Source organism: Pseudomonas sp. PA-7-1E (assembly GCF_021605325.1).
GTDB classification, from domain to species: Bacteria; Pseudomonadota; Gammaproteobacteria; order Pseudomonadales; family Pseudomonadaceae; genus Aquipseudomonas; species Aquipseudomonas fluorescens_BV.
The window spans coordinates 1-44,655 of the sequence record NZ_WKFA01000047.1; the positions used below are offsets into that span (position 1 = coordinate 1).

Consider the following 44,655-nt stretch of genomic DNA (forward strand, 5'->3'; position numbering starts at 1 on the left):
AATGCAACCCCTGCGTCGCTGCGCTCCGACTGCCCGGCCGGATGGCCGTGGAACAGGTGGCCAGATGGCCGTGGAATGCCTGGCCAGATGAGAGCGGACTGGGTGGCCGGATGGCGTGGAATCCGCAGCAAGTCTCGACAGCTTGTACCAGAAGTTTTCGATGTCTCTGGCAAACGGCACCATACCTGGACCATCGAACTGGTAGTCAGGCATATTGACGACAAGCTGTCGGGTCATAGAGGCCAAATGGAGCCACTGCGGAGCAAGTACGCAAACCTCGCTCGGCGGTATTCCTAACGTCTCAACGTTGTGCCGAATGAGTCTGACAATTTCGTGTACCAGATCATCTCGGGTAACCCCACTGTCGTACGAAACAAGGCTCGGGTAGACGCGCCCGTCGCCTGCAGCCGCTATCGCCGTGTTGTACACATTGAAATTGCCGAAATAGTCGATGATGCGGCTGGACGACCGATAGTTCTGCGACAACTGCTGCTCAGCAATCCGAACTTCGGTCAGCCTCCTCAGCTCGCCAATTTCAATCGGGTAGCCACCCAACGAACCATAGATTGCCTGATTCGGGTCGCCCACCATGAAAAGCCGCGTGGCGCCTGCCCCCGCACGAAGAATTGACCCCAAAATACTGTACTGAATCTGCTTCGTATCCTGATACTCGTCGACAAGAATGAGTGCGAAGAGCTTCGACAACAGCACACTGATCGCCGGATTCAGGTCGATCAGCTGGCTGGCATGCCACAGGATCAGCTCAAAGTCTATTTGCCTGTTCTCGGCCAGAATCCTGAAATACTCAACCAAAACCCGATGAATGATTGCGTGCTTTCCCGCGTTCGGGCAGCCCAGGTAGTAGCCGTCGGTGGTGAAGAAATAATCGCAATCGTAGTGAGAGACTCGTTGAGATGCGTATGGCGCGCATAACCGCTCCAGCAACTTCTCTCGTTCATGCTGATCGATTACCCGGTACCCGTGCGCAAGCTCAGGCGCATAGATGCCATATGGTTTGATGATCCATTCCAGGCAGAAAGAGTGAATCGTGCCGATCCAGAGCCGCGACGTATCCACCCCGAGATCTTCAATGCGCTCCTGGATTTCGTCCGCCGCCCGGTGCGTGTAGGTGATGGCAACGATGAATTGCCTGTCCGACTCCAGGCGTGAGAGCTCGTATGCAATCTTGTAGGTCAGGGCCCTCGTCTTTCCGCTGCCAGGACATGCCACCAGAAACACACTTCCGGGCAGCAGGACCGCCTCGCTCTGCTCAGCGTTCAGCTCCCGGCTCGTCCAGGTGAACATCACTCCACGTCGGCCAGGATGGCGTGAATCTGGTCGTTGCGGAGCGCAGGTCCCATAGCTGCCTTGAGCGCCACTAGGTCAAGCGTGCCCTGCCTATAAGCGTTGAGCCGTGCTGTCGCAACATCTGCCACAGCCTGCGGGATGTCCCCTCCCGAAAGCGCGCACTTGACTCTGTAGCTGTAGATATTGAAGAAGAGCTCCACGGTCAAGCTCTCCCGCGCAAAGAAGATGGCCTTACTTATGTACCCGGGAAGGACCGTCTTGTGATTGATGTGCTCGCCAAGAAGAATCGCGAACCAGCCTTTGCCCTGATTCGCCGCCATCGTAAGCACTCGCCTGCCGTACTGTGCCTTGTCCCCCGACATAAGCTCCGCAATGGCGGTCGCCGTAGTGGCCGCTTGCGTATAGACAAGCGGTACAATCGAAGCCATTTGACGCCCATTGCCGGCTGAAATGAAGTCGACCTCCAGCGTGTGGTCTGCGTAGTGCACCGAGAGCCAATCGTTGCCATTCGCGAACGCATCGAGCGCAACCTTGCGTGCAGCACCAACCACTTGTGATGCTAGGCATTTCGCTTTGAACTTTGCTTCAGCTTCTGGCTCGCCGGGAATGGGGGTCGTGTCCACAATCGCTGCGTCCAGGTCGGTGATGATGCTGCAGCGCTTCCTGATTCTCGTGTCGTGGAAGAGGACCGCTACGTTCTGGAAACCCGTACTGCGAATGTTGATCAAACTGACTCCGAGCTCATCCAAGCTTAGGCCGACAACTTTCTTGAACAGAATCGGGATTAGGATTTCCTCTGCGTCACCCTCAACTAGGACAACGCTTTTGGCAAACAGTAGGTTGCTACGAACGGCGTCGAGATAGCGCTGAATATTCCCGATCTCGCTAGGCGACAGGCCTGTTGCCGGCTGATAGGCCTCGCATGCAACGCCGCGACGACCAAGAATGTTCACGTTCTGGACGCTGCTGACCTCAGAGATATGCGTTGAATGCGTTGAATAGATGATCTGAGTGTCGTCATAGGCAATGCGGTCAAAGAGCGTCTTTTGGATGTGGGTGTGGATATGTGCTTCTGGCTCCTCGATGACGAGAAAGTTCGCTATGGATTGGTGCGCCTTCTGATACTTGAACTCAAGCAGCTTCAGCGTCAGAAATATGAGGTTTGCGCCCCCCAGGCTCAGTTCGTGAATCCCGCCTTCGTAGCCCTCGGCCGACTCACCGACAAAGAGCTTGAGCGACTGAAAGAGCTTGTCCGCTTCGTCCGAAAGATCGGATTTGATCGACAGCGAACTCGGAGAGTAGGTCTCCCCTGCCGCATCTTTGATCGTGTCGCGAATGTCCGTCCGGACCGTTTGCACGTCCTCAAGTGCCTCAATCGAATTGTTCAACGCCAGCACTTGCGCCACTATCGGCGCCATTGTAGCGGGTGCTATCTCACCGCTCTTGCTCTTGAGCAGTGTGAGTAGTGGGTTCGTCCGATTGTTGTGGAACTCGGCGACGACGTCGCGGAGAGCCTGAATGAAGGTGAAGGAGACCTCCTTACTCACCGACAAGAACACAGGCAAACGCGATCCAATTCGAGGATCGTCAACCTCCCCGCTGAATACGCAGTTATCAAAGTCGCCCACAAGACTCTTGTAGACTACCTCGTTACCGAAGTTAGCCTCGCTCCTGCCAGTGAAGAGTGTCTCATAGTCAGCAATAGTTATGGCCTGTCGGATAGTGGCCAATCCGGCCAAATCGCCATCATCCAGACTTGCCAGCTTTAGGCGCACTTCTTTCTTCGGCCGAAAGATAAGGTTGTAGGTTGCCCGGCCAACGGCAGCATCCCCTATAACCCCAGCGCCATGCAGGAATAGCGCCTGGATTGCCTCGTCAGGCCCTATTTCATCGAATTCCAGGCTGATGATGATCCAGTGGCCCCGCCACTGCTCGAGTCCCCGGTGAAAGTCCGACTCATCCAGCTTGAACGCCGCGCGGACCATGTTGTCATCCAGCAGCAGGCGTATAGCGCGAAAGAGATTGGTCTTACCGGATCCATTCTCGCCAATGATCGTGTTAACGCCTTTGCTGAGCACGAGTGTCGTATTGGAAAAGTTGCGGTAGTTGACTACCGACAGTTTCGATATGTGCATGGCGCGATGTCCTCCCTGTATCCACTGCACTTCGCTACTGCAGGCTCCGCCCATGCTATCGAAACGCTACTCATGTTGAAACCTCGGGTTTGCCTTGTACCTCAGCGCTCGCTCGGTCGCCTTGCCTGCTCGTGCCTTATCGGTTCCAACTAGCAACGCTCGGGGCAACGCACCGAACTAGCATTGAGTCGCCGACATGACCTCCATCCCGCCCTCGGTCGCCTTCATCTACCTGGCTGTGGTCATCCACGGATGGAGCCGGCACGTGATCGGTTGATCGGGGACCGTTTTAGGCACAGCAGGCGGTCACGGAAGATAGTTTCAAAATTGCAAGTTGCCATCTGTGGAGTTTCTACTGCTCAACCTTCGCATCCTGCATGACCGACACAACGGAGAAAGTGAACAGCAAGCGTCAACTCACGGCTGAAAGCTGCTGATGGCGACAGGCAGCTCTTGGCCGAAAACCGCCTATCTGGACGGGCGGCTCTCGGCCAGGAGCGGTCCATCAGCATCAATACCGTGGTGTCCCCGATTGTTTTTTTACGGGTACGCACGAGCCCGCCACTCTGTCTCGGCGCAATTGCTTGGCGTAGTCCAAATACTACCGCGTGACAATAGGGAAGCGTCCGTCCGGCTTATCCAGCAAGCTGAAGAAGCGCCCCAAGGCCAGTGCATTGCCGTCGATCGACACCTGATCGGAACTGAGCAGGGCGCCGATACCGGCTTGCCCACTAATCATCTGCAAAAAGAGGTCCTTACTCAGGTTCAGGCTGGCGTCGGCCTCGGCGACTTCGTCTTCATCCAAGCGGCGGTGATGTAGCACGGCGTTCTCGATCCACAGGTGAAAGCGCGCGCCGCTGTCGGTGAAGTTGAGGTTGATACGCAGTGCGCTGTCGGCTGCCGCCGTGCCATCCAGCTTGGTGGCCATCACATCCAAGAAGCGCTCCGGCGCGGTGTGCTTGAGCATGTCGAGCATCATAACCGGCGTAAAACCCTCTTCCGGCAAGCCGTGACGCAGCTCATAGGCACCACTCAGGTAGAAGTTACGCCAGGGCGCCGATTCGGCCTGATAGCCCAGTTGCTCGAAGCTACGTGCTTGCAAGTCGCGGGCGGCCTGATTATCGGGGTTGACATACAGCAGATGCTTGCCCAGCTCCGCGGCCCAGCGGTAATCGCCCTCAGCATAGGCGTGTTCGGCGGCAGCCAGCAGCGGCTCGCTGCCCCCGGCCAGGGCCACGTACTTGGCGGCGGCAGCCACCGGCGGCAACGGGTCGAGGTTGGCCGGGTTGGCGTCAAACCAGCCCAGGTAAAACTGATAGATCGCACGCACGTTGTGCTTGAGAGTGCCGTAGTAGCCGTGCACGTGCAGGTGTTGGTCGAGGCTTGCCGGCAGACGCAACTGCTCGGCGATCTCCGGCGCAGTGAGCCCGGTATTCATCAGGCGCACAGTTTGGTCGTGCAGGTAGCGGTAGACATCACGCTGCGCAGTGAGAAACGCCTGGATGTTGTCCTGCCCCCACACCGGCCAGTGATGCTGGTTGAACAGCACTTCAGCCCCGGCGGCTTGCGCGCGGCTGGCGTCGATGTAGTTGGCCCATTGCAAGGCGTCACGCACTTTGGCGCCGCGCAGGGTGTAAAGGTTGTGCAGCGTTTGCGAGAGCAGCTCAGCGCCGCCAAAGGCTTTTAGCTCCGGAAGGCTGAAGGTCATCTCCGCCGGGGCTTCGGCCCCGGGTGTGCTGTAGAAGACAAAGCGCACGCCATCTACGTCCTGCTCCTGTTCGCGAGCGCTGATCAGTTGGGTGGGCGGCAGAATGCCCATGTGCCCGAAGGCAACCGCCTTGCCAAGGCCGTTGTCCACCAGGCCCTCGGCGCTGCGCGGCAGGCGTTGTCCGTACATGAAGGTGGCACGGCGGGCCATGGCTACGCCCATCATCAGGTTTTCGCTGGTGGCTTCTTCCATAAACCCAGCCGGGGCGATCACCGGCACCTGACGAGCTTTGGCGTCTTCGGCGCTGATTACGCCGAGGGCGCCTCCAAAGTGATCGACATGACTGTGGCTGAAGATCATTGCACTCACCGGGCGCGCGCCCAGATGTTGAGCAACGAAGTCCATGGCGAAGGCAGCGGTTTCCTGGCTGGTTAGCGGGTCGATGACAATCCAGCCGCTGGCGCCTTCGATCAGCGTCATGTTGGCTAGGTCGAAGCCGCGCAGCTGATAGATTTTGTCGCTGACTTTGAACAGCCCAACCTGGTTATTCAGCAGCGCTTGCCGCCACAGGCTGGGGTTGACGGTAGTGGGTGCCTCGCCTTGGACAAACGCAAAGCTATCGAAGTCCCAGATCACTTCGCCTTCGGCATCGCGAACCTGGCCCTGAGGCGTGGCAATCAGGCCGCGTCGTGCCTGGGCCAGGCCCTCGACATTGCTCAGGTCATAGTTCTGCGCGACCTCGGCCTGGGCAGCTTGAGTGCGTGGCGTGGCGGCGCTGTGGCTGGGCGCGGGGCTGTCGCTGCATGCACTGAGTAGCAACAAGGTGCTGGTTAACATCCAGCGAAAGGGCAGATTCATCGGCGTTCTCCAGAGAGTGTCTGGTCAGAGCATGGCGTGCGGCCTACTATGCGTCCAATGCAATTAACTAATTTTCTTGATGCGCGAAAAGCATGAATATAGAGCTCCGTCACCTGCGTCATGCCTTGGCCTTGGCCGAACATGGCAACTTTGCCCGCGCCGCAGAGGCGCTGCACCTCTCCCAGCCGGCGCTGACCCGCAGCCTGCAAGCGCTGGAAGCGCAGGTTGGCGAGCAGCTGTTTGATCGCAGCCACCGCGAAGTGACCCCCACTACGATGGGCGAGCTGCTGTTGCAGCATGCCCGGCAACTGCTGCTGCACGCCCAGGACTTGCAGCGTGACCTGCAATTGGCGCGCGGCTTGGAGCAAGGTGAGTTGCGTGTGGGAGTTGGTCCGTTTGCCGGCGCCGCTCTGGTTGCCCCGGTACTGGCCATTTTGAACCGCGCGCACCCCGGCGTGCATTTGGAGGTGGTGCTGGCACCCTGGCAAGAGTTGCCCGCACGTTTGCAGCGCCGCGAAATCGACCTGCTGGTCGCCGACTTGCACGAGATTGAAGGCGACCCCGGCTATGTTGTGCAGGCCCTCGGCGAGCACCACACGCTGCCGATGTGCCGTGCCGGTCATCCTCTGCTTGAACAAGCCGCTCCCAGCCTGGAGGCGCTGCTGCAGTATCCACTGGCGGGGCCCAACCTGCCCGAAGCCATTCGCGAGGAGTTGCTCAAGCGCCTACCTAATGCCTTGCAGAACACCTGGCGTGCGCAGTGGAAGCTGGCCATCACCTGCGACAGCTCGGCCATGCTCAAGCAGCTCTTGCAGGGTTGTGAGGCGCTGGCGATGTTGCCTTGGTTTATGGTGGAAGACGAGCTGCGGCGCGGCGACTTGCAGGCTTTGCACAGCCTCGACCTTGGGCTGCGCGGTCGCTTCGGGATTGCCCGCTTGCACGGCAGGCGCCTGTCACTGGCTGCACAGTGCTTTATCGAGGTGCTGCTGGCGCATGATGCGGCCGTACTCCAGCGTCAAGACGCTTGGCTGGCCCGTTAGGCGGGCATGGCACAGGTGGTCAACGTGCAGCAGATCGACGCCCGACGCTGAATGGTTGGCGAGCCAGCAGCCTGGCTCGCCGATGGCCAATATTTCAGTTCTTCCCGCCAAGGCGGCGCAGGGCATCTAGCTTGAAGTCCTGGTGCAGAGCTTCATGGCCGAAGCTGGCCTCATGCTTGACTTCGTTGCTCAGACCACTGATCAGGTAACGGCGAGACTGCAGGTCATGTATGGCCTCGGCGGTCATCCAGGACACCAGATCGTTGTAGAAGTTCATCTGGTAGGCCGCCGAAACTCTCCATAGCTCCCCACGGGCGTCATAGTGATCCGCCAGGGCAATCTGCCAGGTGTCCTCATCGATGAAGAAAGTCCGTATATGGACTCCCCCTCATTGCAAGCCCCCTTCGCTTTGGCGCCCGTGCCGACTGCACACGTATATTCGGCCTTTGATATCTGCATCGTTTCGATGCGGGCCATGATGGGCTATTCGCGCGCTGGCTCCCAATCGCTTCTACGTGCTTCTCGCACATGGACATTTGAGGGGTTTTCCAGCGCCGGTTCGACCGGTTTGCCATCGTTCAGGTTGCTTCGCAATCGTGGGTGACGGTTGCTGTATTGCCAGGTATTGCCTGTTTTCGGTTCAGGCTGCGGCCCGCTCCGGTTGGTAGGTGGTTCCATTACGCAGCATCGCCCAAGCCATGCGCGCTGTTTTGTTCGCCAGTGCAATTGCGGCCACATTTGAATGTGATCGCTCAGCAAGGCGGACGACCCACTGGCTCAGTCGATCATCCTTAGATTTGGCGGTTCGTAAGGCTTCTGATAGATGTGGCGCTGGCCCGGCTTGAGCTGGCCTTCTACCTCCCAGACCCGATGCCGCTCGTAACGCACAGGAACAATCGGGAACAATCGGGGACACAGTATTGATGCTGATGGGCCGCTCCTGGCCGATTTCTGCCTGTCGCGGCTGGCCAGGTCGAATGATCACTACAGGCAGGGTTCAACCACAAAGAGCTTAAAAGTGATCAAGAATACAGTGGCGATACCCAGCGATGTCTTGAGCATAACAGCACGACTCCTCGCTACAATGGCGTCACCCGCAATCGTTCTAAGGATCTCGCTTGACTGACACAAAATTCACAGAAGTCGAGATGCGGCGCGCACTCGGTCTAGACCCCGCTCCTTCGAAATCGAAGCAGCCAATACCCAAACAGCACTGCACCTTCACACTCGTTGAATTGAGCGTGCGCAAGAACGGTGGATCGCCATTCCGCTTCGAGCACCGCTCCCGCTCCATCAGTACACTCGCTGCCCAACTCGAGGCCGAGAAAGCAGCTCGGGAGAAAGGATATGAGGTCTGGGTCGTGTTGGATATCAGGCAGGTTTCATCATAGAGCCGCAACAGCCGCCAGTTAGTCCAGTCTCGCTGATTGCTCTGGGGCAATGAGCGCCTGAATCAACTAGAGCGAGTCAGTTCACACTCGGGCAGCTGTGGCCGGTTCCTGCCTCCCTTCCAGAGCAGGCCACCTCAAGCTCTTACTTTACCTTCCATAACTGATCAATCCGCGTCGTATAGCTCGGGCTCATCATCTCCCGTCGCATCCCCCACTCCGGTATCGCTGGCACTCCTCCAGGCCGCATCGTTCCCCGTCCCCATCGAGCATTGATCGCATCCATCACGCCCATCACCCGCTCGGCAGCCACCGGTGGTGTAGCGACGAACAGGTCCTCAGTGAACTCGCCACGCTGGCGCAGATCAAGCAATAGGATCTCCGCCTTGCTGAATGCAAAGCCTGCCCGGTAAATCAGTTCCAGCCCCTTGGAGGCAGCCTTGGTTACCAGTCGGGTATCGTCGGTGGGGTATGGCAGTTCGCAGATGATGCCCTTCAAGAGCTTAGGCTCATCCGGGTTGAACATGCCGGTGCGGATGCTCACTCGCACCCGCTTGCACAGTGAATGCTGCGCCCGCAGCTTCTCGCAGGCCCGCGCCGTGTAGGTGGCCACCGCTTCGCGGATAGGTTCGATCGCGCGCAGGCGCTTGCCGAACATGCGGCTGCAGCAGATCTCCTGTCGGGCCGGCGTGGCATCCTCCAGTTCGAGACATGGCGTGCCACGCAACTCCCTGGCGGTTTTCTCGATCACCACGCTGAAGCTCTTGCGCAGCAACCAGGTATCGGCCTGGGCCAGCTGCCAGGCCGTGCGGATGCCCATGCCGGCCAGGTGCTCTGTCATCTTCCGGCCGATGCCCCACACCTCGCTCACGTCCATACGTTGCAGCAGGCGGTCGCGGCGTGCCGGGTCGCGGATATCCACCACGCCGCCGGTCTGCCGTTGCCACTGCTTGGCGGCGTGGTTGGCCAGCTTGGCCAACGTCTTGGTGGTGGCGATGCCCACTCCGGTCGGGATGCCGGTGAGCTGCAGCACCTGGGCGCGGATCTGCCGGCCGAGTTGCTCGAGCGAGCCGGGCATGCCGCTGATGTCGGCGAACGCCTCATCAATGTAAAGGAAAGATATATGGGTATGGACATCGTTATGCCTTAGGCTACGTAACCCTCTCCACGAAACTACCAATGTCCATACATTCTTGTGTTTTTCAAGCGAAACGTCCTTGCGATGTCCATAGCTAGGACGATCCCATGCACAAAACGAAATTGCATCACCTAGACGCCTTCTGACTGAAAGCGCCTCCGCTGAGCGCAAAAGACAAGCCCGCCTGACCATGAGAGTGGCTGTGACCCGAGCGATGCAGCGAGCAACAATAATGACTCCAAAAGGGCGGCGAACAAGCCCATTGCTCTAAGCGATGTGTCGATTGCAATCGATCTGTGATTGCTGGCTAAAGCAAGATCATTTACGTGGCCTGCTTCTGGCCGACTCCGGCCCACCACAACAGGCAGAAATCGGCCAAAAGCAGTCTTTGATTGGTGACCAAGCGGCCCTCGTGCGGGGGCAGTTATTAGGCCCAAAGGTCTCTAGGAAAGCCGGGGCTATTGATAGGGCCGGTTCACCTCTAGCATTGTGGTCAGGTGGTACTGATGAAGTCAGGTGGTGAGTCCACTCATGATCAACAGCGATGCACTCGGCCCTGCGAAAATTACATCGAGATTAGTGCCGGCTCAGTTAGCCGCGTGCTCAGAAAGCCCAGCTGGATCAATTACTCGAATATGCCGAAAACCGATCTTAATCAGTCCCGCCTTTTCCAGTTGTTTTAGCAGCCCGTTGATAGTCTGGCGGGAAGAACCAAGTATGGAGGCTAAATCCGCCTGAGAAACATTCAAAATAACTTCCTCAGAGCCTGTTGCCGGTGGTTGCAGCAACAACAGTTCTGCTAAACCTGTACGCAGCCGTTGCAGCGGCACGATCATCTGGCCATCGGCAAAGTGCCGCATAAAAGCGGCATAGCGCTTGGCAATAAAAAGTGTAATTGCCTTGCAATAGAGAGGTTCCTCTTCAAGGATTCGCTCGAATTGCTGCAGAGGCAGCATTAGTAATTGCACATTGGTATCGGCGATCACAGCCACATCGGCCTTTTCGCCTGTAATCAGGGCGAGGAAGTTGAACCAAAATCCTCTCTCGCCAATCATATAAAGCTTCTCCTCACCCTCGAATAGCAGCCGCGAAACCCGCACGCGCCCCTCAAGCACTACTGAGGCTGCAGTCGGTCGGCTGCCTTGGGCAGTGATCACCTGCCCTTTGCGATAGTGGCGCAATACGGAAGACTGGATGATTTTGTCTTGCACTTCCCCCGGCAAGCTTGCGAACCAGTCATCTGCCTCGCGCAGGCGGTAGATTGTCTGATGGGCTGCGTCATCTATGTTTTGCATTTGGAAACCTTGGAAACATCGATGTTGGGTCTTAACCACATTCGACAGTTTACCAAGATATGGGATGCAGGGGAAGCCGAATTAACGGCTCGCAGCTAACAGCGGCACCACCCTATCCCGGTGCAGCAGCAGCAGGGCTAAAGACAGCAAGTAGTGCAGCCATTGGATGCCAGATAGCGGTCCGAGCATCTCTTCACCGGTTGCACCGGCCGCTAGACTAACGATGAACACTAGCGCCGCCCCGAGTGGCATTACCCGCCGCGTCACTAAGGCTGTGGCACAGATTAACAAGACAGAGCCAAGAGGCACCAGCATGCGCCAGGTGTCAAATCCCGACACGCTAATCACCACCCCGAAGCTCCCAACCAAGAGCGCGAAGCGCCCTGCGGCCGTGATGCGCTGAGCAACAGAGTCATCTGGCCAGCGCAGTGCAATGACCAGCAGCGGGAAACCTGCGCTGGCGGCAACCAGGCCGGTAAAGCGATGTGGGCCGGCGAACAACTCACCATACTGGTAATGCAGTGTACCAATCGCTGCCGCCAGGCCGATCAGGCCGCAACCAATGGCTAGAGCAGGGCGCTGGCGCAGCTGGACAAAGGCAATGGAAAAGGCAACCACAGCCAAGATCAAGTCGGAAATGGCATCGGCATTCATTGGGAAGTCCACAAAGCAGCAGGTTTGAAGGAAGTGCGGCTGAGCCATGCAGCGCTGCCTAGCATTACAACCAATAACATCAGCTTGAGTGCGATGGGCATACTAAAACCGAACCAGTCAGGTAGAGCAGCAAAGGCAATGCCCAGTCCTATGACACGGCACTGCTCAAAACGCCGTGCATTGGCACGTCCTTCCAATAGTGACGTGAGAGAGATTGCCGAAATGGCAAAGCCAGCGGCGTAGAGTGCCAGTAAGGTCTTCGGCAAGGTGTTGAGTAGCGTCAGAAAATGCATGAGGAACAACATTGCAAGCACCTGATGCACTACCGCATAGCGTTTGACCGCATCGGGTGTACACGGATCGTAATACTTAAACTGCGACGGCTCGTAAGGCTCGCTCGCCTCATCGTGCCAGCCACCAGGTGGTGCCAGCCAGACGCCAAGTTTAGCCCGCCAGCCCGGGGTGGCTTTGGATTTCTGCCAGAGCTCAATGTAGTAATGCATGTTGCCCCAGAATGGGTTAAGGCTCTGCAACGGTGTGCGCACGCCGTAGATGACCTTCTCGTCCTTGCGCTCCTCGGCGAAGGTACCGAATAGGCGATCCCAGAGAATCAGAATGCCCCCGTAGTTTGTGTCCATGCAGTAGTCATTTTGCCCATGATGGACGCGATGGTTTGAGGGTGTGACGAAGATGCGATCAAGCCAGCCCAAACGACCAATTACCTCGGTATGCACCCAGTACTGGTAAAGCAAGTCGATCAGCAACACCCCGGCAAACACGCTGGGCGGCACACCGGCCACTGCCATCGGTAGATAGAATATCCAGCCCAGAAGTGCGCTCGTCGAGGACTGGCGTATGGCTGTTGCCAGGTTGAAGTACTCGGAAGAGTGATGCGATACGTGCCCGGCCCACAGCAAGCCAATTTCATGGTTCATACGGTGATGCCAGTAGTAGAAAAAGTCGTAGGCCACAAGGGCTCCGACCCATACCCACAGGCTATCGCTAGGCAAGGTCGTGGCGCGGTAGGCTTCGAATACCAGAGTGTAAACGCCCAGTTTCGCCAACTTGGTGAACGCCCCAACCACCTGGCTCAATAGACCATATTGGTAGCTGCTGATGGCATCAGGTATGGAATACGCCGCTAGCCCGCGGCGGTGCGCCAGCCATGCTTCCAGCAAGGTGGTGGTTAAAAAAATCGGTATGGCAAACACGATCAGATTCATTGCGCGCGATCCTTTTCTCTCGACTCAAGAAAGTTGAGCGGCTGATGGCTTTCAGCGACTCAGCGACCAGGCAAGTTAGCACTCTTGACTGTGCCCACTTGTCGGCTCGGCGACAGGTTCTGCACGGCAATAGTGGCAACCTAGCTGACCACTCGTGCCGGGGCTCAGTGCTCAGTGCAGCCCTGGTGTAGTCCACTTCAAGGAGAATAAGCGTGAGTAAAGTAGTCGCAATTAGCGGTGGATTCGGTTGTCTAGGTATAGCGGTAGGCGAGGCGTTCGCGGCCAATGGTTGGCGGGTGGCCCTGATTGATCAGGCCAGCGTGCCGCGACCCCTGGCCGACACGGCGCGCTCTGAAAAACTGCTTATCGGCGCGGTCGATCTAACCGATCTGCACATGGCAAATTGTGCAATGCAGCAGGTGCAGCAGCATTTTCAAGGATTAGATGCGCTCATCAACGTGGCGGGTGGTTTTCGCTGGGAGACCATCGAGGGCGGCGATCTTGCGACCTGGGATTTGATGTATCAAATGAACGTGCGCACTGCCGCAACGGCTAGCATGGCCGCGCTGACACACCTGAAGAAAGCCGAAGCCGGGCGCATTATCAACATTGCAGCCGGAGCGGCCAGTAAGGCCAGCCTAGGCATGGGGGCCTATGCTGCAGCAAAGTCCGGGGTGATGCGCCTTACGGAGGCGTTGGCCGAAGAGTTGAAAGATCAGCGCATCACGGTCAATGCGATCATGCCATCGATCATCGATACCCCGCAGAACCGCCTCGATATGCCTGATGCGGATGCCACCCGCTGGGTTACGCCAGAGCAGGTCGCTAATGTGATCGTATTTTTAGCCTCTCAGGAGGCTAGTGCAATCACAGGTGCAGCTATCGCTGTAAATGGGCGGTGCTAATTTATTAGGCCGGCTGTCGACATAGCAGAGTGGCTGCCTAGAGCCGTTCTTCTCACCCAGGGTTCGCCCGATCCTAATGATCCTAATGATCCTAATGATCCTAATGATCCTAATGCGGCATGCGTGGCCTATGCGTGGGGAACTGACTGGTGTTGCCGGCGGAGAGCTAGCAGCCCTCGGTAGCAGGTCCCAAGTCCTTAGGGTCGACCACCACATACTTTGCCAAGGCGTGTGTCCGCAGCAGTTGTAAGCGACAACATTAGAAAAATACGCGCTAGAAAACCGCCCTATCCCTTGTGGTGCCCACACTATTTCGCTGCCTGGATACGGTATCCAAAATAAGGTTTGAATCCACCGATAAGGAGATGACCTTGAAGCCCTCATATTTGGCTAACGTCACAAGTTTTAGCGATGACCACTCTAATCCTGGCGGCCTCGCCTTCTCAGGCTAACTGGGATCAGGCGAATGCCTTCGAGGAAGGCCAGCAGCGTGTTGCCATCGGTAAGGATCCAATGCCAGGCCCTCGTTCGTGTTTTTGGCGCTACGGCCCGGTCAGTGGTGACCCCTACATCAACATCGCCTTCCCTGACGCCGGAACATTCTATTGGGGAGCAGCTTTCTCGGTGCCGAAGGGCGCGAAGCTGCATTTAGAGGGCAGTTTTCCGCATGCTCGCTATATGTCCCTAATCAGCTATGACCGTTTGGGTGCTCCTCTCGACTCAGTGGCCGACTACCTGATCGCGCCGAAGCCAGGTGCTAGCAACCCATATCTCTTCGGTGCAGACCGCAACAGTAAACAGCGCGGCTATAAAATCGAAGTGGTTAGCGAGCCGTTGAGCACTCCTATTCCATGGGGCGTTTACCAAGAAGCCAAGACCCGCGACAAGATCCATGCGCCTGGTCAAGCCGAAAACGGCCAGCAGCAACTGATTTATCGGATCTACGCAGGGGACAAAAATACCGACGAAACAGCAGGTTCCGGTCTGCCAACTCCGGTACTCACTCTCGCTGATGGCAAGGAGCTGCGCGGACAGGATGTTTGTGCCAGCTTGAGTAGCTTCCAGCCATTGTCGTTTGATCAGGCAGCCCTGGCGACCCCGCGTGAGTACCTCAATAAACTGACGGAGGTGGCCAAGGCGCGTGGCGGTCCGGCCATGCCGGCCAGTAACCCGCCGACCTGGAGCAAGAGTTCGGAAAGCATGTCGCGTTATGCCATTTACACCGGCGACAACACAGTGGCGAGTGGTACCAATAAGAAAGACGGGACCTTCTTTGCCAACCTCGACAACCAGTATGTGCGCACCTTTATCAACCGTAAGCACGGCGAGGTTTTCGTAATCCGCGCCAAAGCACCAACTACGCCAAAGACCTATAACGGCAACACCAAGTTTGAAGATGGTGATCTGCGCTACTGGTCGTGGTGCTCTCAGCAGGGCTACGCATCTGGTCGGGTCAATAAGTGTCTGTTCGATGAGCAGATTCCGGTGGACGCTAACGGCTACTACACCTTGGTACTTAGTCGCGAAAGTGACCGCCCACGCAATGCAATCAACGAGTGTGGTGTGTCCTGGTTGCCAATCGCGGATGTGGGCGACGGTACCGGTGATCCGGATCTGAGTTTCCTGGTTCTGCGCAACATGCTGGGCCGTGGTGAGTTCAAACACGCAGTGCAGAATATTAAGTCGCAAGAAACTATCCAGCAGGATATGGGCGACTACTTCCCGCGTGCTCGCTACACCACAGTTTCTTCGTTCGAGACGGCAGTTCCTTGCCAAGTAGAGAAACGTTAAGTGGCTTAAAACAATATAGCTTCTTGGTCGTCGGCGGGGTTCCTGATGTTTCCAGAGCCCTGTCGCGATTAGGCTGGCTGGCGATTAATTTAATTTTTTCGTGGATAATTAAAGCTTTCAAGTTGCTTGTTTTTTATTGCTGTTTTTTACGCGTAAAGATTTTTAATTTGAAATGAAAAAGCTGTTGGTAGTTGTCGATTACTTAATTCGTCACATAGCTCTAATGGTGTCTGGATTTTCGGTGAGACCTTGTGGGGTTAGTGATGGCTATTTCAGGTAAGTGTTCAAATGACGCATTTGGCGCTCGCTGGTAATAATGCTATTGGCAGCCGCTAGAGATATGTTTGATTCGTGTTTTTATAAGCAGCAAATTAATCTGGTGCGATATCCATAATCGCCGATTAAATAGAAGTAAATATAATAAAAATAGGAGGCTGTTTCGTGAGATTTGAAAGAAGTGAGTCCGGCCTGATTAATCCGTTGTTGTTGAAGATGACAGCTTGCATAACCCCGCTAGCGCTCATGATTTCACTGCAGGCTCAGGCGGGTGAGTTTGCATTAGGTGAAATCACGGGGCGCGCCAACGGTAGCATCAGTGTGGGTGGAATCTGGAATGCTGAGAAACCCGATTCAAACCTGATTTTTCAGGGTAATGCTGATCATATCGGCTACGGCTCGGCTGGTGAGTTCAACCCTTCAGGTGCGCGTAACGGTGATGACGGCCGCCTGAATTTTCGTAAGCGCAATTTGGTGTCTTCACCGATCACCCTATTGGCGGAAACCGAGTTGAACTGGCGTAATTATGGGGTCTTTCTGCGCGGTAAGGCCTGGTACGACTACACCTTGAACAACCGTGAGGTCGACCATGGCCATTCAGCCAATGGTTACCAGGTGGGTGCCAAGCTCAACGATAGCGGCTTCGACGATCTGGCCAAGTTCCAAGGCGTTGCCTTGCTGGATGCCTATGTATTTGGTGACTTCGAAGTCGGCGAGCGACCGTTGCACTTACGCGGCGGTAATCAGGTAATTAACTGGGGCGAGGGGTTGTTCTTCCAGAATGGCCTCAACTCGATCAACCCAGTGGATCTTGCCGCGTTACGCCGCCCGGGCTCTCAGTTGAAGGAAGCTCTACTCCCGGTGCCACTGCTCTTCGCCAACTTCGGTATCACCGACAGCCTCAACCTTGAGGTGTTTTACCAGTTGCAATGGCGTGAGACCGTTCTGGAAGGTTGCGGTACCTACTTTGCTAGCAACGACTTGATCCAGGATGGATGTTTCGGCTTGGCCAGGGGCGGTATTGCTGCCAACCCTAATGATGAGGCTGGTTATGCCAAGGGCCTCTATGTGCATCGGCTGGAGGACGACGAGCCATCTGACAGCGGTCAGTTTGGTATGGCCATGCGCTATTTCGCCGACAGCATAAGCACCGAGTTCGGCGCCTATGCCATGAATATCCATTCGCGCACCCCGCAGAACCGCGCGCGCACCGACTTGCGCCCTGCGGTTGGAGCGGGCTGGATCGCAGGTCAGGAGGCCACCAACGCCAAGTATTTCATGGCCTTCCCCGAGGACGTCCGCATCTTCGGTCTTAGTTTTTCCACCAGCCTCCTGGGTGCCTCAGTGTTCGGCGAGTACAGCTACCGTCCGAATCAGCCCGTGGGGCTTTCCCTCGGCGACACCATCCCGAGCACCTTCGGCAATCCCAATCTACTCATTCCCGGTGCACCGCTGGCAGGGGAGATGAAGGCTGCCGCCCCCGGCTCGCTGATCAATGGTTATGACCGCCTGGAGGTGTCGCAGCTGTCACTTGGGTTTATTAAGAGCTTCCCCCGAGTGTTGGGCGCGGATGGTCTTGATGTAACCGGTGAGGTCGCGATGAAGTACATGCATGACTTGCCGGCGCTGAGTGAGCGTCGTTACGGGAAAACCGAGGCATACGGCAGCAACATGGCTGATGGCCAGGGGATTGGTTCGCCAGGCTGCAACGCTGGGGTGCCAGAGCAAAGTTACAAAAAAATCGGTTGTAGCCGTGACGGCTTTGTCACGGACCTTTCCTGGGGCTATCGCCTGCGTGCCCAGTTGAATTATTCGGGTTTGCTGGCCGGGGTCAACGTATCGCCATTTATGACCTTCGGTCAGGACGTAAAGGGCTGGTCCCACGACGGTAACTTCGTCGAAGACCGACTGCTGGGTTCGCTGGGGGTAAGGGCTAGCTACAAGCAAAACTATTCGGCCGAACTGTCCTGGTCTGGTACCGGTAATACGCCGCTCGTAGTGACCGACCGTGATTTCGTCGCGTTCAACCTGCGCATGGGCTTCTGATCTCGAGGTAATCCAATGAACAAGAATCTTCTCTCCGCTGCCATTCTCGGCACCCTTCTCAGCCTAACCAGTGCAACGGCCCTGGCCAAGCTGGATGCCAGTGAAATTGCCCGCTTGGGCCAAGACCTGACGCCCACCGGCGCCGAGCAAGCGGGCAATGCCGACGGCAGCATTCCTGCCTGGAGCGGTGGCCTTACCCAGCCGCCGGCCGGTTACAGTGCGGCCAAGGGTTATATCGATCCCTTCGCGAATGAACAACCGTTGTACACCGTTACAGCGGCCAACATGGCGCAATATGCCGACCGGTTGATGCCAGGGTACAAGGCGCTGCTGGCGAAGTTTCCCAGCTACAAGCTGAACGTCTATCCGAGTCATCGCACTGCTGCGCTGCCCCAGCACGAGTACGAGCTGATCCGCGAAGAGGCCGCTAAGCTCGAGCTTAACGGCGATAGCATGGTCAACTATCAGAAAACCTCGGTGCCTTTTCCTATTCCCAAGTCGGGTCTGGAGGCCATGTGGAACCACCTGACGCGCTATCGTACCGGTGGCTTTCTCGATTACCCGACTGAAATGGTGGTGCAGGCCAACGGCTCATTTACTCCGGTGCGCCGAATGCGAAAATTTGCCATGGCCTCAAGCATGACCAACCCGGAGCCGAACCGGCTGTACTATTTCTGGAATAGCGTTACCTCCCCAGAAAGTATCGCCGGCAGCCAGACTCTGGTGCATGAGCCACTCGACCAAACCAAGGAGTCCCGGCTGGCCTGGCAGTACAACCCAGGGCAGCGGCGCGTGCTGCGCGCGCCCGAGTTCTCTTATGACACGCCGCCAGGTGCCTCCGATGGCTTGCGTACCAACGACTCAGCTGACATGTACAACGGCGCGCCCGACAAGTACGACTGGAAGCTGGTAGGCAAAAAAGAAATGCTTGTGCCTTACAACACTTACAAGCTGGCCGATACTTCGCTGAAGTACGAGCAGATCATTCAGCCCAACCACTTCAACCAGGACCTACTGCGCTACGAGCCACATCGCGTCTGGGTGGTCGAGGCCACGCTGAAGCCGGGTGAGCGGCATATCTACGCCAAGCGGGTCTTCTATCTCGACGAGGACAGCTGGAGCATCCTGGCCTCGGACATTTATGACAGTCGTGGCGAACTTTGGCGCTTTCATGAGGCCCACGCGTTGCAGCGCTACGACATTTTGTCCAGTTTTCATATAAGTGAGGTTTCCTACGACCTGCAGGCACGCCGTTACCTAGTGGTTAACCTGCAGAACCAGGAGATCCCAATCAAGTTCAACGTTCCGGCGAACTTGAAAGATTTTAGTCCCTCGGCTCTGCGTCGCAGCGGCCGCTGATTAACTGTTTACTCCGTGGTCTTTGGGTGGAAAGCGGTTAGCGCTTTCCCCCTTTTTTACTTTCTGAGACGCTGGCCATGAAAAAATACAACCAACCAGCGCTGAGGTTGCTCTGCCTGTTGTCTGTCGGCCTGGCGGCCTTGCCGCTCAGCGCCGCGCCACTGGTCGATCGCCTTGAGCGCGCCGCCCGAATTTCCCCCTTAGCCAGCGAGTCGCCCCTCACCGATGGGCAGTTGGTCGGCGATTATCTGGTGACGGTGGGGGGCAGCGGCCACGTGCTGTTGCGCTCGCCCTCCGGCGAGATCCAGCAGGCACAAGTGCCGGTCGATGTTCTGCTGACCTCGGTGCATTTCCCCGATGCCAACAACGGCTGGGCCGTCGGCCATGACGGTGTGGTCCTGCATAGCACCGATGGCGGCAAGACCTGGAGCAAGCAACTCGACGGCAGTGCCATAAGCGCTTTGATGTTGAAGTGGGCCGAGGCCGAGATGGCGCGTTTGGAATTAGCCAGTGCGGCGGCGCCAGACGACGAGGCGCTGCATACCGAGTTGGAGAATGTCATCTTCGCCTTCGATGATGCTAAAGCCGGTATCGAGTCAGGCCCGGCACGCCCGCTGCTGGATGTGTGGTTCCGCGATGCGCAGCAAGGCTGGGCGGTTGGTGCCTATGGGATCCTTGTGCATACCCGCGATGGCGGGAAAAGCTGGGAATTTGTCTCGACCCTGGAAAACCCCGAGCGTTTGCACTTCAATGCGGTCCTCGGTCTGCGCGACGGCAGTCTAGTGGTCGCCGGCGAAGGCGGGCGTCTGTACCGCTCTAGTGATGACGGCCAGCACTGGACAGTGATCACGCCAATGAGCCCGGCCTCGCTGTACAAACTGCAGCAGCTGAGCGATGGCCGCCTACTGGCCTTGGGCTTCGGCGGTACCTTGCTGGCCAGCCAGGATCAGGGCCTGAGCTGGCAGGTCATCCCGCTGCCGGTGCGCGCGGGTCTGTACGGCGCCGCACAACTGGCGGACGGCAGCTTGCTGCTGACCGGGCAAGGTGGCGTGGTGCTGTACAGCACCGATGGCCAGCAGTTCAAAGTTTGGCAGGCGGCCGCTAAGGCGCCTTGGCTCGGCGTGGCGCAAGTGTCTGCCGAGCAACTGGCGCTGATTGGTAGCGCCGGCCTCATCACCATGCCCTTGGCAGAGCTCAAGGAGCAGCTGCAATGAATGCCAAACTGAACGACGGGTCTAGCCCGCAACTTGAGACCAGCGCTTTGCAGCGGCTGGTTGGTTTCACCGAACGTGCACTGTTTCGCAATCGCGTGGTGGTGCTTCTGTTCTTCTTGGTCCTTTCGCTGTTGCTCGGCTACCAGGCCCTGGGCTTGCGCCCAGACGCCAGCTTCAGCCGGATGATCCCGACCGGCCACCCGTTTATCCAGAACTACCTGCAGTTTGAGAGCGTGCTCCGGCCGCAGAGTAACGTGCTGCGCGTGGTGGTGGAAAACCCCAAGGGCGACATTGTCAGCAAGGAGTTCCTTGAGACTCTGCGCGAGGTCAACGATAGGATTTTCTACATCCCTGGCGTCGATCGCGGCAATTTGAAATCGCTGTGGACCCCTAACGCGCTCTGGGCTGAAGTCACCACCGAAGGCTTGCGCGCCGGCCGGGTGATTCCCGACACCTACGACGGGAGCCCAGAGGCGTTGGCACAGGTGCGGCAGAACATCCAGCGCGCCAACATGCTCGGCAGCTTCGTCGCCAACGACTTCAAGTCGGCGGTGATCCGGGTGCCACTGCTGGAGATGAACCCAGAGACCGGCGAGCCGCTGGACTACGGTGCCTTTACCCAAGCGCTGGAAAAGCAGGTGCGCGAGCATTTCGGTGTACAGGGCGTGAATATCCGCGTGATCGGCTTCGCCCAGATCATCGGTGATCTGCTGGCCGCTGCCACCGACATCGCGCTGTTCTTCGCTATCACAGTCGGCCTGATTAGCCTGATGCTCTATCTCTATTGCCGCTGCTGGCGCAGTACCGCAGTAACCGTGGTGACTTGCCTGCTCACCGTGGCTTGTCAGCTTGGCCTGTTGCACCTTTTCGGTTTCGGTCTGGACCCATACTCGATCTTGGTGCCGTTCCTGATCTTCGCCATAGGCATCAGCCACGCGGTGCAGAACATTAACCTGATGATGAGCGCGATGGGGCATGGCGCCACGCCGCTGGTTGCCGCGCAACACACCTTCCGCGCCCTATTCATTCCTGGCACCACGGCGCTGCTGGCCGATGCGGTGGGGTTTATCACCTTGTTGGTGATCGACATTGGTGTGATCCAGCAGCTGGCAATCACCGCCAGCATTGGCGTGTTCGTCGCCATTTTTACCAAGATGTTCCTGCTGCCGGTGCTGATGTCCTACGCCGGCATCAGTCCGCGCGGCTTGCGTGAGCAGGAAAAGCGAGCCAATTCGTCCTGGCCTATCTTCCGCCGCCTGTCGGCCGTGGTCGAACCGCGCGTGGCGCTGCCGCTGATCGCCCTCAGCGTGATGCTGCTCGGCGTCGGCTACTACGCCCGTCAAGATCTGAAAATTGGAGACCTGGACAAGGGCGCACCGGAGTTCCGTCCGGAAGCGCGCTACAACCAGGACAACGCTTACTTGCTCAAGCACTACAGCACCAGCACTGATGTTTATGTAGTGATGTTCAAGACACCGGCTGAACAGTGCGCACGCTTCGCCGCTGCCGACCTGGCCAACCAGTTCGAACAGAGCATGCGTGAAGTCAAAGGTGTGGAATCGGTGCAGTCGCTCTATCGCACCATGCGCTTCAACATCCTTGCGCGCAATGAGGGCAACCCGAAGTGGGCCGAACTGTCGCGCGATCAGTTCGTGATGAACAATGCCCGCTCAGGTGTCGCTGCCGAGTTCGTCGACCCCAACTGCAGCGTGGCGCCAATCAGCCTGTATCTGAGTGACCACAAGGCCGAGACGCTGACCCGGGTGGTCAGCGCGGTCGAGGCCTTCAGCAAGCAGTACGACACAGGAGACTTCGAGATCCTCCAGGCGGCAGGTAATGCCGGCATTGAGGCGGCGACTAACATCGTCATCGAGCAGTCCGAGAAGCTGATGCTGCTCCTGGTGTTTGTGATCATCTCGCTAGTGGTCTGGTGGGAGTTTAATTCGATCAAAGTGACCATCGCCTTGATGGCGCCGCTGTACCTGTCAACCGTGCTGTGCGAAGCGGTGATGGCGCAGATGGGCCTGGGAGTGAAGATCGCCACGCTACCGGTGATTGCCCTCGGCGTCGGCATCGGTGTCGACTATGGCATCTACCTGTACAGTCGCATGGAAGGCTTTCTGCACCAGGGCCTGAAATTCCGTGCGGCGTTCTTTGAAGCGTTGAAAACTACCGGCACCTCGGTGGCCTTCACTGGCATCACTCTGGCCATGGGTGTAGCCACCTGGTCGTTCTCGGCACTGAAGTTCCAGGCCGACATGGGCCTGCTGCTGGTGTTGCTCTTCATCTGGAACATGGTAGGTGCACTGGTTTTGTTGCCGGCCATCGCCTCGATGCTGATGTGCAATAAAGAAACTCGCTGAAACTGAAAGCCTCTAGCTTTAGGACATGTTAGAGGCTCGCTTATGGTGCTTCGGAAGCAGCTGTAGCGCGCTATTTTTCGCCATCCCCTGGACATTGTCCTTCGCGCAGGGGATTCGCCCGACGACGCTCAAACCACCTGTTGAGGAGATGCTGATTTCGAGCTCTCCTCCTATCGCCAGCATGCGCGAGCGCATGCTGGCGATCCCTTGGCCTTCATTGAGATTCAGCGGGTGCCTGTTGCTGCAGCCGCTGTCCACCACAGCGAACGAAATCCCATCCCGTTCTTGGCGCAATGTAACTTTCGCCGTTGCCCCTGCTCCTGCATGTTTAGCTGCGTTCTGTAGGGCTTCGACACAGCAGAAGTAAATTGCTCGTTCGGCGAGCGGGCTTTCGCGTCTCGGTGCTTGAAAGTCCGTGACTACTGGCAAGCCCGCATTATTGGCGGCCTCTCCCAAGGCTGCTGCCAGTCCTCGCTCAGCCAGTAGTGGCGGAGTAAGGCCATGTGCCAGCGTACGCAGTTCGGTGATGGCGGCATCAATGTCCGTTGCCATTTCCACTAGCAGTGCATCCGCTCGGCTCGGATCGCTATCGACCAGGCGTCTGGTCACGCTGATCTTCATACGCAGCGCGAGTAAGCGTTGCTGTGCACCATCGTGTAGGTCTTGTTCAAGCCGGCGGCGCTCCTCTTCCGCGACAGTTTCAGAATGGGCATGGGCACCGGCCAAGGCAGATTCGAATTGCCAATTGACGATGGCGTTATGGATCGAGCTAACAACTGCCTCCAGCAACATCGGCTCTTCCAACAAGGCGCGGTTATGAATCAGGATTGCGCTAGGTTGGTCATTGAGGTCATGCAGTACGCGTACGGCTTGCTCCTTGGCACTTGGTTCGGGTAACGGCACGACTTGTTGGGATGAGTTAATCCAGCGCCCAGTGTTTGGCTCCCAAATACCTAGCTCCAGTGATGGGTCATCCAGAGCATTCGCCATCATGGTTTTCAGGCCTTGCAGGTTCGGCCGGCGCCTTAATCCGGTCACTAACCGATGTAGCGCTTGGGCGGTGTAGAGCCGGCTGCGCAGCAAGCCCAAGGCAATAGCTAACGGAACGGCCCAGAAGGTAAAGGTAAGCAACAACAAGCCAGTCCCGGTTGTCAGGAAAAACGCCATGCATAGCGTGCGGGCGACAGAGGCGAGTAGTACGGGGGCGAGCGAGCGACGCATCAGTGTGGAGGCCTGTCGCAGTCGCTGTAGCAAGTACAGGCTGGTCGCGATCAGGATGCCTGTGTTGACGATGCGAAAGGCATTCAGCAGGAGGTTGGACCAGGTAGGGTGGTCGGCAATAAACAGTAAATTGTCCTGGCACACGTCAGTGCAGGAGGGCAGTGGGCCGAAGCGCGGCACGTGCGGAGTCAGCATCACGCTGGGTAGCCATAGCAAGGCAATAGCAGCGATAGCTGCGCCAATCAGCATACCCTCACGTCGGTCGGTGATGCGCCCAGTCGGGAAGGTCAGCACCACCCACACCAGCAGCGCTTCAGCACAGGGGCGAACGGTTCTGCCAATCGTATAGAGCAGATCATTGGTCGAATAAATTAGGGGATGAAGCGCGTAAGCTACAGCGAGCATTCCGAGCAATATCCAGAGCGGGCGTTGTGGGTAGCGGGCGCGCACGGTCATCGCCACGCCGGAAACCAACATCACGCCAACGCCGGCCATCAAGGCGTCGATTATTCGTGTCGAGCCCGCGCCTGTCGCCATGATCCCGGCAACTATGGTTACCGTGCCTCCACCGAGGATAGCGAGCCAGGGTTTTAGGCTTTTCATTGGCCGTTACGTGATAAATAAAGCAGCGTCGCTTGTACCCGGCGGCTGATGCTTTCGTCGTTGGCCAAGCCAAGGCGGCCGAAAATCTCGCTTATATGTTTTTCCACCGCCCGCTGGGTTACTCCCCTGTCGCGCGCAATGGCAAGGTTGCTCTTACCTGTCGCAAGGTCGGCCATGATTTCCCGCTGGCGTGGTGTTAGCTCTTCTAAGGGGGAGCGCTGGTGCTTGCGCGACAGCAGGGATTCAATTAGTTGCGTATCAATTCGACACTCACCAGTTGCAACCGCATGAATGGTAGACACCAGATGATCGAGGTCGTGAATACGATCCTTTAACAGGTATCCACGCCCAGATGCCCCTTTCTCCAGTAGCTCGGTTGCATACTGTGAGCTGCCATGTTGGCTCAGCACGATTACGCCTATATCCGGATGGCTCTGGCGCAGATGTTCTGCTACTCGCATGCCCTCATCCGTTTGCGTAGGCGGCATGCGGATGTCTGTCATGACAACCTGTGGTGGATTTGCTTCTACCGCTGCAAGCAGCGCGGTTGGGTCAGCATAAAGCCCGACTACACGAACTCTTGGAGACTGGGCAAGAATCTGCGACAAGCCCTCGCGAATAAGGTAGCTATCGTCGGCAATTGCCACGCTGATAGGAGGTGCCGAAAAAGTGACATTGTCAGAACTGTGCATCGCGTTCATGAAGTTAAACGACCAGTATTATTGTAGGTATTTGGTTGATCCTATCAGATGCCTGAAGATGCTCTATGAAAAGCATAATGTCTGCTTTTTTCCCGCATCTTCCTGTCACGGCCGGCAGAGAGCGGCCAGAAGCGGAACTTGCTGAAAGCGCCTTAACTACGTCAAATTGACCAGACGCCATCAATGATGAACGCTAAGCAGCGCCAGCAAGATCCCGACGCTAAGTCAAATGCTAGAGCCGGAATAGCAATTGGATCTCAACCTATCTGCGGTGATTTCAAAGTGCCACCCTTCGTGATAAAAGCGATTGGACCACTACGCGATCCCAAGGAAGGCATATGGCACTTAGATTCCCCAACCACCCTTACTACATTCCGATCATTAAGTGGCAGTCCTGGGAGCAGAGAGCTCTGCTTCAGACTCGGGGAGACGTTAAGCCCTACGTTCGCCCCTGCATCGAGGTCCGTCACTCGAATCAACACAGCAGCCTGGTAGGGAATTTCCAAACAGCTTGGGGAGCCCCTGCATTGGTAGATTATGCGAATCCCGAAGGGCGGCTCGTTGGCATTCGTCCTTTAGAATTTGAGGCGTTCCTTCAGATCGCAAAAGCTAACGGCTTTCCAACTCTTCCAGTTATCAATCCGTTAGATGCCCCTCTGCTACGCCCTGCGCTACTTGGTCTAGTGCAATCCTTCCCTGAGATTTTCCTACGCTTACGTATCAGTGGATTAACAGTTAATGCTGAGCACTACACCCAGACGATGATGGCCGCACAGGTACTATCAAGGCCTGGCAACCGTATTCATCTTATGGTCGATCTAGGTGTTACTCCCGCTTGGGAAGCCGCAGAGGTACCCGCCTTTACAGGCATGATGGCGGCGTTCAAGAACGCAGGGTTTTCCCAAATTCATGTGGCATCAGGTGCGTTCCCCGAGAGTCTTGCGGCCGTAAAAACGGTAGCTAACTTGCCACGCCGAGACTGGTCTCTATGGGCCGCGCTGAATACCAACGCTCCCGGACTGCTTCTCGGATATTCAGACTATGGGACGATATCTCCGCGCTGGACTGAGGAGACACTAACTCGCCGCGGCGGCCGTGTTGCCATTCGCTATGCAAGGAACCTTGACTGGTTGGTGTTGCGAGCTGACGGAAGCAAGTCAGAGCATTCAGTTGCTATCTCGACTTTGATGGTGACCGTGCATGCAGCCTCCTTCAAAGGCCGAGAGTATTCCTATGGGGACGAATTAATTGCAGATCGAGCGAATCCGGCAATCAAAAAGAAGAATGCAGGCCTCTTCCACTTCACTGAAGGTTGGTGTCATCACCTTGCGACGGTGATTAAGGAACAGTACTAGGCCGGGCAGGCTGAAAATTGAGGTGTAGCTTCCTCGACCCGTTTGAGGAGGTAGTCCCGAACATTGTTCTTGAGCTCGGGAAGTGTGAGCAGCTCTGCGATATATGCCTGAATGAGATATAGGCTCTTGCTCTTCCAGCCTCGAACCTTACCCATTTCGGTCAAGAGGTGAAGCGCCTCGTCTCGCTTGAGTAGGGAGGCAAGCACCTCAGGTTCGTGGCGCTTATTAGGTCTTGCGGCCCGAACATGCTTAAACCCCGCCTCAGGCACCTCAGGGACAAGGATGATCCCCCACCACGGCGGCAACAAGGGAAGCGCGTTTTTCAGATGGCATTCCGCAGTCACTAACGTGATGCGATCAAAAACTCGAGCGTAACGGGATCCTTGACCGATAAGGCGCTTCAAGGAGTCGGCCTCACTCTTAATCTCATAGCAATGCATATCGTAGATGTGGACAAGGTCTGCACGAACCTCACCGCCACTAAGCTGTAGCTCCTCCAGGAACAAGCCAGGGTGGATACCCAACGAGGTATCCAAGTAGTGAGTGAGTGCTCGTTTGATCTCCGCTTCGCGCATTATCCAATTCTCGATGGCCGCCGGCGTCCTGCCGGACAGCTAGTCAGTTTATCTCATACGGCGATGGGTGGCTTGGGTAATGCCACCGACCACCAAAACCATGCATTTATGCTATTTTATACTTTATGAAATGCATGAAAAGCAAAACCAAAATCGTCGCAGAGCTCCTCGCTTTCTTTGCGTCCCACGGACAAAGGACGAGCACCTCAATAGCGAATGCCTCTGGATTAGGCCAGCCACAGATTCACCGCAACCTTTTTGGCAAGCCGAAGCGGGTTACAAAGACTCACCGGGAATTATGCATTTATGCAAAAATCTCGCTAGAGCTGGAATTGCCTGACCCTCGGACTTCAGATGTCTTGATGGATAGTTTGGCAAACGTGTGGGATGGCAGTGAGGAGCACGCTCGTCGCCTTGCTGAACTGCTCTTTGCCCACCGAAGGGCCTGCATGTGAAAATGATGCTGGAATCTAATGTTATGGGAGGGTGCTATGCATGACGCAACGACTCCAATAACAGTGAAGTCCGCCTTCGAAAGTCTTAAGGCTGCAGGATATCCGCGCCCTTATGTTGAGAGACTATTGCCCGATTGGTGGGATCACAGCCTCTTCAAGACCAGCGCTGGAGCCTTCCAATTTGCACTGTTGCTTAAGCAACGCTTGGGCTTGGTTGTAAATTTTGCCCAAGACGGCAGTCTTGCAATCGACGCGGCTACGCCCAACGCTCGATTCAAGCGAAGAAGAGGTACAGAGGAAGGGGCGCTAAACATAGCGGCCAGCCTTGGCATGGCGTTGGCTCGACTTTCAATTTTCAGTGCCGGAGCCCCATACAGCCCCTTACCCCCTGACCCGAATTATATCGGGCACCTAGTTCGCCAGATCTCGGGTACGAATAGCGTAGGTTTTGAAGGGCTTCTGGCGCTTTGCTGGGCTCAGGGCATTCCTGTGTTGTTTCTCAAGGATTTGCCCAAAACGTCGAAGCGGATGACAGGTATGGCCGTTAGCGTTCAAGGCAGACCCGCAATTGTTTTAGGATTTAATAGCCCCCAGCACGCTCGACAGTTGTTCGTCCTAGCACATGAACTCGCTCATATCGTATGCGGCCACGTCGGTGAAAATGGTGTTCTCATAGACGAGGACATTGCCGAAGTCACCGATGCCTTGGCCGGGAGTGACGCCACCAGGAAGGATGCGGAGGAGAAAGAGGCTGACTCTTTCGCTCTCGCACTTTTGAGGAACGGGCATACAAACGTGCTTAAAGCTATCGGACGACCAGACTCCGCAGCAGTACTAGCCTCGAATGCTGTCATAGCTGGAGAACAACTTGGAGTCGACCCCGGCCACCTAATTCTTTCCTACGCCAGAGAGAATGACGATTGGGCCCGAGCAAATCAGGCCTTGGGTTATATCGCAGACCCCAGAGGGGCGATCGAGGTGCTTAATCAGTGGTTCATGCAAAGTACCGATCTCGGAGCTCTTAGCGACGAGAATCGGGAGCACGTGCTAGCTATCCAAGGCTTCGGGTCAGTCACACGTGTACCTACTTGATAGCGACGCAGCCAAGTCCCTTTGTCAGTACTTGCTTCTAGACGAGCTTGCGCTCGCTCTTGAGTGCCCGCTCAGCGACTTCGCGATACTTCCACAGCTTCGTTTTCAGCTCAGGCTTAACAAACCCGACGCCGCCCTAAAGAAATTGGGATCACAAGACGCTGTTGTGACGGCTCAGCGGCTCGTCGAGGCTGCGACAGAGGTCCAAGTAGTCACCGACTCGGCTAATACGATCCTCGAGCTAAATCGGCCGGATATCGACAGCGGAGAAGCGATCTTGTTTGCGGCCGTAAGCCAAGACGAAGACGACGCCCTCATCACCGGCGATAAACGAGCCCTTATCGCCCTCTCTGAGATATCAGAAGTACCCATCGTAGATAGCCTCTGGGAAAAGATCATTACCCTTGAGGAAGCAATTTATTTGATTGTGCAGCGTTCGGGTTTCGACCTGGTTTCGCAAAGGATTCGGGCGAGACCCGACGTGAACGTGGCCCTCAGCGTAATTTTTGGTAGAGCTAACCCAAACAAAATCGGAGAGGTCCTCGAAGGACTCAACAGCTATATGAATCACCTTCAGTCGATCTCGCAGGGTAAATACCTGCTCCCGTACTGAAAGCCCCCAATTCCCTGGACGCTTTAGAGCGCACCCGGCTGGCCGACAGCTGCCGGTCATGAAGGGCAGAAATCGGCCAATAGCGGTCGCTCACCAAGGGCTGTTTCCGACCCAGGCTGGGTGAAAACGCATGCGTCGTTTTGAAGTCTGCGTTGCTACGTAAAATCTGCCAGCGTTTGGTTGGTCAGCCAGACCTGAACTTTGCGTAGGAACGCGATTTTGATTGCGATTCTGACTGCCAAACTCGCTCTAAAACGTTTTCACACAGCCTGGACCCCAAGCGGACGTTAACTGTTTGTCGACTGTACATGGATCGCTAAGCTTCGCGCAGGTGCGCATGGCAGCGCCACTTTCCGGGCGGACTGTTAGTCCAGCGACTGAATGCCCGCGAAAAACTGGCCGCCTCGGCGTAGCCTAGACGTTGGGCGATGCTGGTAAGGTCCAGACGCGAGTCGCTCAGCAGGCGCTCGGCCAAACGCTGCTTGATTTGCTCGTTGAGCTGTTGGAACGAGTGACCTTCACTCGCCAAACGGCGCAACAAGGTGCGCTCGGAAAGGCCCAGGCGCTGGGCCACCATCCGGCTGCTGAGCAGCGTGGCCGAGTCGCGGATCAACACCTGTTGCACCAAACGCGCGGTGGGCGCCTTGACCAGGCTGTGGGAGATCTCGGTACATAGCCGCTCACACAGTTGCTCGCCCTCACTGTGGGCACTGATGTGCGCCTGCGGCAGGGTGAAGGTCAGGTCGGCATTGGAAAACAGGATGCCGTTGCGCCCGGCCTCGAACTGCACCGGATAGGCAAATTCCCCCTGCAACGCGGCGAGATCCGCAGGTGCGCTGCTGGTCATCTCGATAGCCAGGGGGGCAAGGGGGCGCTGCAGTAACTCGCACGCCACGCCCAGGCACGCGGAGAGTCCGCGCTCGATAACAAAGGCGCGAGCATCCTGCGGCAGTACGCTGGCATCGAACAGTAACCAGCTACCGCGTCGCTCCACTTCGATTCGCGCCGGGCACAGCGTCAGCGCTAACAGTTGAAAACGGCTGAAGGTGGCAAACGCCTCTCCCAGCGTGCGACTGGCGAGCATGGTGAAACCGAGCAAGCCCAGTGACGTCAGGTGATAGCGCTGCCCGGCAGCGAATCCCAGGCCCGGTCGGCCGGCGTGTTCGAGCAAGTTGCGGATTACCGCCAGCTCTTGCCAGGCCTCGATCTGCGCGTTGCGCTGCTGCAGTGTTTCGCTGGAGATGGCGCTGCCTATCAGGCAGCTCGCGGCCTCCACCCCTTCGGCCTGGGCGGTTTCTAGCAGGTAACGTACGCCCGTCAGGGCACGGTTTTGGCGCCAGTCCACCGGGCAACCCTCCATTCAAAATAGTCTTGGCGGTAATTATCATTTTTTGGCTGTAATAATCATGGCTAGCCTAGCAGCCGCCACGCATTCTGTAAGCACTCCAACAACAAAAGAGTGCGAGCCATGAGCGAGTTCATCTACACCCTGCCTAGCCATAACCGTGCTGCCAGTTACAGTCACATTCGTGTAACCCCGACCACCGGCGCCATCGGTGCGGACGTCGAAAATCTTGATCTGACGCGTCTGAGCGACGAGGGCTTTGCCGAGTTGCGCCAGGCGCTGCTCGCCCACAAGGTGATCTTCATCCGCGACCAGGCCCTGAGCGTTGCTGACCTGGAGCGGGTTACCCAGCACCTCGGTGAGTTTGGCCGCGAACCCTATGTGACCTGCATGGCCGATCATCCGCACGTGGTACACGTGGTCAAGGAAGCCTCCGAAAAAGCACCCTTCGTATTCGGTGGTGCTTGGCATACCGACTGGACCTTTCAGGAGCGCCCGCCAGCATTCACCCTGCTCTATGGGCACGACATTCCTCCCTATGGCGGCGATACCTGCTACGCCAATCTGGCCCTGGCGTATGAGTGGCTATCGCCTGGGATGCAAGCGCTGCTGGAAAACCTCGACGCGGTGCACAGCCCGGAAATGGCCTATGGCGTTAACGCCAAGCACAACGCGCTGCTGGAAAACATGGCGATCAACTACGGTAGCGATACCTCGGCTGACGAGCGCAGCCACCCGTTGGTAACCCGCCACCCGGAAACCGGGAAAAAGGTGTTGTTCATCAACCCGGCCTACACCACAGGCATCAAAGGCCTGCGTACGGAAGAGTCGCGTCCACTGCTTGACTACCTGTTCAAACTGGCCACCTCGGAAGCCTTCACTTGCCGTATGCGCTGGCGTCAGGGAACCCTGGCGATCTGGGATAACCGCAGCACCTGGCATATGCCAGTGGCCGACTACCACGGCATGCGGCGCGAAATGTTCCGCACCACCGTGATCGGCGAAGTACCCAGCCGATGAGTGCGCCGGTGGCAATTACCGAACCGCGCCTGCTCGGCGCGGCCCACTGCCTGGCAACGGCACGGCTCGAGCGGCATCCCGTGCCACGGGTTAGCGAAACTTTCGCCCTGGCCAACCTGGATGAAGCCTATGCCGTGCAAGCCGCTGGCATGCAGCAGGCGTTGGCTCAAGGCCGCCGTCTTTGCGGGGCCAAGGCTGGGCTGACCTCGGCGGCCCTGCGTGCAGCGCTCAAGGTCGACGAGCCGGTGTATGGGCGGCTGTTCGCGGACACGGCGTGCCTCTCAGGTGAAGCCATCGCCTGGGAGCGCCTGCTGCAACCGAAAGTCGAGATCGAGCTGGCATTGGTGCTCGGCCACGATCTGCCGGCTGGCGAGATCAGCCATGAGCAGTTTCTGGCCTGTATTGCGGGTGCGGTGCCGGCACTGGAAATCAACGACTCGGCCATCATCGGCTGGCAGTTGACCTTGATGGATGCGGTCGCTGACAACATTTCATCCGGGCTTTATGTGTTGGGTGATCAGCCCGTGCCGCTGGCGCAACTGCCTACGCCAAACCTGCTGATCAGCCTGCATAAAAATGCCCAGCCGGTGCTGCTCGACACCAGCGTAGCGCTGCATGACTGCCTCGCCACCGGCCTTTGGCTGGTGCGCAAGCTGGCCCGGCGCGGCCAGCCATTACGTGCCGGAGATGTGCTGTTGACCGGAGCGCTGGCGCCGATGCTCGACGTCGGTCCTGGCGATCACGTGCGCATGGTGATGGGCGAGCACGGCGCAGTGGAGTGCTCATTCGCAGGCACCACAGCCTAGAGAACCACGCATCGGGCACAACGGCCCATTAGAAGCGGCGCTGATTGAAATCCGCCATAAAAAGTACAAGAAGCGAGAGCCATCAGAATGCAGTACGAAGAGTTTGATTACGTCATTGTCGGTGCCGGTTCGGCAGGCTGTGTATTGGCCAGTCGCCTGAGCGAAGACCCCAGTGTGTCTGTCTGTTTGCTGGAATCCGGCGGGCCGGATAAGAGCGTGTTGATTCACGCCCCGGCCGGCTTCGTTGGCATGGTGGCAACCTCTTACAACAACTGGGCATTCGACACCGTCCCGCAGCAGCACATGGACAACCGCAAGCGTTACCAGCCGCGTGGCAAGACGCTGGGTGGTTCTAGCTCCATCAACGCCATGCTCTATGTGCGCGGTAACCGCTGGGACTACGACCATTGGGCCAGCCTGGGCAATCCTGGTTGGTCGTATGAGGATGTGTTGCCGTACTTCAAACGTGCGGAAAACAACGAGACCCACGGCGCCAGCGAATACCACGGCGCGGGTGGCCCGCTGAACGTTGCCGAACTGCGCACGCCAAGTGAGCTGAGCAAGGCGTTTATCGATGCCGCAGTGCTCAATGGCATACCGACCACCCGCGACTACAACGGCGTCGATCAATTCGGTTCGTTCATGTACCAGGTAACGCAGAAAAATGGCGAGCGCTGCAGTGCAGCCAAGGCTTATCTGACGCCTAACCTGTCGCGCCCCAATCTATGTGTGAAGACCCATGCGCTGTCGGCCAAGATCATCATGCAAGGCAAGCGCGCCTGTGGCATTGCCTATTACCAGGGCAGTGAAGCTAAGGAAGTCCGGGCGCGTCGTGAAGTCATCCTCAGTGCAGGCACCTTTGGTTCGCCGCAGCTGCTCCTGCTCTCGGGTATAGGCCCGGCCAAGGACTTGCAGGCGGTGGGCATACCCGTGGTACACGACCTGCCTGGCGTCGGCGAAAACCTGCAAGATCACATCGATCACGTGCAGAGCTACATCAGTGCCAGCGACAGCCAGACCTTCGGATTGTCCTTGAATGGCGCTATAAAAATGGCCAAGGGGGTGTTCGAATGGCGCAAGCAGCGTACCGGCATGATCACTAGTTCGATCGCCGAAGCCGGGGCTTTTGTACGCTCCTCAACCGAGGTGCAAGCACCTGACTTGCAACTGGTTTTTGTGGTGGCGCTGGTTGATGATCACGGTCGCAAAATGCACACCAGGCACGGCTTTTCCTGCCATGTTGAAGTGCTGCGCCCCTACAGCCGTGGCACGGTCAAACTGGCCAGCGCCGACCCGCGAGTGCCACCGAAGATCGACCCCAATTTTCTTGCCGATCCACGCGACCTCGAGCTGTTGGTCAAGGGTGTGCAGTTGCAGATGGACATTCTGCAAAGCAGCCCGCTGCAACCGTGGCGCGGCAAGATGCTCTATCCCGTCCAGCGCGATGACACGGCAGGCATTATTGCCGATATCCGGGCGCGGGCCGACACCCAGTACCACCCGACCAGTACCTGCAAGATGGGGCCGGCCTCTGATGCGTTGGCCGTGGTCGATGCGCAATTGCGTGTACACGGGCTTGAGGGGTTGCGGGTGGTGGACGCCTCGATCATGCCGACAGTGACTGGCGGCAACACCAATGCACCGACCATCATGATTGCCGAGAAAGCCGCCGATATGATTCGTCAGGCGCAGTAGCTGGTGAGCAACTGCACAGACTTGAGTCGAGGGGCCACCCTACTGCCTCTCGGCGTTTCACCTCTGCGTCGGCGGCGCGGAGTTGGTCAGGTTCCTACGTTAAATCTGCGCTAGTTCGGCCATTCCAAGAGCTAGAATTTTCGTAGAGGCGTGATTTCTGCGTCGATTTCGACGACTGCGTCTGCTCAAAAGTATTTTTACACAGCCTCGGCCGAAACCGACGACCACGACGGGCAGCTATTGGCCGATGGCTGCCGGTAGCAAGCGTCCGAAACCGGCCCAGAGTGTGTAAAAACGCTCAGCATAAAATTGAAGTGCGCGGGTCTACGCGAAATCTGAAAATTATCGGTAGGTGAGCAGATATGGATTTTGCGTAGAACCGCATTTTTCAGCACGTTTTTGGGCTTTTGCTGCACTTGAAAACGTTTTTACACAGCCTCGGCCAAAAGCGGCCATTGATCATCTGCAAAATCAGGATCTATCCAAACTGGAATGAACGGGCTACTACATTTAGGATCGTCATGCCCCACAAGGAGAACGGGTATGACGATAAACCTGATAGCGTTGGGCTCGAAGTTGTCTCGCTATCGCGAACAGCTTCAGCTGAGTACTGAGGAAGTGAGTTCGGCCATTCGCATCTCTCCCGACCGGTTACAGTCCGTTGAGGCAGGTACTTTGGAGCCCTCGGGCGATGAGGTGCTTATGTTGGCCGATCTCTATCGTTGTGACTTCAAATTCTTCATCTCGAATGAGCAGCTAGCTCCGTTTGAGCAGACGGAAATTCTTTATCGCAAGCACGGTAGTGAGTTCGCCAAGGATGATCGCAGGGCCATTCAAGAGTTTCTTTACCTCTGCGAAACTGAGCACTTCCTGATGGAGGAGCTGAATGCCACCCATCGCGAGTTTTTGGCACCCCCAGTATCGGGACATTTCAAGACCGACGGGATTAAAGCGGCTGAGGCTTTCCGCCGCTTCAATCAGCACCAGAGCAATGAAGTGCCAAGGGATGTTTACAGTGAAATCCGCCAAACAGGCGTGCATGTATTTCGCCACAAGCTAGGCAACTCCAATATCTCAGGCTTGTTTCTGGCCCATCCCAAGGCCGGTAAATGCATTCTGGTTAACTACAGCGAGGATGTGTATCGGCAGCGATTTAGTGCAGCTCATGAAATGGCACATGCGCTTTTCGATGCGAAGGGTGGCCCCAGCATCACCTATTCCCGCATTGATAAAAACGATTATGTAGAACTGCGCGCAAATACTTTTGCTTCCCGATATCTAATGCCCCCGGAAGTCCTCCGGCAGCTTCCCAATCCCGAGCGATGGACACCGGCCGACGCCGGGCATTGGGCACAAGAGCTTCGAGTAAGTTGCCATGCCTTAAGCATAGGCCTACAGGCCGAAAGGCTCGTCAGTGAAGACGCATTCCAACGAATCAAATCCAGCCGTGTTCCCCGGACCAGCAAGATTGACCCTGAGCTGCCGGCTCATCTGACAGACCGGCAGCTAGAACGCAAAACGCGTCTATTGGAAAGGGGGCTTTCTAGCAGCTACGTCGCGCTATGTTTGGATGCCGCGAGCCAGGGGCTTATAACTCAAGGTCGCCTAGCTGAGGCACTTCTGTGTGACTCCGCAGAGTTGCAGGATTTGCTCGCTCTTTACGGGAGGGCACCCAATGTCGATTGATCCGTCCCGCTTCCACCCCATCAACGTGACAGATACGTGTTCGGTCTGGAATCTCTTATCCTCAGTCACTTTGTACAGGGCTGCGCTCGCCGCTCAATGCCACTTCTGTGTCACCGGTTTCGTGAACTATGAGTGTTTAATCAAGCCTCGCACGTTGCCAACCGCTGTCACCCGTGAGCTTCAACATCGGTTGGAAGCGGCGCGTTGCGCGGGCCAGTTCGAAATCCATTCCTGTAATCTGGACGACCTTCAGATCATTAGTATGCTGGAAGGCCGTAAGCGACTGGGTAAGGGCGAACTGTCATCAATCGCCTTCGCCATGGGCCGCGGCCTAGCTGTGCTAACGGATGACCAAGGGGCAAGGAAGCTATCATCGGCAGCAGGTAACCACCCTACGCAGACGACGCCTCACTTGCACAGCTGGCTGATCTTTACAAGGAAGCTTGATGACTCAGACCACTCGAATGTGCTGAGCCAACACCGTCAAATGGAAGGCAGCCTGGCGCGTCATCTCCAGGATGCGTATTTCCTAGCGCTTCAATGCGCTCGCAACGCATTACCTCCAACTTAGGCTGAATCTGCTTCACCGTTGCGTAAAAGCAGTCTCCGCTTGTGGCCGGGCAGATGCCGGTCGAGATATGCAGCTAACTGGTCAACGCAGTATCTAGTAAGTAGCCGGCCAACCCTATACCCACGTATTACGCTCGTTGAGCAAACTAAGGAAAGTTATTGAACCAGAGCCAACCCCATTTACCTTGGATGCAGGGCGGTGTCAGCAGAGGCAACGAGGCAGAACAAGGCAAGGCGAAGGCAGCCAGTGCACGCGACCGAGGAGAACTCCACGTGCACCTCAATGGAGCGATTCCCGCACCTATAATTCGAGAGATTCTAGCCGACGAAGCAACCGAGCTGCCGCCCGGGTTTCTGATCGAGCGTGACCTGCTTCGAAACACTCCCTGCCAGTCCTTAGCGTCATACTTAACTCCGTGGCAGGCACTGAGGCTCTTTCCCAAGAAGCGCGAGAACCTGGATCGCATTTCCAGTGCAGTCTTCGCTGGCTTCGTGGAGAACGGAGTACGCTTTGTCGAACTACGAAGCAGCGTCTTGTACCTCGCCCATCTGCAGAATTGCTCGCCCACCCAAGCGCTAGAATATCTGATCGAATCAACCAGGCACGCCGCACATTGCCACGGCATTCGTCGCGGTCTGATTCTTACAGTGACGCGCGGCGACTACGGTGCGGTTTGCCTTTCCACACTACTACAGGCCTATCAAGACCTCGGTGAGCCGAAAGACGTGGTGGGGCTCGATCTTGCGGGTGATGAGGAAATCGCATATCCATCGGAGTTGCCGTCACTCTTCCGAAAGGCAAAAGATCGATTCGGACTCGGGGTCACCATACATGCCGGAGAAACCGGCCGCGTGGAAAACGTTCGAGCTGCTGTTGAGTTATTTGGTGCCGACCGTATTGGCCATGGGACAGCAGCAGGTAAGGATCCTCACCTGCTAGACAAATTGGGAAAGCAGGATATCTGTATCGAGGTATGCCCGATTAGCAACAGACTAACCGGCGCGGTACCTTTCGATGAAGCCCATCCTCTTCAAGAGTTTCGGCGCTTTGGGGTTCCGTTTGTTATCTGCTCAGACAACCCTGCAATTCATCAGCGCGGTCTTGTGGATGACCAAACGATCGCGCTGGATGAGGGGCTTACCGCCAGCGACCTGGACCAGCAGTACGAAGTAGCTAAGCGCTACTCATTCATAAGGGATCTAGATTGAAAATTCGATTCATGTCTGGAAATGCGCACAAGATCGCCGAGGTGCAACGGATCTTGGCACCGGCTGGCGTGGAAATAGTGCCTGTATCGAGAAAGATTGAGGAGCTGCAGACCGAAGATGTTGATCGCTTAGTACGGGACAAGCTGATTAAGGCATTCGAGGTTATCGGCCGTCCTCTTTTCGTAGAGCACACTGGCCTGTACTTGAGAGGTCTCAACGATTTACCGGCTGGATTGACTCAAATCTTTTGGGACAAGCTGGAGGCGGATCGCTTCGTCAACCTCGTTGCGGGCCTAGGAGATATGACTGTAATGGCGAAGACGGTACTCGGCTATTGTGATGGGCGCGAGATTCGCCTGTTCGAAGGTTCCATTGAAGGAACAGTGCCACCTGCGCCGGTTGGCCCAAGGGGCTTCCAATGGGACTGCGTTTTCGTTCCGAATGGACACACCCAAACCTTCGCTGAAATGGGTGAGGCCAAAGACGAAATTTCTATGCGTCGCAAAGCCCTTGACCATTTCGCGGCATACCTCCAGTCCGTAAGAGGCGTGAAATGAACGCTGAACTACTTCACGCTCACCGCACCAACAAGCTGATGCTTTTTGTAGGTTCCGGAGTGTCTGCCAATCTCAACCTGCCGACCTGGAGCCAGCTGACAGCACACATCGCAACGGAACTAGGTTATGACCCTAAGATTTTCGCTACCTATGGCACCCACCTAGCTCTTGCGGAGTTCTACAAGAGGAAAAAAGGTAGTCTGGGGCCGCTAAGAAGCTGGATGGACCGTGAATGGCACAGACCCGATACAGACATCACTCAATCAGAGATTCATCGGCTGATTACCCTTGGGAAATTCTCGCGGATCTACACAACCAACTACGACCGGTGGCTGGAAATCGCCCATGACAAATTCGGCGTTCCCTACGATAAAGTCGCAAGCGTAGCCGACCTCGTGTCTGTTACAGACGGCCTTCGCCAGATTGTGAAGTTCCATGGGGACTTCGATGACGACGCATCAATCGTCCTTGATGAGACCAGCTATTTCCAGAGGTTAAATTATGACTCGCCATTGGACATCAAGCTCAGCAACGATGTCCTAGGGAACTCAGTCCTCTTCATCGGATACAGCCTATCCGACATCAATATCCGACTCCTTTTCTATCGACTGACAGAGATGTGGGGGCGTTCCGCCATCTCGTCTGCAAGACCCAAGTCCTACGTGTTTACGAACCGACCCAACCCGGTTGCACAGGAGGTTTTGGGGCAATGGGGAATCGAAATGATTGTTTCGGAGGAGGACGACCCGAAGAAAGCACTGACCGATTTCCTTAAGGAACTTGTGAGCTAAGTAAGGCCGGTCGCGATTGGGTGGCCGCTTCTGGCCGCTTCAAGCCTGTCGTACAAAGCAGGTGTCGGCCAGAAGCAACTTGTCAGGGATGAATACGAAATTAGGGGCGATTCAGTTGGTTTGGAATCCGCCTCAGCACTTCAAGGGCTATGCTGCTGGGGTTGCATGGAAACACGCGCTTCAAGCCCAAAGCCAAGTCCAGCTGGTAGAGACAACTGTCGTGGTCTACTAATGCAAAAGCTCTACGATCGGCTAGGTTTGCCAAAAACTCATTACCGGATGCATCAGGCGGTGCTGGCCGGGCTTCCGGTTTCGCTGGTTGCGGATTTGGCGCATGAACTGGGGCTGCGTCGCACACATGTCGCAAGGTGGGTGGGAACATCGTTTCGACACTCTTTGATGTCTGCCCGGACAGGCGAGGTGTTTTGTCGTCTAGTCGAGACCTTGGACGCCCTATTGGAACTTCATGAGGGAGATCTCGATGGCGCGCTCCGCTGGCTAACCTCACCGGTTCTTTCGCTAGCCTCCGAGCGGCCAATCGATCTACTCATTACTGAACCGGGCCGTAGGGCAGTACTGCAAGTGATTCTCGCGCTCGAGCACGGCTTGCCGGCTTAGGGCTGACCGCTCTAGGGCGAGCTTTATAGGCGTTTATTGTCAAATATGGAGTCCTACTTTGGATGTCCGATTCGCTTCGCTCACTTTTGGCCGATTCCAGCCTTCATGACTATCAGCTGTCGGCCACAAGCTGCCAGAAGCAGACGTTTAGGTGGGCGCTGGCAAATTGATTAGACAGGCTGGGCCATAGAGAGGGTCGCGAAGGCCATTGCGTAGAGGAATTGACTTACTCAGTCATGGATTCCGTAGTGAGCCTTTGCGGATGCTACAAGTTCAGCCGAAGAAAGGCTGCCCTTTACATAATCAGCCATTTTCGAGGACATGTAAGAACTCATGCGAGCACCCGCAAGGTTGTTGGTGGCCTGGACATGGGCCACACGGGAGCGCCGTTGCGCTTCTTCGTGTGCAGGCATCATCTAGGGTGGGTCAATTTTTTATCAGCGCCAACAATAAGCTGGCTCATTCAAGCTTTGAGCCCAGAAACGGCTGATATCCATACCTAGCCGCAAGCCCCTCTTGAATCCGCCCCTGCATCAGTACCTCACTTTCACACGGGTAGTGCCGGAGAAGGTGTTTCGCTGATCTCCGAACCTCTTCGCTTTGAGAGGCATCCCGTGAAAGCTGTTCCAGAAACGCATGCGTCTGCACAATTGCACGCGAACGCTCATGGGGCATCGTCATCTGGTAACTCTCCACAGCTCATCAAAATATGCTGGTCACGACAGCTGGTTCTGCTGTCTTCCGGCTTCCTGTGCCCAAGAGAATGTAAACGCTATTTTGGGTTTCAAAAAGGCAGTTACTTTTTCGATCGACCAAGAGCGTGCTTCTGACCCAATCGCCTGGAGAAAATCGACGAGCACTATCTGTTACTACGGTGTGGGCATAGAGAAGGACCGGCTGAAAACCTTGCTCTGTAACCAGCTCCTTCTTGTCATCTGAAATATCGAGATCGACCAGAATCCACTGCCTTACTGAACAGTATGGTTTTCCAGGGCATAGCTCTTGAGCCAGCGCGATGCCAGCCGCCTCATCGTCACAGGCGCTATGTATTTCCTCGCCTTTACTTGATAAAAAATCGCTGATTTTTTCGATGCGTGTGTCTGTCATTTCATGCCCTCATGCCTGTAACCACGATTACTATTGCTTGCACTTTGACCCACATGCTCACCGTCGATGATTTGCCGAGCCAATGGCGCGGACGATCACACGCAGTTCAAACGCGTCCACGACTCGGGTATGGCGGCGCAACTTCAAAAACAAGCCAATAACTGCTGTCTGTAATGCTGAGAAAAGCTGACCTGATAAGCTGGCTCAGCTGCAAAACCAGCTAGCGAAATTATGTTCGTTGCCCCCGGCTCAATAGCCTGCCCAGCCCGACCTATAGCTGCACCATCCATCCCATCGACATGCCCAGCAGTAACAATCAAGTCAGGCTTCAAATCTGGGGTAGGTGTTGGAATCCGCACCTCGTTCAGCACCGCCAAATCATCCGGCAAGTCATTTGCTATTCGCTCCGCAAAGCCCTGAAGCGTTGGCTCCGCCAGCATGAATAGCCATGCTTGGTGATCAGATTCACCTGTGCGCCTAAGCACTCGCCCAAGTACTTGCCGGTAATGCAGTTCGGTGCGGATACGGCTGAGATAGCAGCACACCTGCAGGCGGGGAATGTCAGTGCCTTCGCTGATCATCCCGACTGCGACAATCCAGCGGCAGGTGCTGCTGCGGAATGCATTGATCACCTGCTGCGCAGCCGGGGTTTTGTTGGTCACGATGCGGCACTCTTCACCTATTGCCTCCAGTGCGAGTGCAATTTGCTGGGCGTGTTCGATATCGGTGGCCACTACCAAACCGGCTGCATCAGGCTTGATCAGGCGAAGCTCATTGAGCTTGCTGCAGCCAAGGTCGAGGAGCTGATTGATTACCTCGTCATGGCGCAGCAGTTCCTCGTAGGTGACGGGTGACTCGCCCAAAAGCTTGGCAATGCTGGGAAACATCCTTACAGAGCTGTCAGCACCCAGTTCTTCAGTGAGTTTCACCTTCTGATTGTCGAGCAGGACGATGCGAGGGGATCGGCATACGCCATCGGTAATTGCGTCTTTCAAACCATAACGGTAATCGCAGATCAGATGCCCCTCTGGCGTGGAGTAACGAGCCAGAGCGATAGCCTTGTCGTCCGAACGCCAGGGTGTGCCAGACAATGCCAGCGTGAAGGCAGCGCGGTCCTGTACCCGATGCAGTATCTGCTGCCCCCAAGCGTTGCTGAGCAGCGGATCATGGCCGGCACAATGGTGAATCTCATCGAAGACCACGAGTACCCGATAGTCATCAAGAAGCTGCCAGAACCCCTCATCACGGTACTCCATGGCGTGATAGGTATAGGCGGCCCCCACAGCACCTATCTGGCCGTCGAGACGCTTGCCTAGCACCTCAGTAAAGGTCGAACGGAAGCCTTCAACGACCTGGCAGGAGGGCGCAAAGCACATCACCAAGTCGATTCTGTCCTGCTTAAGCAGTCGGCTGGCCAGTTCTGCAGCCATGCGCGTCTTCCCGGCCCCTGGCGTTGCTTGGCAGAAGAAATGCAGCGTGACGTTGAAGTGCTCCAACGCTTTGTTGATGCAGCTGTTTTGCCAGTCTCTCAGTGTTCCGCTCATTGTTTGACGGCAAGCGTCTTGAGGGTCTTTTCGACGGCGCGAAGATGTCCAAGTAGGCGCGAACTACGATCTTTGGCTTCCAAGTAATCGCCTTCAACCCTTTCCCGCAGATGCGGCATCTCGTCCAGAAGTAGCTTGTAGCGCTCCGCCTCGCCCATAGAAGCCAGGAAGTCCAAGCGTATTTCCTTGTGAAGAGCTTCCAGCTGCTGATCCGTACTGGCTGAAGATTTAAGCGACAAAGCCTCAACTTCGAGTACTGCAGGTCCCTTTTCAGGCTCACTGGTAGTTTTGAGGCTGTTCTCAAACCCGTTGTCGACCAGCTCAAGTTGCAGATTGTCCGGAATTGGCTGCAGATGGTAGACCTGCCCTCGAACACGTCGATCCTCATCAAGCACAACCCAGCCCATGCGCAGCAATCGACGGATCTGCTCATACACATAGCGGCGCACATCGGCGATACGGAAGCTCATGCCTTCCAGACTGTTGGCATAAGCATCACGCAACTCACGGGTGGTGAACTTTGTGCGGCCTTCCTCCTGAAGCAGCCCATACAGACGTCTGTCTAAGATGAATGAGGCCGATTTCATTGAGGCACCAGAAGAGTAATAGCGGAAAAATGCGGATTATAGTCCGTGGCCCATGCGTCCGCAAACGCACGATAGTGCCGCCTCAAGTGGAATTGAGACGGTCATGGATAATTTGGCGAAAGCGTTAGGGGAACGCATCCGGGCGCAGAGAAAAATCTGCCGAATTTCTCAAGATGCACTCGCGCTGGCCTGCAGCCTTGATCGCAGCTACATGGGGCGGATCGAACGAGGCGAAGTAAACATCACCGTCGAGAAGCTTTACCGAATCGCAGGTGAGCTGTCCTGTGATCCGTCCTACCTACTTCCCGAGGTCGCAGAGCTGCAGCCCACCTGAAAGAGATTGGAGTTAAAGCGCCGAGTTAACCGGCGCTGTTACTTTGCTCCAAGCCTGCAGCCGTCTTCAGCATCTTCAAAATCACCAGCGCAAACGCGCGGCTCTTGGTTTCGTTATCCAGCACTTCCAGCGACAATTTTCGTGGTCGGTCATGGCGTCCAGCACGGTGTCGAGCACGCGCTTGGGGAACAGGCCGTGCATCACTTGCTCCACCGAGTGGTTGTTCACCTGGGCCATTACATCTTCCTGACGGCTGATGCGCTGGGCGATGCCGGTGAGGAATTGCAGTTGGTCGTCGTCGCTCACCTCGGCACCGAAGATGTCGTTCAGCGCTTCGATGATTTCTGACAGGCGCTTCTTCTCCGGGTCATGCGGTTTACCGCTGCCCACGTCGCTGCCGGGTTTGAGGCTGTAGTCGCCGTCTTCTTCGCTCAGGCGCAGCTGGTGCTCGGCGCGCTTGCTCATGCAAAAACGCCGAGTGTAACTGAACCAGTAGATTTTCAATCGCATCTACGGCGGTAGATCAGTCGGAGCCAGCTCCCTGATTTGCCCTGAACGTATGCAATCAGGCTGGTGGCGTAAGGAGCGGACGGCCTCGAAAGCTCTTTAAATAGCCTTCGGCACGGCTATCTCACGGTCCAAAGCTCGTCCAGTCTCGTTGTAAAACTCGGACTCTTCAGCTCTCGTCTCATATTCCACTCCGGCGTAACAGGGACGCGCCCTGTTCTCAACGTTCCTCGCCCCCACTTGGCATTGATCTCATCCAAAACATGCATCACGCGTCCGTCACCCTTGGATTGTGCCGGGGCGAATAAATCTGCGGTGAACTCGTTCGGCTGCCGGAGATCCATCAGCAATATCTCCGCCTTGCTGAATTTGAATCCTTCCTGAAACAACTCGCTTAAGGCCGCAACTGCGGCCTTTGTGATGACCCGCGTGTCGTCCGTTGGATATGGAAGCTCACAGATAACACCGCGAGCGAATTTGGGCTCGTCGGGATTGAACATGGCGGTGCGTATGCTCACCCGCACCTTCTTGCAAAGAGAGTTTTGTGCCCTTAGCTTTTCACAGGCCCTGGCTGCATATGCGGCGACCGCCTCTCGGAGTGGTTCGATAGCAGTAAGACGGGTTCCGAACATTCGGCTACAACAAATTTCCTGCTTCGGTGAGTTTATCTCGTCCATTTCAAGGCAGGGAACACCTTGAAGCTCTCTAGCGGTTTTCTCGACCAATACACTGAACCGCTTACGCAAAGTCCAGGGATCGGCCTTGGCCAAGTCCCAAGCTGTGTTGATACCCATCCCCGTAAGGTGCTCGGTCATTTTTCTGCCGATGCCCCATACTGCGGATTCCACGCTGACTCGGACACCCATTCCACGCACATCCGGACAGTGATTCCACGCTGATCCGGACACTCATTCCACGAGCATCCGGACACCGATTCCACGGCCATCCGGACACTTTCCAGGC

The 44,655-nt window shown here is 56.4% G+C and carries 36 protein-coding genes and 3 pseudogenes; 19 read left to right on the forward strand and 20 right to left on the reverse strand.

Annotation, left to right across the window (positions count from 1 at the left end; translation table 11 throughout):
• From GIW79_RS22665 to GIW79_RS22675, 3 genes are all read right to left on the reverse strand, one after another.
• Positions 1 to 1,305: UvrD-helicase domain-containing protein (locus GIW79_RS22665; protein ID WP_236456560.1), on the reverse strand; the 1,305-nt coding region annotated here is incomplete at its 3' end.
• Complete coding sequence (locus GIW79_RS22670; protein ID WP_203482185.1) at positions 1,305 to 3,443, reverse strand: ATP-dependent nuclease; 2,139 nt, start codon at positions 3,441 to 3,443, stop codon at positions 1,305 to 1,307. The genes GIW79_RS22665 and GIW79_RS22670, both read right to left, overlap by 1 nt.
• Positions 3,444 to 4,044: 601 nt before the next feature.
• Positions 4,045 to 6,009, reverse strand: a complete 1,965-nt coding sequence (locus GIW79_RS22675) for an alkyl/aryl-sulfatase (protein ID WP_165563246.1) — start codon at positions 6,007 to 6,009, stop codon at positions 4,045 to 4,047.
• A 92-nt stretch (positions 6,010 to 6,101) separates the two neighbouring features.
• Here GIW79_RS22675 and GIW79_RS22680 point away from each other — a divergent pair, with 92 nt between their 5' ends.
• Positions 6,102 to 7,049, forward strand: a complete 948-nt coding sequence (locus tag GIW79_RS22680; protein WP_165563245.1) for a LysR family transcriptional regulator — start codon at positions 6,102 to 6,104, stop codon at positions 7,047 to 7,049.
• Positions 7,050 to 7,143: 94 nt separating this feature from the next.
• On the opposite strand, the gene GIW79_RS22685 is transcribed toward GIW79_RS22680, so the two are convergent.
• The 7 genes and pseudogenes from GIW79_RS22685 to GIW79_RS22705 form a co-directional block, all read right to left on the reverse strand.
• Complete coding sequence (locus GIW79_RS22685; RefSeq protein WP_329605982.1) at positions 7,144 to 7,425, reverse strand: DUF1329 domain-containing protein; 282 nt, start codon at positions 7,423 to 7,425, stop codon at positions 7,144 to 7,146.
• A gap of 264 nt (positions 7,426 to 7,689) precedes the next feature.
• Positions 7,690 to 7,863 (reverse strand): annotated as a pseudogene (locus tag GIW79_RS29880) (IS110 family transposase); the annotation flags it as partial.
• Positions 7,827 to 7,937 (reverse strand): DUF1329 domain-containing protein, encoded by a 111-nt coding sequence (locus tag GIW79_RS29885; RefSeq protein ID WP_236299173.1) that lies wholly within the window; start codon positions 7,935 to 7,937, stop codon positions 7,827 to 7,829. The pseudogene GIW79_RS29880 and the gene GIW79_RS29885, both read right to left, overlap by 37 nt.
• Positions 7,938 to 8,582: 645 nt before the next feature.
• A complete protein-coding gene (locus GIW79_RS22690; RefSeq protein ID WP_236299172.1) occupies positions 8,583 to 9,560 on the reverse strand; it encodes a DUF4113 domain-containing protein in 978 nt (325 codons plus the stop codon).
• 602 nt (positions 9,561 to 10,162) lie between these two features.
• Positions 10,163 to 10,870, reverse strand: a complete 708-nt coding sequence (locus GIW79_RS22695; protein ID WP_003090707.1) for a Crp/Fnr family transcriptional regulator — start codon at positions 10,868 to 10,870, stop codon at positions 10,163 to 10,165.
• A gap of 81 nt (positions 10,871 to 10,951) precedes the next feature.
• On the reverse strand, positions 10,952 to 11,524 hold the full coding sequence (locus GIW79_RS22700) for a hypothetical protein (protein ID WP_021219115.1): 573 nt from the start codon (positions 11,522 to 11,524) through the stop codon (positions 10,952 to 10,954).
• Entirely contained in the window at positions 11,521 to 12,747 is a 1,227-nt protein-coding gene (locus tag GIW79_RS22705; RefSeq protein ID WP_003090706.1) for a sterol desaturase family protein, read from the reverse strand. The genes GIW79_RS22700 and GIW79_RS22705 overlap by 4 nt, the downstream gene beginning before the upstream one ends.
• Before the next feature lie 212 nt (positions 12,748 to 12,959).
• Between GIW79_RS22705 and GIW79_RS22710 the strand changes: the two genes are divergently transcribed.
• From GIW79_RS22710 to GIW79_RS22735, 6 genes are all read left to right on the forward strand, one after another.
• Positions 12,960 to 13,652 (forward strand): SDR family NAD(P)-dependent oxidoreductase, encoded by a 693-nt coding sequence (locus tag GIW79_RS22710; protein WP_021219117.1) that lies wholly within the window; start codon positions 12,960 to 12,962, stop codon positions 13,650 to 13,652.
• Positions 13,653 to 14,063: 411 nt separating this feature from the next.
• Positions 14,064 to 15,443, forward strand: a complete 1,380-nt coding sequence (locus tag GIW79_RS22715; protein ID WP_024014384.1) for a hypothetical protein — start codon at positions 14,064 to 14,066, stop codon at positions 15,441 to 15,443.
• A 441-nt stretch (positions 15,444 to 15,884) separates the two neighbouring features.
• Positions 15,885 to 17,765 (forward strand): DUF1302 domain-containing protein, encoded by a 1,881-nt coding sequence (locus tag GIW79_RS22720; protein WP_228723543.1) that lies wholly within the window; start codon positions 15,885 to 15,887, stop codon positions 17,763 to 17,765.
• Positions 17,766 to 17,780: 15 nt separating this feature from the next.
• Complete coding sequence (locus tag GIW79_RS22725) at positions 17,781 to 19,124, forward strand: DUF1329 domain-containing protein (protein ID WP_024014386.1); 1,344 nt, start codon at positions 17,781 to 17,783, stop codon at positions 19,122 to 19,124.
• 77 nt (positions 19,125 to 19,201) lie between these two features.
• Complete coding sequence (locus tag GIW79_RS22730) at positions 19,202 to 20,338, forward strand: YCF48-related protein (RefSeq protein WP_024014387.1); 1,137 nt, start codon at positions 19,202 to 19,204, stop codon at positions 20,336 to 20,338.
• Complete coding sequence (locus GIW79_RS22735; protein WP_024014388.1) at positions 20,335 to 22,701, forward strand: efflux RND transporter permease subunit; 2,367 nt, start codon at positions 20,335 to 20,337, stop codon at positions 22,699 to 22,701. The genes GIW79_RS22730 and GIW79_RS22735 overlap by 4 nt, the downstream gene beginning before the upstream one ends.
• A gap of 18 nt (positions 22,702 to 22,719) precedes the next feature.
• Here GIW79_RS22735 and GIW79_RS22740 read toward each other — a convergent pair whose 3' ends face one another.
• Both GIW79_RS22740 and GIW79_RS22745 read right to left on the reverse strand, forming a co-directional pair.
• A complete protein-coding gene (locus GIW79_RS22740) occupies positions 22,720 to 24,525 on the reverse strand; it encodes a sensor histidine kinase (protein WP_024014389.1) in 1,806 nt (601 codons plus the stop codon).
• Entirely contained in the window at positions 24,522 to 25,226 is a 705-nt protein-coding gene (locus tag GIW79_RS22745; protein WP_196644563.1) for a response regulator transcription factor, read from the reverse strand. The genes GIW79_RS22740 and GIW79_RS22745 overlap by 4 nt, the downstream gene beginning before the upstream one ends.
• A 338-nt stretch (positions 25,227 to 25,564) precedes the next feature.
• On the opposite strand from GIW79_RS22745, the gene GIW79_RS22750 reads away from it, so the two are divergent.
• Positions 25,565 to 26,581 carry a beta family protein gene (locus tag GIW79_RS22750; RefSeq protein WP_071542629.1) on the forward strand — a complete coding sequence of 339 codons (1,017 nt, stop codon included), beginning with the start codon at positions 25,565 to 25,567 and terminating at the stop codon, positions 26,579 to 26,581.
• Here the strand turns inward: GIW79_RS22750 and GIW79_RS22755 are convergent.
• Positions 26,578 to 27,156 carry a sce7726 family protein gene (locus GIW79_RS22755; RefSeq protein ID WP_024014379.1) on the reverse strand — a complete coding sequence of 193 codons (579 nt, stop codon included), beginning with the start codon at positions 27,154 to 27,156 and terminating at the stop codon, positions 26,578 to 26,580. The genes GIW79_RS22750 and GIW79_RS22755 overlap by 4 nt on opposite strands.
• 491 nt (positions 27,157 to 27,647) lie before the next feature.
• On the opposite strand from GIW79_RS22755, the gene GIW79_RS22760 reads away from it, so the two are divergent.
• Positions 27,648 to 28,703 (forward strand): ImmA/IrrE family metallo-endopeptidase, encoded by a 1,056-nt coding sequence (locus GIW79_RS22760; RefSeq protein ID WP_160328544.1) that lies wholly within the window; start codon positions 27,648 to 27,650, stop codon positions 28,701 to 28,703.
• On the forward strand, positions 28,690 to 29,316 hold the full coding sequence (locus tag GIW79_RS22765; RefSeq protein WP_024014382.1) for a hypothetical protein: 627 nt from the start codon (positions 28,690 to 28,692) through the stop codon (positions 29,314 to 29,316). The genes GIW79_RS22760 and GIW79_RS22765 overlap by 14 nt, the downstream gene beginning before the upstream one ends.
• A 316-nt stretch (positions 29,317 to 29,632) precedes the next feature.
• On the opposite strand, the gene GIW79_RS22770 is transcribed toward GIW79_RS22765, so the two are convergent.
• Positions 29,633 to 30,661 (reverse strand): AraC family transcriptional regulator, encoded by a 1,029-nt coding sequence (locus GIW79_RS22770; protein ID WP_011544400.1) that lies wholly within the window; start codon positions 30,659 to 30,661, stop codon positions 29,633 to 29,635.
• A gap of 123 nt (positions 30,662 to 30,784) precedes the next feature.
• Here GIW79_RS22770 and GIW79_RS22775 point away from each other — a divergent pair, with 123 nt between their 5' ends.
• From GIW79_RS22775 to GIW79_RS29890, 8 genes are all read left to right on the forward strand, one after another.
• Entirely contained in the window at positions 30,785 to 31,681 is an 897-nt protein-coding gene (locus GIW79_RS22775; protein WP_011544399.1) for a TauD/TfdA dioxygenase family protein, read from the forward strand.
• Between the two features lie 8 nt (positions 31,682 to 31,689).
• Positions 31,690 to 32,487: a 2-keto-4-pentenoate hydratase gene (locus tag GIW79_RS22780; protein WP_199148737.1), complete on the forward strand. Its 798-nt coding sequence runs from the start codon at positions 31,690 to 31,692 to the stop codon at positions 32,485 to 32,487.
• A gap of 87 nt (positions 32,488 to 32,574) precedes the next feature.
• Positions 32,575 to 34,182: a GMC family oxidoreductase gene (locus GIW79_RS22785; protein ID WP_011544397.1), complete on the forward strand. Its 1,608-nt coding sequence runs from the start codon at positions 32,575 to 32,577 to the stop codon at positions 34,180 to 34,182.
• Positions 34,183 to 34,725: 543 nt separating this feature from the next.
• Positions 34,726 to 35,868 (forward strand): ImmA/IrrE family metallo-endopeptidase, encoded by a 1,143-nt coding sequence (locus tag GIW79_RS22790; RefSeq protein WP_236299162.1) that lies wholly within the window; start codon positions 34,726 to 34,728, stop codon positions 35,866 to 35,868.
• A gap of 729 nt (positions 35,869 to 36,597) precedes the next feature.
• Positions 36,598 to 37,647, forward strand: coding sequence for an adenosine deaminase family protein (locus GIW79_RS22795; protein ID WP_236299161.1), 1,050 nt, complete (start codon positions 36,598 to 36,600; stop codon positions 37,645 to 37,647).
• A complete protein-coding gene (locus GIW79_RS22800) occupies positions 37,644 to 38,204 on the forward strand; it encodes a non-canonical purine NTP pyrophosphatase (RefSeq protein WP_236299160.1) in 561 nt (186 codons plus the stop codon). Before GIW79_RS22795 ends, GIW79_RS22800 begins: the two co-directional genes overlap by 4 nt.
• Complete coding sequence (locus GIW79_RS22805) at positions 38,201 to 38,995, forward strand: SIR2 family protein (protein ID WP_236299158.1); 795 nt, start codon at positions 38,201 to 38,203, stop codon at positions 38,993 to 38,995. The genes GIW79_RS22800 and GIW79_RS22805 overlap by 4 nt, the downstream gene beginning before the upstream one ends.
• Positions 38,996 to 39,394: 399 nt before the next feature.
• Entirely contained in the window at positions 39,395 to 39,613 is a 219-nt protein-coding gene (locus GIW79_RS29890; RefSeq protein ID WP_442968632.1) for an antitoxin Xre/MbcA/ParS toxin-binding domain-containing protein, read from the forward strand.
• Between the two features lie 459 nt (positions 39,614 to 40,072).
• Here the strand turns inward: GIW79_RS29890 and GIW79_RS29705 are convergent, their stop codons facing one another.
• From GIW79_RS29705 to GIW79_RS22820, 4 genes are all read right to left on the reverse strand, one after another.
• On the reverse strand, positions 40,073 to 40,294 hold the full coding sequence (locus GIW79_RS29705; RefSeq protein WP_329605981.1) for a BPSL0761 family protein: 222 nt from the start codon (positions 40,292 to 40,294) through the stop codon (positions 40,073 to 40,075).
• Positions 40,295 to 40,315: 21 nt separating this feature from the next.
• On the reverse strand, positions 40,316 to 40,720 hold the full coding sequence (locus GIW79_RS22810) for a DUF6957 family protein (RefSeq protein WP_236299156.1): 405 nt from the start codon (positions 40,718 to 40,720) through the stop codon (positions 40,316 to 40,318).
• Positions 40,721 to 40,863: 143 nt separating this feature from the next.
• Positions 40,864 to 42,264 carry a DEAD/DEAH box helicase gene (locus GIW79_RS22815; protein ID WP_236299155.1) on the reverse strand — a complete coding sequence of 467 codons (1,401 nt, stop codon included), beginning with the start codon at positions 42,262 to 42,264 and terminating at the stop codon, positions 40,864 to 40,866.
• Positions 42,261 to 42,851 carry a hypothetical protein gene (locus GIW79_RS22820; protein ID WP_236299152.1) on the reverse strand — a complete coding sequence of 197 codons (591 nt, stop codon included), beginning with the start codon at positions 42,849 to 42,851 and terminating at the stop codon, positions 42,261 to 42,263. The genes GIW79_RS22815 and GIW79_RS22820 overlap by 4 nt, the downstream gene beginning before the upstream one ends.
• 103 nt (positions 42,852 to 42,954) lie before the next feature.
• On the opposite strand from GIW79_RS22820, the gene GIW79_RS22825 reads away from it, so the two are divergent.
• Complete coding sequence (locus GIW79_RS22825) at positions 42,955 to 43,185, forward strand: helix-turn-helix domain-containing protein (protein WP_236299149.1); 231 nt, start codon at positions 42,955 to 42,957, stop codon at positions 43,183 to 43,185.
• Between the two features lie 25 nt (positions 43,186 to 43,210).
• On the opposite strand, the pseudogene GIW79_RS22830 reads toward GIW79_RS22825, so the two are convergent.
• Both GIW79_RS22830 and GIW79_RS22835 read right to left on the reverse strand, forming a co-directional pair.
• A pseudogene (locus GIW79_RS22830) lies at positions 43,211 to 43,650 on the reverse strand (type I restriction endonuclease subunit R); the annotation flags it as partial.
• Between the two features lie 161 nt (positions 43,651 to 43,811).
• Positions 43,812 to 44,531 (reverse strand): annotated as a pseudogene (locus GIW79_RS22835) (DinB/UmuC family translesion DNA polymerase); the annotation flags it as partial.
• Positions 44,532 to 44,655: the final 124 nt, after the last annotated feature.

What these genes read in the sequence shown, in the direction of transcription:
- GIW79_RS22670 (WP_203482185.1), bottom strand. Translation starts at nt 3,443, where the DNA reads ATGCACATATCGAAACTGTCGGTAGTCAACTACCGCAACTTTTCCAAT.
- GIW79_RS22675 (WP_165563246.1), bottom strand. Translation starts at nt 6,009, where the DNA reads ATGAATCTGCCCTTTCGCTGGATGTTAACCAGCACCTTGTTGCTACTC.
- GIW79_RS22680 (WP_165563245.1), top strand. Translation starts at nt 6,102, where the DNA reads ATGAATATAGAGCTCCGTCACCTGCGTCATGCCTTGGCCTTGGCCGAA.
- GIW79_RS22695 (WP_003090707.1), bottom strand. Translation starts at nt 10,870, where the DNA reads ATGCAAAACATAGATGACGCAGCCCATCAGACAATCTACCGCCTGCGC.
- GIW79_RS22700 (WP_021219115.1), bottom strand. Translation starts at nt 11,524, where the DNA reads ATGAATGCCGATGCCATTTCCGACTTGATCTTGGCTGTGGTTGCCTTT.
- GIW79_RS22705 (WP_003090706.1), bottom strand. Translation starts at nt 12,747, where the DNA reads ATGAATCTGATCGTGTTTGCCATACCGATTTTTTTAACCACCACCTTG.
- GIW79_RS22715 (WP_024014384.1), top strand. Translation starts at nt 14,064, where the DNA reads ATGACCACTCTAATCCTGGCGGCCTCGCCTTCTCAGGCTAACTGGGAT.
- GIW79_RS22725 (WP_024014386.1), top strand. Translation starts at nt 17,781, where the DNA reads ATGAACAAGAATCTTCTCTCCGCTGCCATTCTCGGCACCCTTCTCAGC.
- GIW79_RS22730 (WP_024014387.1), top strand. Translation starts at nt 19,202, where the DNA reads ATGAAAAAATACAACCAACCAGCGCTGAGGTTGCTCTGCCTGTTGTCT.
- GIW79_RS22735 (WP_024014388.1), top strand. Translation starts at nt 20,335, where the DNA reads ATGAATGCCAAACTGAACGACGGGTCTAGCCCGCAACTTGAGACCAGC.
- GIW79_RS22740 (WP_024014389.1), bottom strand. Translation starts at nt 24,525, where the DNA reads ATGAAAAGCCTAAAACCCTGGCTCGCTATCCTCGGTGGAGGCACGGTA.
- GIW79_RS22745 (WP_196644563.1), bottom strand. Translation starts at nt 25,226, where the DNA reads ATGAACGCGATGCACAGTTCTGACAATGTCACTTTTTCGGCACCTCCT.
- GIW79_RS22750 (WP_071542629.1), top strand. Translation starts at nt 25,565, where the DNA reads ATGGCACTTAGATTCCCCAACCACCCTTACTACATTCCGATCATTAAG.
- GIW79_RS22755 (WP_024014379.1), bottom strand. Translation starts at nt 27,156, where the DNA reads ATGCGCGAAGCGGAGATCAAACGAGCACTCACTCACTACTTGGATACC.
- GIW79_RS22760 (WP_160328544.1), top strand. Translation starts at nt 27,648, where the DNA reads ATGCATGACGCAACGACTCCAATAACAGTGAAGTCCGCCTTCGAAAGT.
- GIW79_RS22775 (WP_011544399.1), top strand. Translation starts at nt 30,785, where the DNA reads ATGAGCGAGTTCATCTACACCCTGCCTAGCCATAACCGTGCTGCCAGT.
- GIW79_RS22785 (WP_011544397.1), top strand. Translation starts at nt 32,575, where the DNA reads ATGCAGTACGAAGAGTTTGATTACGTCATTGTCGGTGCCGGTTCGGCA.
- GIW79_RS22790 (WP_236299162.1), top strand. Translation starts at nt 34,726, where the DNA reads ATGACGATAAACCTGATAGCGTTGGGCTCGAAGTTGTCTCGCTATCGC.
- GIW79_RS22805 (WP_236299158.1), top strand. Translation starts at nt 38,201, where the DNA reads ATGAACGCTGAACTACTTCACGCTCACCGCACCAACAAGCTGATGCTT.
- GIW79_RS29890 (WP_442968632.1), top strand. Translation starts at nt 39,395, where the DNA reads ATGTCTGCCCGGACAGGCGAGGTGTTTTGTCGTCTAGTCGAGACCTTG.
- GIW79_RS29705 (WP_329605981.1), bottom strand. Translation starts at nt 40,294, where the DNA reads ATGACGATGCCCCATGAGCGTTCGCGTGCAATTGTGCAGACGCATGCG.
- GIW79_RS22810 (WP_236299156.1), bottom strand. Translation starts at nt 40,720, where the DNA reads ATGACAGACACACGCATCGAAAAAATCAGCGATTTTTTATCAAGTAAA.
- GIW79_RS22815 (WP_236299155.1), bottom strand. Translation starts at nt 42,264, where the DNA reads ATGAGCGGAACACTGAGAGACTGGCAAAACAGCTGCATCAACAAAGCG.
- GIW79_RS22820 (WP_236299152.1), bottom strand. Translation starts at nt 42,851, where the DNA reads ATGAAATCGGCCTCATTCATCTTAGACAGACGTCTGTATGGGCTGCTT.
- GIW79_RS22825 (WP_236299149.1), top strand. Translation starts at nt 42,955, where the DNA reads ATGGATAATTTGGCGAAAGCGTTAGGGGAACGCATCCGGGCGCAGAGA.